The sequence below is a fragment of the Sphingomonas sp. PSPC2-2 genome, assembly GCF_049897725.1.
Classification (GTDB): Bacteria; Pseudomonadota; Alphaproteobacteria; order Sphingomonadales; family Sphingomonadaceae; genus Sphingomonas.
In genome coordinates this window covers 57,451-113,844 of sequence record NZ_JAFCWU010000011.1, presented here as the reverse complement: position 1 = coordinate 113,844, position 56,394 = coordinate 57,451, and the positions used below count along the sequence as shown (strand labels likewise).

The 56,394-nt window shown below is 64.2% G+C and carries 56 protein-coding genes and 1 tRNA gene (1 of these 57 only partly in view); 34 read left to right on the top strand and 23 right to left on the bottom strand.

The features are described from left to right. On the top strand, positions 1-35 hold the 3' end of the coding sequence (locus tag ACP7BY_RS18000) for an Lrp/AsnC family transcriptional regulator (RefSeq protein WP_033965099.1). The gene continues 433 nt to the left of window position 1, outside the view; the window shows 35 of its 468 coding nt (coding positions 434-468); its start codon lies beyond the left edge, outside the window; the stop codon is at positions 33-35. A 77-nt stretch (positions 36-112) separates the two neighbouring features. On the opposite strand, the gene ACP7BY_RS17995 is transcribed toward ACP7BY_RS18000, so the two are convergent. Both ACP7BY_RS17995 and ACP7BY_RS17990 read right to left on the bottom strand, forming a co-directional pair. Next, positions 113-613: a hypothetical protein gene (locus ACP7BY_RS17995; RefSeq protein ID WP_231565109.1), complete on the bottom strand. Its 501-nt coding sequence runs from the start codon at positions 611-613 to the stop codon at positions 113-115. A 199-nt stretch (positions 614-812) separates the two neighbouring features. Continuing rightward, the gene (locus ACP7BY_RS17990) at positions 813-2,096 is read right to left on the bottom strand and encodes a hypothetical protein (protein WP_033965095.1); all 1,284 of its coding nucleotides are present in this window, start codon (positions 2,094-2,096) and stop codon (positions 813-815) included. Between the two features lie 209 nt (positions 2,097-2,305). On the opposite strand from ACP7BY_RS17990, the gene yaaA reads away from it, so the two are divergent. From yaaA to ACP7BY_RS17965, 5 genes are all read left to right on the top strand, one after another. After that, positions 2,306-3,058: a peroxide stress protein YaaA gene (gene yaaA / locus ACP7BY_RS17985; protein WP_033965093.1), complete on the top strand. Its 753-nt coding sequence runs from the start codon at positions 2,306-2,308 to the stop codon at positions 3,056-3,058. Continuing rightward, a complete protein-coding gene (locus tag ACP7BY_RS17980) occupies positions 3,055-3,753 on the top strand; it encodes an SDR family NAD(P)-dependent oxidoreductase (protein ID WP_137903320.1) in 699 nt (232 codons plus the stop codon). Before yaaA ends, ACP7BY_RS17980 begins: the two co-directional genes overlap by 4 nt. A gap of 110 nt (positions 3,754-3,863) precedes the next feature. Beyond that, a complete protein-coding gene (locus tag ACP7BY_RS17975) occupies positions 3,864-4,217 on the top strand; it encodes a hypothetical protein (RefSeq protein ID WP_137903321.1) in 354 nt (117 codons plus the stop codon). Between the two features lie 110 nt (positions 4,218-4,327). Beyond that, complete coding sequence (gene gyrA / locus ACP7BY_RS17970; RefSeq protein ID WP_033966124.1) at positions 4,328-7,099, top strand: DNA gyrase subunit A; 2,772 nt, start codon at positions 4,328-4,330, stop codon at positions 7,097-7,099. Next, on the top strand, positions 7,096-7,452 hold the full coding sequence (locus ACP7BY_RS17965) for a DUF952 domain-containing protein (RefSeq protein ID WP_033966125.1): 357 nt from the start codon (positions 7,096-7,098) through the stop codon (positions 7,450-7,452). The genes gyrA and ACP7BY_RS17965 overlap by 4 nt, the downstream gene beginning before the upstream one ends. Positions 7,453-7,458: 6 nt before the next feature. On the opposite strand, the gene ACP7BY_RS17960 is transcribed toward ACP7BY_RS17965, so the two are convergent. Both ACP7BY_RS17960 and ACP7BY_RS17955 read right to left on the bottom strand, forming a co-directional pair. Next, positions 7,459-7,890, bottom strand: a complete 432-nt coding sequence (locus tag ACP7BY_RS17960) for a DUF488 family protein (protein WP_033966126.1) — start codon at positions 7,888-7,890, stop codon at positions 7,459-7,461. Further along, the gene (locus tag ACP7BY_RS17955; RefSeq protein ID WP_137903322.1) at positions 7,865-8,584 is read right to left on the bottom strand and encodes a lysoplasmalogenase family protein; all 720 of its coding nucleotides are present in this window, start codon (positions 8,582-8,584) and stop codon (positions 7,865-7,867) included. The genes ACP7BY_RS17960 and ACP7BY_RS17955 overlap by 26 nt, the downstream gene beginning before the upstream one ends. Before the next feature lie 33 nt (positions 8,585-8,617). Between ACP7BY_RS17955 and ACP7BY_RS17950 the strand changes: the two genes are divergently transcribed. From ACP7BY_RS17950 to trmFO, 5 genes are all read left to right on the top strand, one after another. Next, entirely contained in the window at positions 8,618-9,163 is a 546-nt protein-coding gene (locus tag ACP7BY_RS17950) for a GbsR/MarR family transcriptional regulator (protein ID WP_033966127.1), read from the top strand. A gap of 84 nt (positions 9,164-9,247) precedes the next feature. Further along, positions 9,248-9,652 carry a hypothetical protein gene (locus ACP7BY_RS17945; RefSeq protein ID WP_052192452.1) on the top strand — a complete coding sequence of 135 codons (405 nt, stop codon included), beginning with the start codon at positions 9,248-9,250 and terminating at the stop codon, positions 9,650-9,652. A gap of 35 nt (positions 9,653-9,687) precedes the next feature. Continuing rightward, complete coding sequence (locus ACP7BY_RS17940) at positions 9,688-10,506, top strand: fatty acid desaturase (protein ID WP_137903323.1); 819 nt, start codon at positions 9,688-9,690, stop codon at positions 10,504-10,506. 95 nt (positions 10,507-10,601) lie between these two features. Next, complete coding sequence (locus tag ACP7BY_RS17935) at positions 10,602-11,234, top strand: hypothetical protein (protein ID WP_137903324.1); 633 nt, start codon at positions 10,602-10,604, stop codon at positions 11,232-11,234. Between the two features lie 266 nt (positions 11,235-11,500). Continuing rightward, a complete protein-coding gene (gene trmFO, locus ACP7BY_RS17930; RefSeq protein ID WP_137903239.1) occupies positions 11,501-12,817 on the top strand; it encodes a methylenetetrahydrofolate--tRNA-(uracil(54)-C(5))-methyltransferase (FADH(2)-oxidizing) TrmFO in 1,317 nt (438 codons plus the stop codon). Between the two features lie 3 nt (positions 12,818-12,820). Here trmFO and ACP7BY_RS17925 read toward each other — a convergent pair whose 3' ends face one another. Next, positions 12,821-13,294: a histidine kinase gene (locus tag ACP7BY_RS17925; protein WP_033963327.1), complete on the bottom strand. Its 474-nt coding sequence runs from the start codon at positions 13,292-13,294 to the stop codon at positions 12,821-12,823. Positions 13,295-13,352: 58 nt separating this feature from the next. After that, entirely contained in the window at positions 13,353-14,042 is a 690-nt protein-coding gene (locus ACP7BY_RS17920) for a squalene/phytoene synthase family protein (protein WP_231564875.1), read from the bottom strand. Between the two features lie 78 nt (positions 14,043-14,120). Between ACP7BY_RS17920 and ACP7BY_RS17915 the strand changes: the two genes are divergently transcribed. The 3 genes from ACP7BY_RS17915 to ACP7BY_RS17905 are packed head-to-tail and all read left to right on the top strand — an operon-like array spanning position 14,121 to position 16,746. Beyond that, positions 14,121-14,678, top strand: a complete 558-nt coding sequence (locus ACP7BY_RS17915) for a TadE/TadG family type IV pilus assembly protein (protein ID WP_033963323.1) — start codon at positions 14,121-14,123, stop codon at positions 14,676-14,678. Continuing rightward, entirely contained in the window at positions 14,675-15,202 is a 528-nt protein-coding gene (locus tag ACP7BY_RS17910) for a TadE/TadG family type IV pilus assembly protein (protein ID WP_033963321.1), read from the top strand. Before ACP7BY_RS17915 ends, ACP7BY_RS17910 begins: the two co-directional genes overlap by 4 nt. Then, positions 15,202-16,746 carry a pilus assembly protein TadG-related protein gene (locus tag ACP7BY_RS17905; protein ID WP_052191994.1) on the top strand — a complete coding sequence of 515 codons (1,545 nt, stop codon included), beginning with the start codon at positions 15,202-15,204 and terminating at the stop codon, positions 16,744-16,746. Before ACP7BY_RS17910 ends, ACP7BY_RS17905 begins: the two co-directional genes overlap by 1 nt. Before the next feature lie 54 nt (positions 16,747-16,800). Here ACP7BY_RS17905 and ACP7BY_RS17900 read toward each other — a convergent pair whose 3' ends face one another. Further along, positions 16,801-18,198 (bottom strand): pyruvate dehydrogenase complex E1 component subunit beta, encoded by a 1,398-nt coding sequence (locus ACP7BY_RS17900; RefSeq protein WP_137903240.1) that lies wholly within the window; start codon positions 18,196-18,198, stop codon positions 16,801-16,803. Beyond that, a complete protein-coding gene (gene pdhA / locus ACP7BY_RS17895; protein ID WP_137903241.1) occupies positions 18,198-19,244 on the bottom strand; it encodes a pyruvate dehydrogenase (acetyl-transferring) E1 component subunit alpha in 1,047 nt (348 codons plus the stop codon). The genes ACP7BY_RS17900 and pdhA overlap by 1 nt, the downstream gene beginning before the upstream one ends. 165 nt (positions 19,245-19,409) lie before the next feature. Here pdhA and ACP7BY_RS17890 point away from each other — a divergent pair, with 165 nt between their 5' ends. The 4 genes from ACP7BY_RS17890 (at position 19,410) to ACP7BY_RS17875 (ending at position 23,536) form a co-directional block, all read left to right on the top strand. Further along, the gene (locus ACP7BY_RS17890) at positions 19,410-20,693 is read left to right on the top strand and encodes an MFS transporter (protein ID WP_033963317.1); all 1,284 of its coding nucleotides are present in this window, start codon (positions 19,410-19,412) and stop codon (positions 20,691-20,693) included. Beyond that, on the top strand, positions 20,690-21,610 hold the full coding sequence (cysK, locus tag ACP7BY_RS17885; protein ID WP_137903242.1) for a cysteine synthase A: 921 nt from the start codon (positions 20,690-20,692) through the stop codon (positions 21,608-21,610). The genes ACP7BY_RS17890 and cysK overlap by 4 nt, the downstream gene beginning before the upstream one ends. Before the next feature lie 67 nt (positions 21,611-21,677). Continuing rightward, complete coding sequence (locus ACP7BY_RS17880; protein ID WP_126849058.1) at positions 21,678-21,995, top strand: hypothetical protein; 318 nt, start codon at positions 21,678-21,680, stop codon at positions 21,993-21,995. Between the two features lie 185 nt (positions 21,996-22,180). Beyond that, entirely contained in the window at positions 22,181-23,536 is a 1,356-nt protein-coding gene (locus ACP7BY_RS17875) for a cell wall hydrolase (RefSeq protein WP_171010605.1), read from the top strand. Between the two features lie 74 nt (positions 23,537-23,610). On the opposite strand, the gene ACP7BY_RS17870 is transcribed toward ACP7BY_RS17875, so the two are convergent. The 5 genes from ACP7BY_RS17870 to ACP7BY_RS17850 are packed head-to-tail and all read right to left on the bottom strand — an operon-like array spanning position 23,611 to position 27,059. Beyond that, positions 23,611-25,413, bottom strand: a complete 1,803-nt coding sequence (locus ACP7BY_RS17870; protein WP_137903243.1) for an acyl-CoA dehydrogenase C-terminal domain-containing protein — start codon at positions 25,411-25,413, stop codon at positions 23,611-23,613. A 5-nt stretch (positions 25,414-25,418) separates the two neighbouring features. Beyond that, the gene (locus tag ACP7BY_RS17865; RefSeq protein ID WP_010408546.1) at positions 25,419-25,847 is read right to left on the bottom strand and encodes a MerR family transcriptional regulator; all 429 of its coding nucleotides are present in this window, start codon (positions 25,845-25,847) and stop codon (positions 25,419-25,421) included. A gap of 37 nt (positions 25,848-25,884) precedes the next feature. Beyond that, complete coding sequence (locus ACP7BY_RS17860; protein WP_126849060.1) at positions 25,885-26,406, bottom strand: hypothetical protein; 522 nt, start codon at positions 26,404-26,406, stop codon at positions 25,885-25,887. After that, on the bottom strand, positions 26,403-26,765 hold the full coding sequence (hisI, locus tag ACP7BY_RS17855; RefSeq protein ID WP_033963312.1) for a phosphoribosyl-AMP cyclohydrolase: 363 nt from the start codon (positions 26,763-26,765) through the stop codon (positions 26,403-26,405). The genes ACP7BY_RS17860 and hisI overlap by 4 nt, the downstream gene beginning before the upstream one ends. A 45-nt stretch (positions 26,766-26,810) precedes the next feature. Further along, on the bottom strand, positions 26,811-27,059 hold the full coding sequence (locus ACP7BY_RS17850; protein ID WP_033963310.1) for a Rho termination factor N-terminal domain-containing protein: 249 nt from the start codon (positions 27,057-27,059) through the stop codon (positions 26,811-26,813). A gap of 155 nt (positions 27,060-27,214) precedes the next feature. Here ACP7BY_RS17850 and purF point away from each other — a divergent pair, with 155 nt between their 5' ends. After that, positions 27,215-28,699, top strand: coding sequence for an amidophosphoribosyltransferase (purF, locus tag ACP7BY_RS17845; protein ID WP_137903244.1), 1,485 nt, complete (start codon positions 27,215-27,217; stop codon positions 28,697-28,699). 101 nt (positions 28,700-28,800) lie between these two features. Continuing rightward, entirely contained in the window at positions 28,801-29,511 is a 711-nt protein-coding gene (locus ACP7BY_RS17840) for an SDR family NAD(P)-dependent oxidoreductase (RefSeq protein ID WP_033963309.1), read from the top strand. Here the strand turns inward: ACP7BY_RS17840 and ACP7BY_RS17835 are convergent. The 5 genes from ACP7BY_RS17835 to ACP7BY_RS17815 form a co-directional block, all read right to left on the bottom strand. Next, positions 29,508-30,704 carry an SAM-dependent methyltransferase gene (locus ACP7BY_RS17835; RefSeq protein WP_033963308.1) on the bottom strand — a complete coding sequence of 399 codons (1,197 nt, stop codon included), beginning with the start codon at positions 30,702-30,704 and terminating at the stop codon, positions 29,508-29,510. The genes ACP7BY_RS17840 and ACP7BY_RS17835 overlap by 4 nt on opposite strands. A gap of 41 nt (positions 30,705-30,745) precedes the next feature. Then, a complete protein-coding gene (locus ACP7BY_RS17830; protein WP_033963306.1) occupies positions 30,746-32,122 on the bottom strand; it encodes a cryptochrome/photolyase family protein in 1,377 nt (458 codons plus the stop codon). Positions 32,123-32,255: 133 nt separating this feature from the next. After that, the gene (locus ACP7BY_RS17825) at positions 32,256-33,290 is read right to left on the bottom strand and encodes a 2-oxoacid:ferredoxin oxidoreductase subunit beta (RefSeq protein ID WP_126849066.1); all 1,035 of its coding nucleotides are present in this window, start codon (positions 33,288-33,290) and stop codon (positions 32,256-32,258) included. A gap of 28 nt (positions 33,291-33,318) precedes the next feature. Continuing rightward, positions 33,319-35,229 (bottom strand): 2-oxoacid:acceptor oxidoreductase subunit alpha, encoded by a 1,911-nt coding sequence (locus ACP7BY_RS17820; protein ID WP_033963304.1) that lies wholly within the window; start codon positions 35,227-35,229, stop codon positions 33,319-33,321. A gap of 95 nt (positions 35,230-35,324) precedes the next feature. After that, complete coding sequence (locus tag ACP7BY_RS17815) at positions 35,325-36,251, bottom strand: histone deacetylase family protein (RefSeq protein WP_033963302.1); 927 nt, start codon at positions 36,249-36,251, stop codon at positions 35,325-35,327. A 34-nt stretch (positions 36,252-36,285) separates the two neighbouring features. Here ACP7BY_RS17815 and ACP7BY_RS17810 point away from each other — a divergent pair, with 34 nt between their 5' ends. The 13 genes from ACP7BY_RS17810 (at position 36,286) to ACP7BY_RS17750 (ending at position 51,221) form a co-directional block, all read left to right on the top strand. Continuing rightward, positions 36,286-37,245, top strand: a complete 960-nt coding sequence (locus ACP7BY_RS17810) for an alpha/beta hydrolase (RefSeq protein ID WP_033963300.1) — start codon at positions 36,286-36,288, stop codon at positions 37,243-37,245. 17 nt (positions 37,246-37,262) lie between these two features. Then, the gene (locus tag ACP7BY_RS17805; RefSeq protein ID WP_033963298.1) at positions 37,263-37,742 is read left to right on the top strand and encodes an RNA pyrophosphohydrolase; all 480 of its coding nucleotides are present in this window, start codon (positions 37,263-37,265) and stop codon (positions 37,740-37,742) included. 62 nt (positions 37,743-37,804) lie between these two features. Then, on the top strand, positions 37,805-38,740 hold the full coding sequence (locus ACP7BY_RS17800; protein ID WP_126849070.1) for a DUF481 domain-containing protein: 936 nt from the start codon (positions 37,805-37,807) through the stop codon (positions 38,738-38,740). A gap of 46 nt (positions 38,741-38,786) precedes the next feature. Next, positions 38,787-39,995, top strand: a complete 1,209-nt coding sequence (locus ACP7BY_RS17795) for a hydrolase (RefSeq protein ID WP_171010604.1) — start codon at positions 38,787-38,789, stop codon at positions 39,993-39,995. Further along, positions 39,992-41,008: an arginine N-succinyltransferase gene (locus tag ACP7BY_RS17790; protein WP_033963296.1), complete on the top strand. Its 1,017-nt coding sequence runs from the start codon at positions 39,992-39,994 to the stop codon at positions 41,006-41,008. The genes ACP7BY_RS17795 and ACP7BY_RS17790 overlap by 4 nt, the downstream gene beginning before the upstream one ends. 6 nt (positions 41,009-41,014) lie before the next feature. Further along, a complete protein-coding gene (locus ACP7BY_RS17785) occupies positions 41,015-42,268 on the top strand; it encodes an N-succinylarginine dihydrolase (protein WP_137903245.1) in 1,254 nt (417 codons plus the stop codon). A gap of 65 nt (positions 42,269-42,333) precedes the next feature. Beyond that, positions 42,334-42,552, top strand: coding sequence for a hypothetical protein (locus ACP7BY_RS17780; protein WP_033963294.1), 219 nt, complete (start codon positions 42,334-42,336; stop codon positions 42,550-42,552). 68 nt (positions 42,553-42,620) lie between these two features. Then, complete coding sequence (gene cysD / locus ACP7BY_RS17775; RefSeq protein ID WP_033963292.1) at positions 42,621-43,523, top strand: sulfate adenylyltransferase subunit CysD; 903 nt, start codon at positions 42,621-42,623, stop codon at positions 43,521-43,523. 122 nt (positions 43,524-43,645) lie between these two features. After that, positions 43,646-45,544 (top strand): sulfate adenylyltransferase subunit CysN, encoded by a 1,899-nt coding sequence (cysN, locus tag ACP7BY_RS17770; RefSeq protein WP_126849073.1) that lies wholly within the window; start codon positions 43,646-43,648, stop codon positions 45,542-45,544. Next, positions 45,541-46,296 carry a 3'(2'),5'-bisphosphate nucleotidase CysQ gene (locus tag ACP7BY_RS17765; RefSeq protein WP_033966597.1) on the top strand — a complete coding sequence of 252 codons (756 nt, stop codon included), beginning with the start codon at positions 45,541-45,543 and terminating at the stop codon, positions 46,294-46,296. The genes cysN and ACP7BY_RS17765 overlap by 4 nt, the downstream gene beginning before the upstream one ends. Positions 46,297-46,384: 88 nt before the next feature. Further along, a complete protein-coding gene (locus tag ACP7BY_RS17760; protein WP_033966595.1) occupies positions 46,385-47,731 on the top strand; it encodes an ATP-binding protein in 1,347 nt (448 codons plus the stop codon). A 120-nt stretch (positions 47,732-47,851) separates the two neighbouring features. Then, positions 47,852-50,311: a TonB-dependent receptor gene (locus ACP7BY_RS17755; RefSeq protein ID WP_137903246.1), complete on the top strand. Its 2,460-nt coding sequence runs from the start codon at positions 47,852-47,854 to the stop codon at positions 50,309-50,311. A 25-nt stretch (positions 50,312-50,336) separates the two neighbouring features. Further along, positions 50,337-51,221 carry a tyrosine-protein phosphatase gene (locus ACP7BY_RS17750; RefSeq protein WP_137903247.1) on the top strand — a complete coding sequence of 295 codons (885 nt, stop codon included), beginning with the start codon at positions 50,337-50,339 and terminating at the stop codon, positions 51,219-51,221. 171 nt (positions 51,222-51,392) lie between these two features. Here ACP7BY_RS17750 and ACP7BY_RS17745 read toward each other — a convergent pair. Next, positions 51,393-51,469, bottom strand: a tRNA-Arg gene (locus tag ACP7BY_RS17745). A gap of 49 nt (positions 51,470-51,518) precedes the next feature. Between ACP7BY_RS17745 and ACP7BY_RS17740 the strand changes: the two genes are divergently transcribed. Further along, a complete protein-coding gene (locus ACP7BY_RS17740; RefSeq protein WP_197057876.1) occupies positions 51,519-52,085 on the top strand; it encodes a hypothetical protein in 567 nt (188 codons plus the stop codon). Here ACP7BY_RS17740 and ACP7BY_RS17735 read toward each other — a convergent pair. Genes ACP7BY_RS17735 through hemB form a run of 4 tightly spaced genes read right to left on the bottom strand, consistent with a single transcriptional unit; the run spans position 52,082 to position 56,347 of the window. After that, positions 52,082-54,289: a spermidine synthase gene (locus ACP7BY_RS17735; RefSeq protein WP_171010618.1), complete on the bottom strand. Its 2,208-nt coding sequence runs from the start codon at positions 54,287-54,289 to the stop codon at positions 52,082-52,084. The genes ACP7BY_RS17740 and ACP7BY_RS17735 overlap by 4 nt on opposite strands. Continuing rightward, positions 54,289-54,816 carry a GNAT family N-acetyltransferase gene (locus tag ACP7BY_RS17730; RefSeq protein WP_033966593.1) on the bottom strand — a complete coding sequence of 176 codons (528 nt, stop codon included), beginning with the start codon at positions 54,814-54,816 and terminating at the stop codon, positions 54,289-54,291. Before ACP7BY_RS17730 ends, ACP7BY_RS17735 begins: the two co-directional genes overlap by 1 nt. Then, positions 54,813-55,358, bottom strand: a complete 546-nt coding sequence (locus ACP7BY_RS17725; RefSeq protein ID WP_137903336.1) for a GNAT family N-acetyltransferase — start codon at positions 55,356-55,358, stop codon at positions 54,813-54,815. Before ACP7BY_RS17725 ends, ACP7BY_RS17730 begins: the two co-directional genes overlap by 4 nt. Beyond that, a complete protein-coding gene (gene hemB, locus ACP7BY_RS17720) occupies positions 55,355-56,347 on the bottom strand; it encodes a porphobilinogen synthase (RefSeq protein WP_033966591.1) in 993 nt (330 codons plus the stop codon). The genes ACP7BY_RS17725 and hemB overlap by 4 nt, the downstream gene beginning before the upstream one ends. Between the last annotated feature and the right edge of the window lie 47 nt (positions 56,348-56,394).

Below are 56,394 nucleotides of genomic sequence, written 5' to 3'. Positions count from 1 at the left end.
AGTCGCTCCCGGGTATTCCGATCCGCGCGGGGTGATGAAATCCCGAAGACCGCGCACGATAGCGGGGTCTGGCGCGGCAACTCGCAAAGCGACGGCGAAGCGCCGTCCCGGCCTACGCCGCAGCCATCACGGCCCGTTTTGCCGACCAGTCGCGGTGAACCGCAAGGCCCGATGCAAGCCATAGCGCGCCGGCGGCCATGAGCCCGGCAAACGCGCCGCCGCTTGGCCCGTTTACGACAAAGCCGACGATCGCGACGGCGATCAGCCCAAAGCCGAGGACATAGAACGGACGAAAGCCCGCAGCGAAAGCGATCGGCAGGAAATGCAGCCCGACCACAAGCGCCATTGAGGGCAAGAGAAGATCGGGCCGATGGAGATTGATGACGATATTCGCCGCGAGGAAAAGGCCCACTCCTTCTCCCATGCTGCTCCACATGATCGCATTTGCTTCTTTTGCCGACGGTTTGATGCCATCGGCGGGTATGCAGATTACATACAGCGCAGCCAGCCCGATCAACACGAAGGCCAGGAAGGGCAAGGCCAAGGCGGCTCCCGTCACACTCCACTGCCAATACAGCGTCAGCGAAGCGAACACCGCCCCGAAAAAGCTCATGATAAGCGCGCCCCAAGCCCCCATGCGAAGTCCCCCTAAGTCTGCACGGGCGCGATTGTATCTTTGACGATTGGGCTGGTCGAGATGCGGGGCAAACAAGGTCGCGAATAGGCCTCCCATCGCGCGACGGCCGCTTGTCCCAAACGAAAAAGGGCGACCCGCAGGCCGCCCTTTTCCGAATATCCGAAGGGATTCGCGATCACGCCGTCGGCGGCGTGTCCACGAACACCAGCCACAACCGGGCAATCGCCTTGCTCGGGTCGGCAGCCACCTTCGTGAGGACCGCCTTGGCCCCGGCGCGATCGCCCGACAGCGCCAGCGCCATGCCGAGATGCAGGTTGTTGCGGTCGGCGTCAGGTGCGCCCTTGGTTTCGGCCAGGCGGTACATCTCGATCGCCTTGGCGTAGTTGCGCGTGCCGAAATAGGCGTCGCCTGCCTGCTGCGCGAGATCGCCCTTGGGGGCTGCCTGCGCGTTCTTCTCCTTGATCGCGAGCGACGTCGCACCGGCGATGCCGGTTTTGGCGCGGGTCAGTTCCTCGGTCGCGGTGATGTTGCCCTTGGGGATCGATTCGTTGGCAAAGCCTTCGTCGAGCACCGTCTTGGCTTCGTTGGGCAAGCCGACGTTGATCGCGGCATCGGCATAATCGATATATTCGCGCTGGCCGGTCTGGCTCTTGGTCGCCCACAGCAGGCGATACAGATCGACGCGGTTCTTGCTGTACTTCGCCGCCGACGGCCCCTGGAAGCCGAAGGTGTAGATCGCGCCGCGCCAATTCTCCTTGGTGCCATATTCGGTCAGCCAGGCTGCGGTCCACTGATCGGCACCTTCCTGGTCCCCTGCCTTGCCGAGCCGGGTGAAGGCATATTTATACCAGGATTCGGGCGCTTTCTTACCCTTGGCCTTTTCCGCCTGCACGGCGGCACCCAGATCGGCGATACCACCCTTCACGTCACCCGCGTCGACCTTGGCGCGCGCGATGTTGAGCAGCAGATCGTCGTCGGTATAGCCAAGGTCCTTGGCCTTGGTGAAATAGTCGACCGCCTTGGCATAGTCCTTGTTCGAATAGGCGAAACCGGCCCGCGAATTGTAGCGGTTACCCAGCTCGGCCTTGGGCGTTGCCGGATTGGCGATCAGTGCATCAAGCGGCGGGGTCAGCGCGGCGATGCGGGCCGCTTCGGGCTGGCCTTGCGTCTGCGCGTTGATCAGCGACAGGCGCAGGCCCGAGGCGAGATACCGCTCATAATCGCTCTTCGCGACGCTATCGAGCGTGTTCAGCGCGGTCTCGGCCTTGGCGAGATCCTTGGGCGTCGCGGCCAGCGCGGTTTGCGCTTCGACGGCAGCAGCACGCGCCGGTGCAGAAATCGTCGGCGTCGCCGGGGCGGCATCTTCCTTCTTCTTGGCGATCGCGGGGGCGACCAGGGCGGCACCGTTCAACCCGATGACGAGCGTTGCCGTCAGGGCGATCTTCGAAACCATCTTCATTGCGGGACTCTCCTCAAACGTCGCTGGCGCAGCGGAATACTGGCTTTGCTCCTAGCGCCGCCGGTTAGACCGTCAAGCGACGCGAGATGCGCGGCGGCGACTGAACGCGCTTTGAACGCATTTGGCCGCATCGCGGTTCGCGATTCGCCGCGCTCCAATTTGCGTTCGGGCTTTGACGCGGGCGCGGTGCCCGCCTAATCGCCGGGGCGATGATCGCCCTTCTGTCCCCTGCCAAGACGCTCGACTATGAACGTCCCCTCCCCGCTTTGACCGCGACCGCGCCGCGCTTTCACGCAGAGGCCGCTTCGCTCGCCAAATCGGCCGCAAACCTGACCCAGGCGCGCCTCGCGGCCCTGATGCACATTTCGCCCAAGCTGGCGAAGTTGAACGCCGACCGCTTTGCGGGATTCGCCGATGCGCCCCAACGCCCCGCTCTCTTCGCCTTTGCCGGAGACGTTTATACCGGCCTCGAAGCGCGTACCCTCGACGAAGCCGCGATTGCCTTCGCGCAGGACCATGTGCGGATGCTGTCGGGTCTGTATGGCCTGCTGCGCCCGCTCGATGCGATGCGCCCCTATCGACTCGAAATGGGCACGCGCTGGGCACCGCGCCGCAAGAGCCTGTACGAATATTGGGGCGACCGCATCGCTGCCGCCGTGCGCGAGGACGTCGCCGAGGAAGGATCGGGCGTCGTGCTCAACCTTGCCAGCCAGGAATATTTCGCGGCGGTCGACGGCAAATTGGCGGGGTTGCGCGTGATCGACGTCGACTTCCGCGAAGCCGGGCCCGACGGCCCGCGCTTCGTCAGCTTCCACGCGAAGCGCGCACGCGGGATGATGGCGCGCTGGATGTGCGAACATCGCATCGGCGAGATTGACGCGATGCGCGGGTTCGACAGCGACGGCTATCGCTTCGACGCCGCCGAGAGCACACCCGACCGCTGGCGGTTTACCCGCGCATGACCGGCGCAGCGGTCATTATCGGTGCCTCGGGCGGCATTGGCGCGGCGCTGGAAGCGGCGCTGATCGACGAAGCGACCTTCGAAAAGGTCCACGGCTTCGCGCGGTCCCGCACCGGCGCGCAGCATCTTGATCTGCTCGACGAAGCAAGCATTGCGGCAGCCGCTGCGCATGTCGCCACAGGCCCCGCCCCGACGCTGGTGATCGTCGCCACGGGATTGCTGCACGCAGGCGAGCGCGGCCCGGAAAAGGCGATGCGCGAACTTGATCCGGCCTGGCTGGCCGAGACCTATGCGATCAACGCGATCGGCCCGGCCCTTGTCGCCAAGCACTTCCTGCCGATCATGCCCAGGACCGGGCGCGCGGTGTTCGCCGCGCTCTCCGCGCGAGTCGGCAGCATTTCGGACAATAAGCTGGGCGGCTGGCACGGCTATCGCGCCTCCAAGGCCGCGCTCAACATGCTGATGCGCGGCATCGCGATCGAGGAAAAGCGCCGCAACGACCGGACGATCGTGGTTACGCTGCATCCCGGCACTGTCGACACGGCGCTGTCGCGCCCGTTCCAGGGCAATGTCCAGGCCGGTCGCCTGTTCACGCCAGACCGCGCCGCGTTGCAACTGCTCGACACGATCGAGGAATTGAAGGCCCCGGATAGCGGCAAGCTGTTCGACTTTGAGGGCAAGGAAGTGCCGTTCTAAAGAACGAGCCGACATGACGGATTTGTCATGATCGCACCATTGCCGATCGCGCGATAGCGTTGCACCATCGCCGCAGGCGTGTTGCGCCTGACGGTTTTGAGAGGATGTCCATGACGAAGCTCCCGATGACGATCGCCGCCGCTGCGGCCCTGCTGTGCGGCACCGCCGCCCTCGCCCAGACCAAGCCTGCGCCCAAGCCGACGCCGACCAAGCCCGCCGCCAAGCCAGCCCCGGCGGTGAAAGCGACCCCCGCAGCTGCGGCAAAGCCCGCCCCCGTTGCGGCGAAACCCACCCCTGCAGCCGCAAAGCCCGCACCTGCCGCGCCAGCCGCCGTCAAGCCCGCAGCCCGCAAACCTGCCGCTGCGGCCACCGGGCGTATGGTCACCACCAAGACCAGCACCGGCAAGACGATCACCTACAATTGTTCGAAGGCCGGCAACGCCAACAAGGCCGCCTGCAAATAAGCGAACCAAACCCACCCCTGCGCCGCTGCGATGCGCGCGGGGGTGGCGTTTCGTTGCGCGCTCGGCTAGGGTTTGTCGCATTCCCGTAACACAGCCGAAGGCACCATAAATTGACCGACGAGACCGTCCTCGCCGACCCTTCCGACATTGCCCCGATCTCGATCGTCGACGAGATGAAGTCGAGCTATCTCGACTATGCGATGAGCGTGATCGTCGCGCGCGCACTTCCCGATGTTCGCGATGGCCTGAAGCCCGTTCATCGTCGCATTCTTTGGTCGGCGTCCGAAAGCGGCTTCGTCTACAACCGGCCCTATCGCAAATGCGCCCGCATCGTCGGTGACGCGATGGGTAAATATCACCCGCACGGTGACAGCTCGATCTACGAAGCCTTGGTCCGCATGAGCCAGGACTGGTCGATGCGCGTGCCGCTGATCGACGGCCAGGGCAATTTCGGCTCGATGGACCCCGATAAAGCCGCCGCGATGCGCTATACCGAGGCGCGTCTCGCCAAGGTCGCAGGGTCGCTGCTCGAGGACATCGACAAGGATACGGTCGACTTCGTCCCCAACTATGACGGCTCCGAGCGCGAACCCTCGGTGCTACCGGCGCGTTTCCCCAATCTGCTGGTCAATGGTGCAGGCGGCATCGCCGTCGGCATGGCAACCAACATCCCGCCGCACAATCTCGGCGAAGTGATCGACGCGACGCTCGCCATCATCGATTCGATGACCGGCGCGCGCGAGCCACTGACCACCGAGGAACTGATCGAGATCGTCCCCGGCCCCGATTTCCCGACCGGCGCGATCATCCTTGGCCGCGCAGGCGCGCGCTCGGCCTATGAAACCGGGCGCGGCTCGATCATCGTCCGCTCACGTTACGTCGTCGAGGAAGGGCGCGGCGATCGCCGCTCGATCGTGCTCACCGAAATCCCGTATCAGACCGGCAAGAACGGCCTGGTCGAAAAGATCGCCGAAGCCGCCAAGGACAAGCGCATCGAAGGCGTCAGCGACATTCGCGACGAATCGAGCCGCCTCGGCGTGCGCATCGTCATCGATTTGAAGCGCGATGCGACCCCGGAGGTCGTGCTCAACCAATTGTGGCGCCACACGCCCGCGCAATCGAGCTTCCCCGCCAACATGCTGGCGATCCGGGGCGGTCGCCCGGAATTGCTCAACCTGCGCGACATTATCACCGCGTTCGTGACCTTCCGCGAGGAAGTCATCACTCGCCGTTCCAAGTTCGAGCTGGCCAAGGCGCGCGACCGCGCGCATCTGTTGCTTGGTCTCGTCATCGCGGTGACCAACCTCGACGAGGTTGTCCGCATGATCCGCGGCTCGTCCAGCCCCGCCGCCGCGCGCGAAGCGTTGCTGGCGCGCGATTGGCCGGTCGCCGAGATCGCGCCGTTCATCAAACTGGTCGAGGCGGTCGAAGTCGAAGTCACCGGAGACAGCTATCGCCTGTCCGAACTTCAGGTCCGCGCGATCCTCGATCTGCGCCTGCACCGCCTCACCGCGCTCGGCCGCGACGAGATCGGCAACGAACTGCAGGGCCTCGCCGATTCGATCGCCGAACTGCTCGCCATCCTCGCCGATCGCGCCAAGCTGTTCGCGGTGATGCGCGAGGAACTGGTCGCGGTCCGCGCCGAATTCGCGACCCCGCGCAAGACCGACATCGCCGCTGCTGCTGACGGCATTGACGATGAAGACTTGATCGAGCGCGAGGACATGGTCGTCACCGTGACGATGCAGGGCTATATCAAGCGCACCACGCTCGACACCTTCCGCGCCCAGGCGCGCGGCGGCAAGGGCCGCGCGGGCATGGCCACCAAGGACGAAGACGCGATCACGAACCTGTTCGTGACCAGCACGCACACGCCGGTCTTGTTCTTCTCGACGCTCGGCAAGGTCTACCGCATGAAGGTGTGGAAGCTGCCCGAAGGCGGTGCCGCCACGCGCGGCCGCCCGATGATCAACCTGCTGCCGCTGGCAGAGGGCGAGACGATCTCGACCGTGCTCGCTTTGCCCGAAGACGAGGCGGAATGGGCCGCTCTGCACGTCATGTTCGCAACGGCGCGGGGCAGCGTGCGCCGCAACTCGATGGACGCCTTCACCAACATTCCGACCGCCGGCAAGATCGCGATGAAGTTCGAGGGCGTCGATGCCGATGACCGGCTGATCGGCGTCGCTTTGCTCAGCGAGAATGACGACGTGCTGCTCGCCACCCGCCAGGGCAAGGCGATCCGCTTCGCCGCCGACGAAGTGCGCGAATTCCAGAGCCGCAATTCGACCGGTGTGCGCGGCATGACGCTGAAGGGCGATGACGAGGTGATCTCGCTGTCGATCCTCCACCGCGTCGGCGCAACACCCGAGGAGCGTGAGGATTATCTCAAGTTCGCGCCGTGGAAGGGCGAGCGCGAAGGCCAGATGGCGATGACCCAGGCGCGCTATGAAGAGCTGATGATCCGCGAGCAGTTCATCCTCACCGTCTGCGCCAATGGCTACGGCAAATTGTCGTCGGCGTATGATTATCGCCGCACCGGGCGCGGTGGCCAGGGCATCACCAACATCGACAACATCCCGCGCAACGGCCCCGTCGTGGCGAGCTTCGCCGCGACCAAGGGCCATCAGTTGATGCTGGTGACCGACCAGGCCAAGGTGATCCGCACCACGCTCGGCTCGATGCGCGTGATCGGCCGCAACTCGGCTGGCGTGAAGCTGTTCGATGTCGGCAAGAACGAGCATGTCGTCTCCGCCGCGCGGATCGAGGAAGCCGAAGGCGATGCCGAGGCCGATGTGCGCGACCTGACCGCTGTCGAAGTTGCCCCCGACGATACCGGCGATACCGGTGAGGATCTGGCGGCTGGCCCGGACAATGGCGAATGAGCGAGCTGCCGCTCACTGCCTATAAGGTGCTGACCGCCGAGCAGATGGCGACGCTGGAGCGCGAGGAATCGTTCGCCGGCGCCCCCATCGACTTGGCTGATGGCTATATCCACCTCTCGACCGCCGAGCAGTTGACCGAGACGGTCGACAAGCATTTCGCGGGGCAAAGCGATTTGCATGTCGCGGCGGTCGATCTCGGATCGTTCGGCGCAGGGTTGAAGTGGGAGGAGTCGCGCGGCGGCCAGCTTTTCCCGCATCTCTATGGCGGCCCGCTGCTGCTCGAGACGGTGATCGCTTACGGCCCGCTCGAACGCGATGCCGACGGCCGCGTGAAACTGCCCGTCGCGGGCTAACGCCGCTCACGCATAGAGATCGACCACCTCTGCGCCTTCGGCCTCTGCCTCCAGCAACAAAGTGCGGTGGCAGTGGCGCGGGTCGCGTTCAAAACAGAGCAAGGCGCTTGGCTTTTCAGCCGCCAGCGCCAGCATCTGCGCCGCCTGTGCCTGCGCCTCGGGGAGTTCGAGCTGGTCGGCATAGACCGCCTCCAGCGTCGCCACATCGCCCTTCTTGGCGGCATCGCGCCCGCGTTTGGGGGTGCCGAGCGCCTTCAAATGCACATAGTCGATCCCCGCCTCGGCCAGCGACGCCGCCAGCGAGGTCTTCGAAAATCCCGGCCGCCGCGACAAGGGCAGCGCACGCACATCGATCACACGCTCCACCCCCGCGCCCGTCAGCGCCGCCAGAAAATCGGCCATCGTCGTGGCTTCATAGCCGATCGTGAACACCTTCATTTCCCGCGCGCTCCGTTCTCACCACGCCATAAGCGATCATCGCCTGTCCCGCGACGTAGAGCGGCCAGACCAACAACGTCGGAACGATCGAATCGACCAGCGGACCCAGTCGCGCGAAAATGAGCAGGTCCGACACCGCGAACAGCAGCGCTCCGGCCCCGACCCAACTGCGGGGAAAGCGGCTGATCCACGCCGTCGCCACCATGCCGCCAAGCGCGAGCCCATAGACCAGCACACCCGGTTGCCCCGACAGCGCATAGCCCGCGCACGGAATCCCCAGCAGCAGTGCGATCGCCACGCCCGTTCCCGACCGGTCGGCACGCAGGTTGGTCCAATACAGTCCGGTCGCCAGCAGATGCGAAGCGAGGAAGGCAGCGCCGCCAATCGTCATCCCCGACGTTTCCAGCAGCACATCGCCCAGCGCCGCAAACCCAAGCACCACCGCCAACCAACGTGCCGCCAGCGTCCGCGCGGCCAGCGCGACCCAGACGGCCAGCAGCGCAACCGCAGTCCCCTTCCACGCCACCAGCGCTGGTCCAGCCGGCAAGATATGGCTGGCCGCCCAGAAACTCACCCCCGCAACAAGGGCCGTTACGAACAAGGCTGGGATCGGCACACGCTGAGACATTGTGGGAGGATGCGCCACCGACTCCGCTTCGGCAAGCACACCGGGCTTGACCTGCACAAAATTCATCTATTTCTGTATTTACAGAAATTGGAGTTACTGGTGACCCTGCTCGACCATCCCGACGCCAAGGCCTTCATTCTCCATTGGGGCGAAATGGGCACGCATTGGGGCGTCAACCGCTCGGTCGCGCAAGTCCATGCGCTGCTCTATCTCTCCGAAAAGCCCGTCGATGCCGAGGCGATCGTCGAGGCGCTGGGGCTCGCCCGCTCCAACGTGTCGACCGCGCTCAAGGAATTGCAGGCCTATGCCATCGTCCGCCGCGTCCATGTCGAGGGCGACCGGCGCGACCATTTCGTGGCCGAAGGCGACCTGTGGGAAATGCTGATGCGCATCGTCGCCGAGCGCAAGCGCCGCGAGATCGACCCGACCATCGCTTTGCTCGCCGAACTGGCCGAGCGCCTCCGCCAGGACGACACCGCCCCCGCCCATTTGCGCGACCGCGTGCTGCGCATGCACGAATTCCTGTCGACGCTGAGCGGCTGGTACGAACAAGTCCGCACCCTGCCCAAGACCACCCTCGTCACGCTGATGAAGCTCGGCAGCAAGGTCGCCCGCTTCATTCCCGGCGGCAAGACCAAGGATTAAGGCGATGCGCACCCACCCAATCCCACCATAACTTTGCCCGTTTATTTCGGTCCTTACAGAAACGACAGGTATAAGGAACCGGTCATGGTCGAAATTTCATATCTTCTCTATCTCGCGATCACGCTCGCGATCACCATCTGGGTCGCGCGCACGCTGTCGAAGAATGGCGAGGTCTTCCTCATCCAATGCTTTGGCCAGAACGAGACGCTGGCGCGCTCGACCAATCATCTGCTCGTGGTCGGCTTCTACCTCGTCAACATCGGCTTCATCACGCTGACGCTCAGCCTCGGCAACGAACCGACGACGCTGACCGGCGCGATGCGCTTCCTCAGCAGCAAGGTCGGGCTCGCGGTGCTCGTGCTCGGCGCGATGCACTTCTTCAACATGGGCGCGATTGCCCGCTTCGGCCGCAAGGTCAGCGGCTGGATCGAAGCACGCCCACTGGCCGCCGCCCACAGCACCCGCACCGACGAGCGGATCACGCGGTGACGTAACCACCCAACCATCAACGGGGAGTGCAGATCATGGGCATGCAAACCGTCGCAACCTACCGCCACCGCATCGGCACAGTGGAATGGCGCGATCTTGTCGGGATGCGCCCGCGCGACGGGCTGGTCGAATGCCTGCACCCGCTGCCGTGGCTGGCTGCGAGCTGGGGGCTGGCGGCGATGGGGCTGTGGCCGCTCGCCGCGGCGGCGTCCTTCATGTTTTTCCTGACCGCGCTGCGGCTTAATCACGAAGCGATCCACGGCAATCTCGGCTTCGCCAGGCGCACGCACCGCATCGTGATGCACGCACTCAGCGCGGTGATGCTCGGCTCGAACAACGCCGTCGCGTTCAATCATTTGCGCCACCACCGCCACCTCGGCACGGCGGAGGACACCGAAGGCGCGTGCGGCCGCATGACCTTCTGGCAAGTCCTGTGCGAAGGACCCCGTTTCCCCTTGCGCAATCATGCCGATGCGTGGCGGCACGGCACGCCCGCCTTGCGCCGCCGGATGCGGATCGATTTCGCGCTCAACCTCACCGTCATCACCGCCGCGCTCGGCACACTGCACCCGGTACTGCTCTATCACGTCGCCGCGATGCTGGTCGCGCAGTGCCTCACCGCCCTGTTCGCGGTGTGGATCACCCACCACGATTGCGCCGAGGACGACATCGCCCGCACGCAGCGCTCACCCCTGGTCAATTTCGCGACCTACAACATGTTCCTCCACCTCGAACACCACCTCTACCCGGCGGTGCCGGTGCGGCGGCTCGGCATCCTCGCCCACCGCATCTCCGACGCCGCGCCCGAGGTGGCGGCGCGGGAACGGCTGGTGTTTCCGGAGGTGTGGCGGTGAGGAGGGGGCGGGCCGAAAATGATAGACCGCCGGCTTCGTCCAATTGCGGACATCCGACAAGCTGGTACGCTGGTTTCTGGAATGGGGATTCAGACGTGATCAGAACAGCGACCGCTTTCGCCGTCATTGCCTTTGTGGGATTTGGCTTCCCCGAGATGGCTCATGGCCAAGTGTTTTTCCCTCCATCTTTATCGAAACGAACAGTCTCGTGCGCGTGGTATCGCAGGGGCCATATGCCCATCATAAGCGACTTCGAGACTAAGTGGTTCTCCTCCCAGCTTGCTGCCGCGAAGGAACCATCGCTATTCAATCTGACGCGGCAGGGTCGTCCTTTCAACGACGTCGTACGATTTACTTGGTTGCCGACTTTTCATCATCCTGTGATCGTACGAATAGAAGGATTGAATTCAAACACGGCTCGCTTAGTAGCAAAGCAGCTTACGGGTGCCGGTGGCTATGATCCGGGGAAAATTGACAAAGAAATTGAGAGACAACTGACGCGCCAAGAGGTTAGCAATTTACGCAGCTTGATAGCGCGCACTCGTATTGCGAGCTTGCCAGCACGTATTTGCGACGGTGGAACCGATGGATCGCAATGGCTGATCGAGGTTACAGATCGTGATGGCTATCATTTTTTGAATCGATGGACGCCGGAGCAAGGCGAAGTGCATGAGTTCGGCCTTGCCGCTATCAAGCTGACCGGTTGGCAATTCAAAACAATCTACTGAACGACCGATTTCCACCAACCCCAGAAATCCGCTCTGTCCTACACACCGTCAATCTGTCAGCCTCGGCAAACCCGCTCTTTCAAACCGTCGACACCCCCAGACCAAGCGCCCAAAAAACGGCGCCGATGGTGCGACTCGTGTGACTTTAAGGCATCCCCAACCGCCCGCTTCCGCCGTCGTTGGTGTGACTCTCCTGTGACTTTAAGCCCCTCCCCGCGCCCGATCGACCTTTGCCACCCCGCCCCACCCCCGCTACAGCCCAGGCCATGACACACCAGATCCACATCATCGGCGGCGGCCTCGCCGGGTCGGAAGCCGCCTGGCAGCTCGCCGAGTCAGGCTTCCGCGTAAAGCTCTCCGAAATGCGCGGTTCCGGCGAGATGACCCCGGCGCATCAGACCGACGGCCTCGCCGAACTGGTCTGCTCCAACAGCTTCCGCTCGGACGATGCCGACAGCAATGCCGTCGGGTTGATCCATCAGGAAATGCGCACGCTGAACTCGCTGATCCTGCGCGAGGCCGACATCCACAAGGTCCCCGCCGGCTCGGCGCTCGCGGTCGATCGCGATCGCTTTTCGGACGGCGTCACCGCAGCGCTCGCCGCGCATCCCAACATCGAAATCGTGCGCGAACGCGTCGATGTGTTGCCCGATACCGGCCTGACGATCGTCGCCACCGGCCCACTCACCGCGCCCGCGCTCGCCGATACGATCGGCGAGGCGACCGGCAAGGACGCGCTCGCTTTCTTCGATGCGATCGCGCCGATCGTCCATTTCGACAGCATCGACATGGACGTGGCCTGGATGGCCTCGCGCTGGGACAAGGGCGATTCCAAGGATTACATCAACTGCCCGATGACGCGGGACGAATATCTCGCCTTCCACACCGGCCTGATGGAAGGCGAAAAGACCGAATTCAAGGAGTGGGAGGACGTCCCCTATTTCGAAGGCTGCATGCCGATCGAGGTCGCCGCGGCGCGCGGGGTGGATACGCTGCGCTATGGGCCGATGAAGCCGGTCGGGCTCGATGATCCGCGCACCGGCCGCTGGCCCTATGCGGTGGTGCAATTGCGGCAGGACAATGCCAGCGGCACGCTGTGGAACATCGTCGGTTTCCAGACCAAGCTGAAGCATAGCGAGCAAGTGCGCCTGTTCCGCACCATCCCCGGCCTGCAAAACGCCGAATTCGCGCGCCTGGGCGGTTTGCACCGCAACACCTTCATCCGCTCGCCCGAGCTGCTCGACCCGACGCTACGGCTCAAGGCACGCCCCAATATCCGCTTCGCCGGGCAAATCACCGGCTGCGAAGGCTATGTCGAAAGCGCCGCGGTCGGGCTGATGGCCGGGCGCTTCGCTGCGGCCGAGCTGGGCGGAAAGCCGATGACGCCGCCCCCGGTCACCACCGCGCTCGGTGCCTTGCTGCATCACATTACCGGCGCGGCGGTGGCCGAGACCTATCAGCCGATGAACGTCAATTTCGGCCTGTTCCCGCCGATCGAAGGCCGCACCAAAAAGGCCGATCGCAAGAAGATGTACACCGATCGCGCCCGCGAAGCGCTCGGGGAATGGCTGGCGGCGGGGTAACGCTCAGCTTTCCTCCGCGCTCGCCGGTGGCGGGGCAGGCGGGCAATCGCGCCGAACGCGCGGAGCTTTGCGCTTGGGCGCGGTGCTGACAAACTCCGCCGGCGTCATCGCGCCCGATTTGTCCTTGTCGGCCTCGGCGAATTTGGTTTCGGTCTTCACCGCCCATTCGTCGAACGACAGCACGCCATCATGGTTGGCGTCGAGCTTGGCATAGGCCTTGCGGCGCGGCGCAAGATACTCCTCACGCGTCACCTTGCCGTCGCGATCCTTGTCATAGCGGTCGAAGCGCTTCTGCTCGCGAGTCTTGTCGCTCGCCTCGGGCACCGTCGCCGGCAGCGCGCCCCCTTCCGTGGTTTGCGCCAGGGCCAGCGGGACGGAAGGCAAGGCCGCCACCGATCGCGCGCTGCGGTTGAACAGCAGCATTCCGGCCGCAACCAACGCCAGTGTCGCCAGCCCGCCCACCAGATATCGCCACATAGCGCCCTCCCCCGAGTCCCCTTGGGCAGGGTATCGCGTCCAAGCGCGTGGCGGAAGCCTAGCGCCCGGTAAAACGGTGCCAAGCGAGCCGGGCAACCCGTTGCGGCGCGCCGACCGGAGGCGACATGCCCTGCGGCAGCGCGAGGTCCATCCGCGCGATGTGTGCCAGCGCGCCGAGCGCACGCGCCGCGCGGCTCCAGCGCTGTCGAGTGGCGTCGGCGAGCGCGGTCGCTGCCATCTCAGTTGGAAGCACCGCCGCCGCATCGCGTGAGTGGCGGGCCAGGTCGGCAAGCGCCCATCCCTGCCCCGCCACCAGCAGCGGATCACGCTCCGCCGCACCCAGCATCCGACCGGCCGCCGCAAACACGGTGCCGCCGCGCACCGTAGCATAGGCTTCCAGCATCGGCGCGGTCAGCGGGTCGGGGTCGAGCAGCATTTCCCAGCCATCGATCATCCCGGCCAGCCTTGTGCCCGATAGCCCCTGTGGTAGCACCTTCGCCGCCAGCGCTTGCAACACCGGCTGCGCTGGCGGCGGGGCGTTGTCGAGCGCGACCAACGCCTCATGCCACCAGGTCAACCGCATCTGCCCGACCAGCGGCTCGCGCGTCGTGCGCAGAATCTGGCCCAGAGTATCATCCAACGCGAATACCGCCGCGAGCCCGGCGCGGACGTCACGCGGCGCGTAGGACAAAGCGAGCGCGCGCTCCGGGTTGGTGGGCTCGATCATCTGGAAAGGGTCGCCGACCATGGGTTGAACGCGCTTGATTTCACTATTCCTTTACCCGTTGCGTGGCAGGAAATGGCATAGCTTTGGGGCAATTTCATCGTGAAGATCACGCTTCCTCCCAGATTTGTCGCAGGCCCGAGCCGCGCGCGCGCGCTTGCAAGGGACGACCGCGGCAGTGCGGCGGTGGAATTCGCGCTCGTCGTAACCCCGTTGATCGCCTTGATGATCGCGATTGTGCAGACGAGCCTTACCTTCTTTGCCCAGCAGAATTTGGAAACAACCGCCGAAAAATCGGTCCGCGCCTTGTTGACCGGCACCGCCCAGACAAGCGGAATGACCCAGGCGCAATTCAAGACGCTCGCCTGCTCGAAACTGCCGGCCTTCATGAAGTGCGCGAATTTGCTGATCGACGTGCAAGCAGCCACTGCCTTTTCAGCCGTAGCGACCGCGCCGCCGACGATCACCTATGACAGCAACGGCAACGTCAACAACGCCTTTCAATATGCACCGGGGGGGACCGGGTCGATCAACGTCGTCAAGATGATGTATCTCTGGGATACCCAAAAGGGTCCGCTCGGCTTCGATTTGTCGACCCTTTCCGGCGGCAAGCGTTTGCTGATCGCAACATCGGTCTTCAAGACGGAGCCGTACAAGTGACCCGCCGTTTATGGGCCGATCAAGGCGGCGTATCGGCGGTGGAGTTTGCGATCTGCCTGCCGTTCATCGTGCTGTTGTACCTCGGCGGATATCAATTGAGCGACAGCATCTCGGCGTATCGCAAAGTCACCGCCGCCACGCGGACCGTTGCCGATCTGACGTCACAATCGACCAGCGTTACCGCCTCGGATCTGGATACGATCCTGAACGCCAGCACGCAGATCTTGAGCCCGTACAAGATATCGGCGGCGAAATTGACGGTATCGCAAATATACACCGACCCCAACGGTGTATCGACAGTCGATTGGAGCCGTGGGTTAAACATCAACGCGTTGACGAAAGGCACTTCGTTCACCTTGCCCGGAACGATCAAGCAAAACGGAACCTATGTCATCGTTGCATCCATCAATTATACGTACACGCCGGTCGCTGGACTTGCTTTGCTCGGTAGCATTCCCATGCGCGACCAGATCATCATGAGTCCGCGCGCGTCAAATTCGGTAACTGGGGTCAATGTGTCCTAATGGTCCAGCCGTTTCTTACCTTCCTTCGCGCCACGCATCGGTTCGCCACGCGCCTGCGCCACGATCGCCGCGGCAATGTCCTGCTGTTGATGGGCTTCGCCGCGATTCCGCTGACGCTCGCAACCGGCGTCTCGATCGATTACGCACGCGCCGGACGTTTGCAGACCAAATTGAACTCGGCAGCCGACGCTGCGGCCTTGGCTGCGGTCACGCAGCCGATGATGAAGCTCGATAACACCGCAGCCCAGAATGCGGCCAACGCGATGTTCAAATCGCAAATTACCGGCCAGCCGGGGTTGATCTGGAACGACAGCAACCTGACCGTTTCGATCGTCGGCAACAACGCAGCTGCATCAACGCGCACCGCAACCGTCACCTACACGGCCTCATCGGTGAATGCCTTTGCAAACGTCATCGGAATGCCGACGATTACCATCGGCGGAACATCGACGGCGACCGCCACGGCTGCACCAAATATCGACTTTTACCTGGCGCTCGACACCTCGTCTTCGATGGCGTTGCCGACCACGTCGGCCGGATTTACGACGATGGACAATGCCGTAAAATGCGCGTTTGCCTGTCATTCCAACAAGATCGAAACCTACGTTGGCTCGTCCATCCCAAGTCTGATCCTCGACAATGCCAAGTTTTCCATCGTCAAAGGCTCTTACGGAACCGGTACGGTTGGTGGCAACCAGATCACGAAAATTGATGCCAATGGTGCCTATGTTTACGTCAGCAAAAAATCGACCAACAGCTATTGCGGCGCAAGCAATGCGAAGGATATCTGCGTCTACAATGCCGATGGTTCTTTCGTAGACTCCTATTGGTATGCGCTCAATCAGGGCGTACACTTGCGAGTTAATGACGAACAGACCGCTGCCAGCAATTTGATGACTTTGGCGCAGAGTTACGCGCTGGAGAACAGCCGCACCTATCGCGCCGCGCTTTACACCTTCGATCACATCACCAATTTCAAGACGATCGCGACGCTGACGCCTGACCTGGCATCGGTCGGCACCGCCGCCAGCAATGTCAGTCTGGTCACGGTCAACGACAAGGCCGGCAACGGACGTCCGCCCAACGGCTCGTCGGGCACGGAATATCTGTTCACGAGCTTCCAGAGCTTGATGAACAATATGGGAACCCAATTGCCCGCAAAATCAGGCAATGGGTCGAACGACCCGGGCGATACGCCGCAAGCGTTCTTGTTCTTGGTAACCGACGGGATGAGCGACGAGAATATCGGGTCAGGCCGCACCCGCGCACCGATGCAGCAAGCGCAAATTGATCAATGCACCGCGATCAAGAAGCGCGGCGTGAAGATCGCCATTCTCTATACCGAATATACCTCAGCATCGATCCAGGACGACGAAGCGACCCAGCGCGACATCGCCAATGCCGCGATCCCAAAGATCCCGACGGCGTTGACGGCCTGCGCGTCGCCCGATTTGATGTATACGGTGAAGACCGACCAGAGCATCTCCGACGCCCTTCAGTCGTTGTTCCGCAAGGCCGTTGCCAGCGCGCGTCTCACGCAATAAGCGACCGGGGTCGTCTGCGGCGGCAACCGACGCAGACGACCCCGTCCTGATGGATTAGCGGTACAGAACCGACTTCACCGCCGCGACGATCTTGTCGGCGCTGACCAGCATCAGCTTTTCGAGGTTCGCCGCATAAGGCATCGGCACGTCCTCGTTGGTCACGCGCAACACCGGGGCATCGAGGTCGTCGAAACCCTGTTCCATGCACACCGCCGAGATTTCCGACGCGATCGAGCAGGTCGGCCAGCCTTCTTCGACCACCACGACGCGGTTGGTCTTCTTCAGGCTCTTGAGCACGGTCGCGGTGTCGAGCGGGCGCAGCGTGCGCAGGTCGATCACCTCGGCGTCGATCCCCTCGCCCGCCAGCGTCTCGGCGGCTTCGAGCGCGAGCCCGACGCCGATCGAGTAGCTGACGATCGTCACGTCCTTGCCCTCGCGCATGATCCGCGCCTTGCCGATCGGCAGCACATAATCGTCGAGCTTGGGCACTTCGAAGGTGCGGCCGTAGAGCAGCTCATTCTCGAGGAACACGACCGGGTCTTCGGTGCGGATCGCCGCCTTCAGCAGCCCTTTGGCATCGGCCGCGTCATAAGGCGCAATCACGATCAGGCCAGGCACGCTCGCATACCAGGGCCCGTAATTCTGGCTGTGCTGCGCGCCGACGCGGCTCGCCGCGCCGTTGGGACCACGGAACACCACCGGGCAGCGCATCTGGCCGCCCGACATATAGTTGGTCTTGGCGGCGGAATTGATGATGTGGTCGATCGCCTGCATAGCGAAGTTGAAGGTCATGAACTCGACGATCGGGCGCAGACCGCCCATCGCCGCGCCCGTGCCGATGCCGGCAAAGCCATATTCGGTGATCGGCGTATCGATCACGCGCTTGTCGCCAAACTCGTCGAGCAGGCCCTGCGTAACCTTATACGCGCCCTGATATTGCGCGACTTCCTCGCCCATCACGAACACGCGCGGATCGGCGCGCATTTCCTCGGCCATCGCATCGCGCAGCGCCTCGCGCAGCGTCATCTTGACCAGCTCGGTCCCTTCCGGGATCTCGGCCGGCACGGGCGTGTCGGCATTGGTCTTCAGTGGGTCGGGCGTCGTGGTCTTGCCCTCGCCCGTACCGGTTTCCTCGGCCTCAGTGACTTGGGCTGGAGTGGGGGCTGCGGCAGGAGCGGTCGGCGCGGCGACCGGAGTCGAAGCATCCTCTCCTTCGGCGAACAACGTGGCAATGACGGTCCCGACCTTCACATTGTCGGTGCCTTCGGCGACGAGGATCTTGCCGATCGTGCCTTCGTCGACAGCTTCGAATTCCATCGTCGCCTTGTCGGTCTCGATCTCGGCCATGATGTCGCCCGATTTGACGACATCGCCTTCCTTGACCAGCCATTTGGCGAGGGTGCCTTCCTCCATCGTGGGGGAAAGCGCGGGCATCTTGATTTCTACGGCCATTAGTAGGTTTCCACCAGCACGTCGGTATACAGTTCAGAGGCCTCAGGCTCGGGCGTCTGTTCGGCGAAGTCGGCCGCTTCGTTGACGATCTTGCGGATTTCCTGCTCGATCGCCTTCAGTGCGTCTTCCTTGATGCCCTGCGCATCGAGCAGCTTCTTGACGTGATCGATCGGGTCGGACTTGTCGCGCACCGCCTGCACTTCGTCGCGCGAGCGGTATTTGGCGGGGTCGGACATCGAGTGGCCGCGATAGCGATAGGTCTTCATCTCCAGGATGATCGGCCCCTTGCCCGCGCGCACCCACGCCAGCGCTTCCTCGGCGGCACCGCGGCACGCCAGCACGTCCATGCCGTCCACCTGGATACCAGGAATGCGGAAGCTCTCGCCGCGCTTGTACAGCTGGTCTTCGGCCGAGGAGCGGTTGACGCTGGTGCCCATGGCGTACTGGTTGTTCTCGATCACATAGATGATCGGGAGCTTCCACAGCTCGGCCATGTTGAACGATTCGTAGACCTGGCCCTGGTTCGCAGCGCCGTCGCCGAAATAGGCGACCGCGACGCCGCCATCCTCGTTATACTTGTGCGCAAAGGCGAGGCCGGTGCCGAGCGAGACCTGCGCGCCGACGATGCCGTGGCCACCGTAAAACTTCTTCTCGGTCGAGAACATGTGCATCGAGCCGCCCTTGCCCCGGCTGATTCCCGCGCCACGCCCGGTCAATTCGGCCATGATGATCTTGGGGTCGATGCCGTAGGCGAGCATGTGGCCATGGTCGCGATAGCCGGTGATGACCGAGTCCTTCTCGCCATCGAGCGCGGACTGCAGCCCGACCGCAACGGCTTCCTGGCCGATATACAGATGGCAAAAGCCGCCGATGAAACCGAGGCCATAAAGCTGGCCCGCTTTCTCTTCGAAGCGGCGGATCATCAGCATCTGCTTGTAGAATTCGAGCAGCTCCTCGGTCGAGGCCTCGTACAATTTGGGCTCGTCAGGGCGCTCGCGGTTCGGCACCGGGGGTTGTGCCTTTACGGCGGCGGGAGCTTTTGCCACGTCTGGAAGACCTCATGACCTGGGGAGAGGAGACGCGAGCCTATAGGCGCGATCCGGCGGGTTTATCAATCGCCTCCGTAAAACCTTCGGGTGAGCAGAAGTTTCCTCGCCCCAAGCAACTCCACGATTGCCCCGCGCGCGCTGCAGCGCTTAAGGCCAAATACGATGGACGCAGCACCCCACCCCCTCCGAATCCCACAGTTCCGCGCTTATTGGGCGGCGCGCTTTTCGATGACGATCGCGCAGAACGCGATGATCATCGTCATCGGCTGGCAAACCTATACCATCGCCCGCACGACGATGTCCCCCGCCGGTGCCGCCGCACAGCTCGGGCTGATCGGGCTGCTGCAGTTCATTCCCCTGTTCGTGACAACACCGATCACCGGCTGGGTCGCCGACCGATTCGACCGGCGCTGGATCACACGCTGCACGGTGACGCTGCAGGCACTGTGCGCGCTGACGCTGGCGCTCGTTACGTATACCGAGGGTATGACGCTGCCGGTGCTGTTCTCGATTGCGGTGTTGCTCGGCGTCGGGCGAGCTTTTGCCGGACCGGCGTTCGGAGCACTGGCTCCCAACCTGGTGCCGCGCGCAGTGCTGCCGACGGCGATCGCGCTGAGCTCGATCTCGTGGCAGATCGGCACGATCATCGGACCGGCGATCGGCGGCTTCGCGTATGCTGCCGCCCCCTGGGGGGCGTATGCGGTGGCGACCGCGCTGTTCCTGACCGCGCTGCTCGCGCTGTTCACGATCGGCCCCGTGCCGCGCTCGATCACGCCAAGCAAGGCGCACCCGATTCGCCAGATCATCGATGGCCTGGCCTATGTCGGCCAGAACAAGCTCGTGCTGGGGGCGATCACGCTCGATCTGTTCGCCGTGTTTCTGGCCGGGACCAGCGCCTTGCTGCCCATCTACGCGCACGACATCCTGAAGGTCGGGCCGCAAGGGCTGAGCCTGCTCGCCTCCGCCCCCGCCGCCGGCGCGTCGGTGGTCGCCTTGTTCTTCTCGTTCCGCCCGATCAAGACCAATGTCGGCCCCAAAATGCTGGGCGCGGTGCTGGTTTACGGCACGGCAACCGTGGTGTTCGGCCTGTCGCAGATCATGGCGCTGAGCCTTATCGCGCTGGCGGTCGCGGGGGCAGCCGACATGTTCTCGGTCTATATCCGCCAGTCGCTGATCACGCTGCACACCCCCGACGACAAGCGCGGTCGCGTGGGCGCGGTGTCGCAGCTCACCATTTCGGCGTCGAACGAGCTGGGCGAAGCCGAATCGGGCTTCCTCGCCTCCGCGCTCGGGCCGGTCGGCGCGGTGCTGGTCGGCGGCGGTGGTGCGATTGTAGTCACGATCCTGTGGACCTATCTTTTCCCCAGCATCCGTAACGCCAAGACTTTCGACCCGCCCAAAAGCCCGCAAGATTCCCGCGATCTCGAACTGGAGGCCACGCCATGAAAGCCAACACCATCCTGGACACGATCGGCAACACGCCGCACATCCGCGTCCAGAAGCTGTTCCCGGGCACCGAAGTGTGGATCAAGTCCGAACGCTCCAATCCGGGCGGGTCGATCAAGGACCGCATCGCGCTCGCCATGATCGAGGCAGCGGAAAAGGACGGCCATCTGAAGCCCGGCGGCACGATCATCGAGCCGACTTCGGGCAATACCGGCGTCGGCCTGGCGATGGTCGCGGCGGTCAAGGGCTATAAGCTCGTGCTGGTCATGCCCGAGAGCATGAGCCTCGAACGCCGCCGCCTGATGCTGGCTTACGGCGCGACCTTTGATCTGACCCCGCGCGAAAAGGGCATGAAGGGCGCGATCGAGCGTGCCCTCGAACTCGTCGACCAGACGCCGGGTGCCTGGATGCCGCAGCAATTCGAAAACCCTGCCAATATCGACATCCACACCCGCACCACCGCGATCGAAATCCTCAACGACTTCCGCGATACCCCGATCGACGTCATCATCACCGGCGTCGGCACTGGCGGCCACATCACCGGCGTGGCCGAGCGGTTGAAGCAGGAATGGCCGAATCTGAAGGTCTATGCGGTCGAGCCCGCAGCCTCGCCCGTCATCTCGGGCGGTACGCCCGGGCCGCATCCGATTCAGGGCATCGGCGCGGGCTTCGTCCCCGCCAACCTCCACACACAATCGATCGACGGTGCGATCAAGGTCGAGGCCGCCGACGCCAAGGCGATGGCGCGTCGCTCCGCCGCCGAGGAAGGAATCCTGGTCGGGATCAGCTCGGGTGCAACGCTCGCCGCGATCGCGCAGAAACTGCCCGAGCTTCCCGCAGGCTCACGCGTGCTCGGCTTCAACTACGACACGGGCGAACGCTATCTGTCGGTTCCCGACTTCCTGCCCGAAGGTTGATGTCGCAGTAACCCTTTTTCTGCGGTATAAGGCGTTCCGACGGGCGGGGGTCCGTCGGGGGCCAGTCATGCGTAAAATAATGATTTTCGTCAGCGTGCTGCTGGCGTTGTTCCAGATGTATTCGATGGTGGCTACGGGCGGCAGGGACAAAGCACCAACGGCAGCGAGCGTTGTCGCCGTAGCCCCGCGGGCGGTATTGGCCGCTGCCAGCGCCCCCAATGCCCCACAAATGGCACCAATCGTAGCCTCCGCATCCCCTCCCCAAAGCTGTTACCGCCAATATCAGACGAAGTTCCAGCAATGCCGCGCAGCCGACGAAGCCTGCCACCTCAATGCCGCGGACCAATGGGATCTGTGCGAGGCAACGGGCCTTTGGCCCAAATAACAGCTAAACCGAGCTGTATGGGATCGAATCCGGGCGCGCGCGGTGGCGTCCGGAATCGGGACATAGTGCGCCGTCGCGCGACGGCGTTTCAGTTTCCCTGCAGACTAGGCTAAAGCCGCCCGCAATCGTCGGAAAGGAGCTGGTCCTGTCCGACGTCCTCCGTAACAAAGCTGCTTTTGACCTCCATGCTCCCTCCCTTGCGCCCTGGCCATATGCTGCGCGCGATCGTGCTGCTGATCGCCGCAATGGCGATCCTGATACCCGCACTGATCGTGCATTTTGCCCCGCCGGTCGTCCGGCACCTCGTTGCACACCCCCTGCCGACGCGCGTGGTGCCGCAAGCCGAGGTGCCGCCCGTCGAGCCCGTCGCCTTCGAGGATCTCGATCCCGACGAAGCGCGCGCGTTCAACGCCAGCGTCCCGTTCGTCGAAGGCCCCAACCCGGCGGCCCGCCCCTTCCGTTTGCCCGGCGACGCCCCCCAGCAAGCCCGTGCGATCGACTGTATGGCTGCGGCAGTCCTGTATGAGGCCGGGGACGATCCGGTCGGGCAGCGTGCGGTGGCACAGGTCGTCATCAACCGCGTTCGCCACCCCGCCTTTCCCAAGACGATCTGCGGCGTGGTGTTCCAGGGGTCAGAACGACCGACCGGTTGCCAATTCACCTTCACCTGCGACGGAGCGTTGGTGCGACACCATTGGGCAGATGCCCAATGGGCACGTGCGCGATCGGTCGCAATGGCGGCGCTGAACGGTGCCGTGTTCAGGCCGGTCGGCCATGCCACGCATTACCACACGAACTGGGTCGTGCCGTATTGGCAGTCGAGCCTGGACAAGATTGCTGCGGTCAACACGCACCTGTTTTTCCGCTGGACCGGCTGGTGGGGCACGCCACCTGCGTTCAATCGCCATGTTTCGGCCGACGAGCCCATCATCGCCGCGCTCGCCGCCTATTCCGAAGCGCATCGCGGCATCGACACCGTCGTCGCGCCGGAGGGGGGCGTGGCGGTTGACGCAGCCGCAGCCGCCGCCCCACTCCCCCGCTCTTTGCCGGGGGATGCAAACAGCTTCCTGCTGACGCTAGACCCCGCCACGCTGTCGCCCGATGGCTTTGCACAGCTTGCGGCGCGCGCATGCGCAGATCGCCCTTATTGCAAGGTGATGGGCTGGACCGACCCGACCAAGACTCCAACGGCGCTGCCGCTGCAACCCGCGCAAATTGCCGCAATGTCGTTCAGCTACCTGCGCGATCAAGCCCATGGCTATGACAAGGCGTTGTGGAATTGCCGGGAGTTTCGGCGGTCTTTGCCCGCGCAGTGCATGAAGGCGCAAACCTTCCTGACCGCCGTCGCTGTCGTCCCGGAAAATGAGGCCCCGGCGGCCGTCGCCGCGGGCGCGCAAACGGCAGCCGCGCGCAGCTCGGTTCCGGCACTCCCCGATGGCCTTGCAGGCGTGCGCCGCAAGGTGGAAACGCCTGCGGCAAAATCATCGCCGCCAACCAAAACGCCGCCGCCAGTTGCGACGGGAGGTAGCGAAGCGCGCTAACGCGTCGCCGGGCCGATGACATTCACCGGTGCCCCCCGGCACGGTGGAGGGGCGCGCGATGCGCCCCCCTTCCTTTACGCGGCCTCGAACATCTCCGGCGGCAGCGCCATCAATGCTTCCGCGCCCGCCTCGATCTTGCGGCGCAGCGCACCCGCCTCGGGCATGATCCGCTCGGCGAAGTAGCGCGCGGTCACCAGCTTGGCATCGAGGAAGGCTGCATCGCCCTCGCCCGCGGCCTTCAGCTTGGTCGCCGCCGTCACCATCCGCAGCCACATCAGGCCAAGCGCGACGATGCCCATCAGGTGCATGTAGCTGTGCGCCCCGGCTCCGACATTGTCGGGGTTCTTCATGCCGTTCTGGAGGAACCACAGCGTTGCCTGCTGCAACTCGCCATTGGCCTTTTCCAGACGCGCCGCAAAATCGGCGGTTGCTGGATCTGCCTTGCCCGCCGCTACTTCATCCGTGACGACCTTGAACAACGCCTGCACCGCACGGCCGCCATTCTGGGCGAGCTTGCGGCCGACCAGGTCCATCGCCTGCACGCCGTTGGTGCCTTCATAGATCATCGCGATGCGCGCATCGCGGACATATTGCTCCATGCCCCATTCGGCGATGTAGCCATGGCCGCCATAAACTTGCTGCGCATTGGTCGCGATGTCATAGCCCTTGTCGGTGCCATAGCCCTTGATCACCGGGGTCAGCAGCCCGACCAGATCGGCGGCGAGTTGCTTTTCCTCGTCCGTAGCGGCGGCATGTTCCAGATCGACTTGCAGCGCCGCCCACAGGCACAAAGCGCGCAAGCCCTCGGTCAGCGCCTTGGCTTCCATCAGCATCCGGCGGATGTCGGGATGGACGAACAGCGGATCGGCTTTCTCGCTGGGTTCCTTCGGGCCGGTCAGCGCGCGACCCTGACGACGATCCTGGGCATATTGCACCGCGTTCTGATACGCGACTTCGGCCACGGCCAGGCCCTGCAGACCGACGCCGAGGCGTGCCGCGTTCATCATGATGAACATCGCGGCCAGGCCCTTCATCTCCTCGCCGACCAGCCAGCCGATCGCGCCGTCATAGTTCATCACGCACGTCGAATTGGCGTGGATGCCCATCTTGTGCTCGATCGAGCCGCAGGTGACGGCGTTGCGCGCGCCGAGGCTGCCATCGTCCTCGACCATGAACTTGGGCACCACGAACAGCGAAATGCCCTTCGAGCTTTCCGGCGCGCCCGGCGTCTTGGCCAGCACGAGATGGATGATGTTCTCGGTCAGGTCATGCTCGCCCGACGAGATGAAGATCTTGGTGCCAGTAATGGCGTAGGAACCATCGCCCTGCGGCTCGGCGCGGGTGCGGATCAGGCCGAGGTCAGTGCCGCACTGCGGCTCGGTCAGGTTCATCGTGCCGCCCCATTTGCCGCTGACCATGTTGGGGACGTACTTAGCCTTCTGCTCGTCCGAGCCCTTGACCAGCAACGCCGCGATCGCACCGTGCGTCAGCCCGGGATACATGGCGAATGCCATGTTGGAGGAGATCATGAATTCCTGAAACGCGGTCGAAACGACGTGCGGCATCGCCTGCCCGCCAAACTCCTCCGGCGCGCTGAGCGTGCCCCAGCCCGATTCGACGAACGCGTCATAGGCTTCCTTGAAACCCTTGGGCGTGGTGACCGATCCGTCGTCATGGCGGGTGCAGCCTTCCTGATCGCCCGAATGATTGAGCGGGAACAGCACCTCCGCGACGAACTTGCCGCCCTCGTCCAGCACGGCATCGACCACATCGGGCGTTGCATTCTGGAAGCCGGGCAGATCGGCATAAGCCGGAAGGCCGACCACATGATCGAGCACGAAGCGAACATCGCGAGCGGGGGGCGTATATTTCGGCATGGGGTTCAGTCCTTCAGGCGGCCTTGTGCGCCATTGGTTTCAAGCAAGGTGACGAAGTCGGCAAGTTCGGTAATCGCCGCATCGATATCGTGTTTTTGCGACTGGAGCAGCGCCATGCGCTCCCGACACCGCGCGATGGTGGTTGCCTTCTGCACCTGGCGACCATCGCCAATGTCGTACAGGTCGATCATTTCGCGAATCTCGCCGAGACTGAAGCCAACGCGCTTGCCCCGCAAAATCCAGGCAAGCCGCGCGCGATCGCGCTGCGAGTAGATGCGCGAGGTGCCGCGCCGCTCGGGCGCGATCAGCCCCTCGTCCTCGTAAAAGCGCAACGCCCGTGCGGTTACGCCGAATTCGGCCGACAAATCGGAAATGGAAAAGTGATCGCGCGTCGGGTGGCGATCGATCACGGCATAGGCTGGACCGCTAGGCATGAGCGACAAATAGTTTACCCTTACGTGAACGTCAAGCTCAACCGCCGCCAGCGCAAAGCAACCGGCCCCGGCTATCGCGCAAGGTCGATGCCTCCGAGATCGACTCGCTGAGCCGTGCCACATCCAGTGCGGCGATCGACGCGCGATGGATGCAGACCTTTTGGCATCCATCGGGCACGCGCGGCGGAAAGACGATCCGGTCCCCCTCGAAACGGGCATCGAAGCTGCAGGCCGAATCGCCGCCTTCCCCGCCGCGATCCAAGGTGATGTGCAGCGTTTCCCCGACTCGAGTCACGGTGCCAGACCCGCCGCAATTCTGCTGTTCGTCATAATCGACAAACACGCCGATGCGGTACGCCGTTGCGCTCGGCACGATGCAAACGCGGTCGCTTTCGCGCGCATACAGACCCGTAATGTCGGTGCTGGCGGGGTCGGGGATGACGCCCGCCTGGATGGCAGCGGCCTCCAGCCCGACCGGGGTCGGCGTGGCCGCAGGCTTGGGCTCAGCGCGGTGACACCCGGCCAGAACGAGGACCAGCAGCAGCGCGGCCCGCTTCACGCGGCCGACACCAACCGATCGCCGTCGATTCGACGATAGAAGCAGCTCCGCTCGCCCGTGTGGCAAGCCGGGCCCGCGGGGTCGACGATCAGCCACACGGCATCCTGATCGCAATCGATGCGAATGTCGGCCACGCGCAATACATGGCCCGACGTCTCGCCCTTCTTCCACAGCGCGGAGCGGCTGCGCGACCAGAAATGCGCCTCGCCGCTTTCGACCGTCAACCGCAGCGCCTCGGCATTCATATGGGCGAGCATCAGCACATCGCCCGACACGCGGTCGGTCGCGACCGCCGTGATCAAGCCAGCGGAATCATATTTGGGGTCCAGCACCAGGCCGGTTTCGCGAAGGTCTGCCATGCCGCAGGTCTAGCGCCCGCAGCCGCCCCCGTCATCCTTCCGCTGTCATTCGGCGCGAATCGCCTTGATCAGTTCGGCTTTGGTCATGCGCGAGCGCCCGACAACGCCGATCTCCCGCGCCTCCTCCAGCAGGTCGCTCTTGGTGCGCTGGTCCAGCGTCCCGCCGCGATGGCGGAGTGTGCCCGCCGCTTTGGCGTTGGCGATTCGCGCCGCCTTCTGCTCAGAGGCCCCCTGTTTGCGCAGCGCTTCGTAGAGTTCGTCGTCCTTCACGCTGGGTCCGTGATCCTTCGCCATGCTCAATCTCCCGCGACCGATAACAAACTTTCCCGCAAAGCCGCCGAAACGAACAATGCGACCAATCGCTCCCCATCATGTGACAAAAGCGCGACAAACCGAATGGCGCTCCCTATATGCCGCCTCGAAGCTCTACCCTCCCCCAAAGGGCCCCCATGCTGACAACCAATCCGTTCGACGTCTCCCAAGATGGAGACACGCTGCATGAAGAGTGCGGCATTTTCGGTATCTCTGGCGCAGCCGATGCGGCGCGCCTGGTCGCACTGGGGCTGCACGCGCTCCAGCATCGCGGCCAGGAAGCGGCCGGCATCACCAGCTTTGACGGCACCGAATTCCACACCCACCGCGCGATGGGCCATGTCGCGGGCAATTTCGACCGCGAAGAGGTGATGGTCCCGCTGCGCGGCAGCGTCGCCTGCGGGCATGTGCGCTATTCGACCACTGGCGAAACCGCGCTGCGCAACGTCCAGCCGCTCTATGCCGATCTCGCCTCGGGCGGCTTCGCGATCGCGCATAACGGCAATATTTCCAACGCGATGCGGCTGCGGCGCGATCTCGTGCGGCGCGGTTCGATCTTCCAGTCGACCAGCGACACCGAGACGATCATTCACCTCGTCGCCACTTCCAATTACCGTACGGTCGTCGACAAGTTCATCGACGCGCTGAAGCGCGTCGAGGGGGCCTATTCGCTGATCGTGATGACGCCCGAGGGCATGATCGCCTGCCGCGATCCGCTCGGCATCCGCCCGCTGGTGATGGGCAAGATCGAACAATCGGACGGCAGCGAGGCGGTAATCTTCGCTTCCGAAACGGTTGCGCTCGACGTGGTCGGTGCGACCTTCGTCCGCTCGATCGAGCCAGGCGAGCTGGTGATGGTGAAAGGCAGCGAGATCACCTCGCACAGCCCGTTCGCACCTGTAGCCCCGCGCCCATGCATCTTCGAATTCGTCTATTTTTCGCGCCCCGATTCGATCTCGGAGGACCGCAGCGTCTACACCGTGCGCAAGGCGATCGGCGCGCAGCTCGCGATCGAAAGCCCGGTCGAGGCGGATTTGGTGATCCCGGTTCCCGATTCGGGGACCCCGGCGGCGCTGGGTTATGCGCAGGAATCGGGCATTCCGTTCGAGCTTGGCATCATCCGCTCGCATTATGTCGGCCGCACCTTCATCCAGCCGGGCGACAAGGTCCGCCACTTGGGCGTGAAGCTGAAGCACAACGCCAATCGCGCGCTGATCAAGGGCAAGCGGGTCGTGCTGATCGACGATTCGATCGTGCGCGGCACCACCAGCCTCAAGATCGTCGAGATGATGCGGGAAGCCGGTGCCGCCGAAGTGCATATGCGCATCGCCAGCCCGCCGACGCGGCATTCGTGCTTCTACGGCGTCGACACGCCCGAGCGTGCCAAGCTGCTCGCCGCGACCAAGAATCTCGAAGAGATGGCGACCTATATCAAGGCCGACAGTCTTGCCTTCATCTCGATTGACGGGCTCTACAAGGCGCTCGGCGAACCCCAGCGCAACGCGATCCGCCCGAGCCATTGCGATGCCTGCTTCACCGGCGATTATCCGACCACGCTGACCGACCAGGACGATGTTTCCTCGGTCGACCAGTTCGCGTTGCTGGCGGAACGGATGATCTGATCTTTACCGTTCGGACTGAGCTTGTCGAAGCACCGCCCTTTCTTCTAACGATTCAGAAAGTGCCGCCCTTAGACAAGCTCAGGGCGAACGGGAGTTAGTACATGACCGACAAGCCCCTCGCCAACCAGATCGCGCTCGTTACCGGTGCCAGTCGCGGTATCGGGGCGGCGACCGCCCAGGCTTTGGCGGCGGCGGGTGCGCATGTCGTGCTGACCGCACGCACCGCTGCGGGGCTGGAAGCGGTCGAAAGCGCGATCTTCGATGCCGGCGGGTCCGCGACAATCGCACCGCTCAACTTGACCGAGACCGACAGCATTGCCCGCCTGGGCGCGGCGATCGGAGAGCGCTGGCCTGCGCTCGACATCATGGTGCTTAACGCCGCGATGCTGGGGCAATTGTCTGCCGTGCCCGCGATCGACGTGAAGGAAATGGCGCAAGTCCTGACGCTCAACATCAGCGCACAGGCAGCGTTGATCGCGGCGTTCGACCCGATGCTGCGCAAGTCCAAACGCGCGCGGGTGATTGGCCTCACCTCCAGCGTGGCGCGCAAGCCGCGCGCCTATTGGGGGCTGTACGGGGCATCCAAGGCGGCGTTCGAAACGCTGCTCGCTTCCTATGGCGACGAAATGGAGCGGATCAGCAATGTCCGCACCGCAATCCTCGATCCCGGCGCGACGCGGACGGCGATGCGGCACAAGGCCTATCCCGGCGAAGACCCGAAATCGGTCAAGGAGCCAGCGGTGGTGGCCGACCGCATCGTCGCGCTGTTGACCGAGGATTTCGCGACCGGGCATTTCGAGCGGATCGGCTAAGCGCCCTTGACCAGCGTCACCTGTGCGACATCAATCCCGCCGCCGCGAAAGCCACCTTCGCAGTACATCAGATAATAGCGCCATAAGTCGATGAATTTTTGATCGAATTTCTTCGGCAAGCGACCGGAAGCGACCGCCGCGTCAAAACGATCGCGCCAGCGGCGCAGCGTCTCGGCATAATGTAGCCCGAAGCCGTGCCGGTCGCGCCACTCGAGCCCGTTCTGCTCCGCGAGCGCGCGAAACCGGCTTTCCGACAACAGCATTCCGCCCGGAAAGACGAAGCGCTGTATAAAATCGACGTTCGCCGCATAGGCCTCGAAGATCGCGTCATCGATCGCGATATATTGAATCGCCGCGCGCGCGCCGGGCTTCAGCGCCCGTGAGATCGCCGCGAGATAGGTGCCCCAATATTCCTGCCCGACCGCCTCGACCATTTCGATGCTGGCGACGCCATCGTACTGCCCTGTCACGTCGCGATAATCGGTAAGCGACACGGTGACGCCCGTCAGCCCGGCGGTTGCGATCCGCGCGTTGACCGCACGCTCCTGCTCCGCCGACAGCGTGATCGCGTCCACCGCCAGCCCGCGTCGCGCAGCAGCCTCGGCAAAGCCGCCCCAGCCGCAGCCGATCTCCAGCACGCGCGCGCCCGGTGGCAGCGCCAAGCGATCGAGGACCGCCTCGTTCTTGCGCGCCTGCGCCGCTTCCAGCGACTCCTCGGTCATGACCGGTTCGGCAAACAGCGCCGACGAGTAAGTCAGGCTGGGGTCGAGCCACAGCCGGTAGAAACCGTTGCCCAAATCATAGTGAAACTCGATATTTCGCTTAGAACCGGAGCGAGAATTACGTCGCAAGCCATTACGCCAATGACGTAAAAGCCGCATCGCGCCCTGCGCGCGCCCGGCCCCGCCAAGGGTGCGTCGGTTGCGCATGAACAGTTCGAACAACACCGTCGGGTCTGGACTGCGCCATTCGCCCTTCGACCAGGCGACGTACCAGCCTGCCGAGCCGCCGGTCACCAAGCGGCCCAGCGCGCGCCAGCGCACCAGATCAACCACGGCGTCAGGCCCCGGCGCTCGCCCGCCAAGCCTGCGCGTGCGCGTGCCGGGAAGGGTTGCCGTCAACGATCCTTCCGCCAAGCCGGCATCAATCCGGTCGAGCAAGCGGTCGAACAGAGTCGCGAGAAGGCTGGTCATCGCGGCTTCCCTCGCACCCTCAGGGCGCGCTCGCAAGCGGTTCAATGCGCCTGTTTTACTGCTGCCAGCGCCCGTTCGCGCGCCGCGCGGTGGCCGATGATCTTGGGCGGATAGGCAGCGGGCCGACATCCGGCTTCTTCGGGGTCGTGGATCGCGTCGCCGCGCACCTGCGCCAGTTCTGGCACCCACTGGCGAATATAGTCCCCGGCCTCGAATTTGGGCGATTGCACGAGGGGTGCCATGATGCGGACGAACATGTTCGCGTCGATCCCCGTCCCGGCGGTCCACTGCCAGTTGACCGCGTTGGACCCGTAATCGGCATCGACCAAGCAATCCCAGAACCAGCGCTCGCCCTCGCGCCAGTCGATCAGCAGATGCTTGATCAGAAAGCTGGCGGTAATCATGCGCACGCGATTGTGCATCCAGCCCGTAGCCCAGAGCTGTCGCATACCGGCGTCGACGATCGGATAGCCGGTGCGCCCCTGCTGCCATGCCTTCAGATCGGCGGCAGCGGCGGCTCCCGTGCGCCATGGCAACGTGTCGAGTGTCGGACGCCCGTTCCGGCTGCCATAGTCCGGGAATTGCAGGATCACATTTTGCGCATAATCGCGCCAGCCAAGCTCGCTGAAGAAGGTATCGACCGATCCGCCAGCTGCGGCCACCGCGTGCCACACTTGGGCTGCCGAGAGTTCGCCGAAATGCAGATGCGGCGACAGGCGCGAGCTGCCTTCGATCGACGGCAGATTGCGGGTTTCGTCATAAGTGGCGGCATGGCGTTTGAAGGCGTTCAGTTTGTGCCACGCCCCCGCTTCGCCCGGGGTCCAATCCGCTGCGAAGCCGGTCGCCCAATCCGGTTTGATCGGCAGCAAGCCCCACTCGTCGAGCCGCTCGCTGCGCGGCCAGTGCGCGGGCGCGGGAATCCTCGACGGTTTGGGCAGCGGCGCGGGCGGCGGCATCTGCTGCTGCAGCGCGCGCCAGAACGGGGTGTAGATCTTATACTGCCCGCCGCTGCCGGTGGCGATCGATCCCGGCGGCGCGAGATAGTTGCCGTCATGGCAGACGAGGTCGAGCCGCTTCGCCACCGCGCGTTCGGCATTGCGCCACCACGGCTCGAAGTGGCGGATGCAATGCACGCGGCTTGCCCCGGTTTCGGCGGCGAGTTCGGCCAGCGCGGTCTCGCATTTCCCGCGCCTCAGGATCAGCCGTGACCCCGCCGCACGCAGATCGGTATCGAGGCAGGCAAGGCTGTGGTGCAGCCACCAGCGCGATGCACCGCCCATGGCATAGTGTTTGGGAGTCTCTTCATCGAGGACGTACACTGGGATGACCGCCCCCTCCCCGATCGCAGCGGCAAGCGCGGGCTGGTCGGCAAGGCGCAAGTCACGGCGCAGCCAGAGGAGGGTTGGAACGCTGGTCAAGGCTTGGGCAACGTGCGGTGGAAATTACGCGCACAAAGCCACAAAGACACAAAGGATTCCCTCACTGGAACGGGCTTGCGAGATTGGTGATCGCTCAACCCACGTCCTTCTTTGCGCCTTTATGCGAGTTTCCTTACTCCGCCCGCGGCTCTTTCTCCACCTGCCAGGTCTGGCCCTGGCTCAGCAGATGCTGGAGGTTGGGCGTCTTGCCCTTGGCGGCTTCGATATTCTGCGTGACGACCGCGCTTTCGAAGGTCGGGGCGGGATCGTCGAACAGCACGCCCAAAGCCATCGGGAAAGTGCCGAACGGCATTTCCACCAGCATGTGCGCCAACCCGCGATTGGTCTGGTCATGGACAATCACGCCCGCCGCCTGCCAATCGCCATCGACCACGTCGACGACCTTGAGCACCAGCCGTTCGCGATCCATCGTCAGGCCCTTGGTGCCGCCGTCGAACAGCAACGGCTTGCCGTGCTCGACCCACATCTGGCTGCCCGCCGCATTCTTCTTCTCGGTGAAGGGCGCGAACACGTCGTCATTGTAGACGATGCAGTTCTGGAAGATTTCGACGAACCCCGTGCCCTTATGAGCGTAGGCCGCCTTGAGCACGCCAACGAGATTCTTGTGAACGTCGATCGCGCGCGCGATGAAGCGCCCGCCCGCGCCCAGCGCAAAGGCACACGGGTTGGCCGGGCGGTCGACCGAGCCGAACGGCGTCGATGGCGTGCGCGTGCCGACGCGCGACGTCGGCGAATATTGCCCCTTGGTCAGACCGTAAATCTCGTTGTTGAACAGCAGCACCTGGCAATCGAGATTGCGGCGAATGAGGTGCATCGTGTGGTTGCCGCCGATCGACAGCGCATCGCCGTCGCCGGTGATGATCCACACGTCGAGATCGGGATTGGCGAGCTTCACGCCCGTCGCCACCGCCGGCGCACGGCCGTGGATGGTGTGGAAGCCGTAGGTTTCCATATAATAAGGGAAGCGCGACGAGCAGCCGATGCCGCTGACGAACACGGTGTTTTCGGGCCGTGCGCCAATCTCGGGCATGGTGCGTTGCACCGCCTTCAGAATCGCATAGTCACCGCAACCGGGGCACCAACGCACCTCCTGGTCGGTTTCCCAATCCTTGGGGGTGGACTTGGCGATGGGGGTCATGTCGTTCATCGGAGAAGACCTGAATGTTGGAAGCGGATTATGACAGGGCGGCCAAGGCGGCGTCGATCGCTGCCTCGATTTCGGAGATCAGGAAGGGCTGACCGGACACTTTGTTGAGCGGCTTGGCGTCGACCAGGAACTGGTCGCGCAGCACCGTCTTGAGCTGGCCGGTGTTCATTTCCGGAACCACGATCCGCTCATAACCCTTTAGCAAAGCACCCAGATTGGCAGGCATCGGCCAGATGTGGCGGATATGGATGTGGGCGACATCCAAACCCCTGGCGCGGGCGCGGCGCACCGCCTGGTGGATCGGTCCGAAGGTCGAGCCCCAGCCGACGATCGCCAGCTTGCCCGAGGTTTCGCCCAGTTCCACGATCTGGTCCGGCACCGCGATATTGGCAACCTTGTCGCGGCGGATTTCGGTCATCTTCTGGTGGTTTTCGGCACCATAATCGAGGTTGCCGGTGCCGACCGCTTTCTCGATCCCGCCGATGCGGTGGAGCAAGCCGGGCGTGCCGGGCTTCACCCACGGACGCTTCAATTTCTCATCGCGGCCATAGGGCAGGAATTTCCACTCGTCCGGATTTTCCGACGCGAGCTTGTCCTGCATTTCCTGCTTGCCGGCAAACTCGACCGGGAACGGGGCATAGCTGCTCATGTCCGGCACCAGCCACGGCTCCGCAGCATTGGCGATATAGCCGTCGGTCAACAGCATCACCGGCGTCATATACTGCACCGCGATGCGCACCGCCTCGATCGCGCAATCGAAGCAATCGGCGGCGGACCGCGCGGCGATCACCGGCATCGGCGCATCACCGTTGCGGCCATAGACCGCCTGATAAAGATCGGATTGTTCGGTCTTGGTCGGCAGCCCGGTCGAAGGCCCGCCGCGCTGCGAATTGACGATGACGAGGGGCAGCTCGGTCATGATCGCCAGCCCCATCGCCTCGCCCTTCAGCGCAATGCCCGGGCCCGACGACGAGGTGACGCCAAGCTGCCCGGCATAGGATGCACCGATCGCCGAGGCGATTGCGGCGATCTCATCCTCGGCCTGGAAGGTGGTGACGCCATATTCCTTCAGGCGCGACAGGAAGTGCAGGATCGCCGAGGCGGGCGTGATCGGATAGCCGCCGAAGAACATCGGCACGCCAGCCAATTGCACGCCAGCGACCAGCCCCATCGAAATCGACTCGGCACCGGTCACAGTGCGGTAGAGACCGGGCTCGGCTGGGGCGACACCGATATGCTGCTGCTTCATCGGCCCGGAAAGCTCGGCAGTTTCGCCATAAGCATGGCCAGCGTTCAGCGCGGCGATATTGGCCTCGGCCAACACCGGGGCTTTGGCGAATTTCGACTTGAGCCAGTCGATGATCGGCTGCCGGTCGCGATCGAACATCCAGAGCGCCAGACCCAGCGTCCACATGTTCTTGCAGCGCAGCGCTTCCTTATTGCCGAGGCCGAAGGGCTTCACCGCATCGAGCGTCAATTGCGAAATGTTGAAGCTCAGCAACTGCCACTTGGCGAGGCTGCCATCGGTCAGCGGGTTGGCGGCATATTTCGCCTTGGCAAGGTTGCGTTCGCCGAATTCGCCTTCATCGGCGATGATCAGGCCGCCCGCCTTCAACTGGCCGACATTCACCTTCAGCGCCGCCGGGTTCATCGCGACGAGTACGTCGGGGGCGTCGCCTGCGGTCTCGATCGCGGTCGAGCCGAAATTGATCTGGAAGGCGGAAACGCCGAACAACGTGCCCTGCGGCGCGCGGATTTCGGCGGGAAAATCGGGAAAGGTCGCCAGATCGTTGCCGGACAGCGCGGTGGACAGCGTGAACTGCCCGCCCGTCAACTGCATCCCATCGCCCGAATCGCCCGCGAAGCGGACGACAACCGACTCGGCGGCGGGGTGGGCGGAGGCTTCTTGGGGGGTTACTTCATGCGCGGCGGTCGCCATTACGTCTGTCCTGCGGGATATCGTTGTCATGCCCCTTATGCCTCGGAAGGCGGCGGGCCAAGGTAGTTTGAGCGTAGCGGAAGGCAACCGTTGCTTTAGGGCAACGCCACAGCGCCGGTAAAGCGCGCTTCCTGATAGGCTTGCCCCAGCGTCAAAATCGCGCGCACATGCGCCTCGGCGAGCACCGCGACGTCGCGCCCATATCCCCCGCCAACGGTGCTCGCGAGCGCAATGCCGCGTGCGGCTGCGGCACGGCCGACAAAGGTGTCGCGCGCCACCAGCCCCTGCGGCGTCAGCGACAGGCGACCGAGCCGATCCTCCGCCAACGGATCGACCCCCGCCTGATACAGAATCAGATCTGGGCGATACGCATCGAGCATTGGCAGCAAGGTTTCCGCCAGCGCCGCAAGATAGGCGGCGTCCCCGGTTCCGTCCGGCAACGCGACATCGCAGGTCGAGCGTGCCTTGCGCGCCGGAAAATTCTTCTCGGCATGAATCGAATAGGTGGCGATTCCCGGATGCCCGGCGGTGAGCGCCGCCGTGCCGTCCCCCTGATGCACGTCGCAATCGACCACCAGCACGCGCCGCGCGTCCTCTTCGGCAAGGCGAACGGCAGCGATGGCGAGATCGTTGAGCACGCAATAGCCAGCGCCCGTCGCCGCCAGCGCATGATGGCTGCCGCCCGCACTGTTCGCCGCAAACCCGCGTTCGAGGGCAAGCTTGCCCGCCAGCCACGTGCCGCCCGGCACCACCGCAGCACGCGTGGCAACCGACGGCGTGACGGCAAAGCCGATCCGCCGTTCCTTTTCGCGCGGAACTCGGGCGGCCAGCACCTCGGCGACATAGTCCGGATCGTGCACGGCCTCGAGCCAACGCAAGGGCATCGACACGGGTTCGCGCCATTCGATCGCGGCACCGTGTGCGCGCAACAGATCGCGGATTGCGGCATTCTTGCTGAGCTGGCTCGGATTGGCGGATTGGCCGGAAGCGACATAGGCTGGGTGATGGACGACCGCGATCATCCCGCTTAGGTAGGCATGCAGCTGGCACAGACCAATGGAGAGATGCGTGACCCAACCCTATGTCCGCCCCGATGTCGCGGGTTTCCTCGGATTTCTCAACAATCTGCCCGGCCCCAAGATGCACCAGCTCGAACCCCCTGCGGCGCGCGCAACCTATGCCGCGATGAAGGGCATTGCCGATCCCCCGGTTGGCGAGCTCGCCACCATCGCCGACCTCACCATTCCCGGTCCGGCTGGCGATATTCCCGCGCGGCTGTTCGACGTGGCGGAAAGCCGTGCGCCGGGGCCGCTCATTGTCTTTTTCCATGGCGGCGGCTTTGTGATCGGCGATCTCGACACGCATGCCAGCTTTTGCGCCGAGGTTTCGCGCACACTCGATCTGCCGGTGCTGGCGGTCGATTATCGGCTCGCTCCCGAATCGCCCTGGCCCGCCGCGCCGGACGATTGCGAAGCGGCAGCGCGCTGGGCGGCCGACAGCCCCGTCGCATTGAGTCGCAAGGTCACCGGTCTGGTGACTTGCGGTGACAGCGCCGGAGGCAACCTCGCGATCGTCGTCGCGATGGCGCTGCGCGATACGCCCGCCGCTGTTCCGGTGATCGCGCAATTGCCCTTCTATCCGGCGACCGACACGACGCAGGACTATCCTTCCTACAGCCAGTTCGCCGAAGGGTATCTGCTGACCCGTGACAGCATGGACTGGTTCAACGCTGCCTATCAGGCCGAGGCGGAACACATCCGCGCTTCGCCCCTGAAAGGCGATCTCACCGGAATGCCACCGGCGGTGGTGGTGACCGCCAGCCTCGACCCCATTCGCGACCAGGGCCGCGCTTATGCTGCAGCGCTGGCGCGCGCGGGCGTTGCCGTCGTGTACCGCGAAGCGGTAGGGAACATCCACGGCTTCATCACGCTGCGCAAGGCGATCCCCTCCTCGGTCGGCGATGTGGCGGGCGCATTGGCAGCGGCCAAGACGCTGATCGCCGAGGCCGGCGCGTAACCCCATAAGGACCGTTCATGACCGATATCGCCACCCTGCCCTACCGCCCCTGTGCCGGGCTGATGATCCTGAACGCCGACGGAAAGGTCTTCGTCGGCCAGCGCATCGATGCCGAGGTCGAGGCATGGCAAATGCCGCAGGGTGGCATCGACGATGGCGAGGATGCGCAAACTGCGGCGATCCGCGAACTGGGGGAAGAAACCGGCATCGCCCCCGACAAGGTCGAACTGATCGCGATCGCGCCCGATGAGCTGTTCTACGATTTGCCGGAGGAACTGGTCGGCAAGGTGTGGAAGGGCAAATGGCGCGGCCAGCGGCAGCGCTGGTTCCTGTACCGCTTTCTCGGCAGCGATGCGGACATCGACATCGCCACCGCGCATCAGGAGTTCAAGGACTGGACTTGGGTTGAGCCGCATACCCTCCCCGAAGTGATCGTCGCGTTCAAAAAGCCGTTGTACGAACAGGTGCTTGCCGCTTTTGCGCCGCATCTGCGCTGAACCGAAACGCGCTGGCGACGAACGCTATTCCGTTACGGCAATTGCCGCTCTATCAGGTTCGCATGCTTGCCATGCTGATCTTCGCTGCGCCCGTCCTTCTGGGCAACGCCGATCCGGCACCGCCCGTTCAAACCGTACCGGCCGCAACACCGCCTGCGCCCGCGCCAATTCCGCCAGCAGTCAAGGCGATGCTCGACGCCGCGATCGCGTCGAACAACGATGGCGAGATCGTCACCGTCGCCAAATATGCCCGCGCGGCCGCCCCCGAGGCGGCCAAGGCGATCGATGCGCAGGTGGCAGCCTGGAAAGCCGCGCAGGAAGCGAGCAAACGCGAGCGGATCGAGGATGCCGGGATTTTCGATCTGTGGCATGGCAAAGCCGAGCTGGGCGGCTATCTCACCACCGGCAACACCCGCGACGTTGGCGTCAGCGGCGCGATCGCGCTGACGCGCGAGAGCGTGCGGTGGCGGCACAAGGTCAATTTCGCCGCCGATTACAAGGAAAGCGGTGGGCTCATCAGTCGCGAGCATTTTCTTGCCGCGTATGAACCGAACTTCAAATTTTCGACGCGCGCCTATGTCTATGGCGCGACGCAGTTTGAGAGCGACCGTTTTCTTGGATATTACGACCGATATTCGGCATCGCTCGGTGCGGGATATAGCGCGCTGCGCGGCGGCGGGTTCAAGCTCGATCTCGAACTCGGGCCAGCCTATCGCAAGACCGATTTTACCGACTCCACCAAGGAGAATAGCGTCGCCGCGCGCGGCTCGGTCGATTTCGGGTGGAAATTGTCGAAAGCGATCAACCTGACCCAGGTCGCTTCGGCCTATGTTCAGAAGGTCAACTCGACCGTCAGCAGCACGACGGCGCTCAACGCGAAACTGATTGGCCCGCTCGCGGCGCAGCTGTCTTATGCGGTGCAATATGAAAGCACACCGCCAGTTGGCCGGGTCGGCACCGACACCACCAGTCGCGCGGCATTGGTCTATAGTTTCTGACATGCATGGGGTGGAGCGTGCGCGCGTGACCCGCTAGACCATCGTCATGGTGGGGATGACAGACGAGGAACGCGCAGCAATCGACCATGTCGCGACAGCGCCAATGCTGGCGCAGGTTGAAGCGTGGTCGGCGATCAATTCGGGCACACGCAATCTCGCAGGCCTGGCGCAAATGGCCGAATTGCTTGTGGCGGCTTTCGGCACGCTTCCGGGGGAGCCGGCGCTGGTTGTCGGCAACGCCGCACAGAACGTCGCCCCCGACGGCACGGTGACGGTGGTCGAGCACGGCAAGCATCTGCACCTGGTGGTACGGCCGGATGCGCCGGTGCAGATTCTGCTGACCGGCCATATGGACACGGTCTATCCGGTCGACCACCCCTTCCAGACGCTCACCACGCTGCCCGACGGCACGCTGAACGGGCCCGGTGTTGCCGACATGAAGAGCGGGCTGGCGGTGATGCTGGCCGCCCTGTCCGCAGTCGAGGCGAGCCCGCTTGCCCCGCGCATCGGCTATGAAGTCGTGATCAATTCCGACGAGGAAACGGGCTCTTTCTCCTCATCTGCGCTGATTGCCGCAGCCGCGCGCGGCAAGATCGCGGCGCTGACCTATGAGCCCGCGCTCCCCGATGGCACGCTGGCGGGCGCACGCGGCGGCACCGGCAATTTCTCGATCGTGGTCACGGGCAAAAGCGCCCATGCCGGGCGCAACCCCGACGAAGGCCGCAATGCCATCGTCGCCGCTTCCGATCTGGCGCTGCGGCTGTTCGCACTGCGTAGCCCGACGCTCGCGGTCAATCCGGCACGGATCGAGGGCGGCGGCCCGAATAACGTGGTGCCCGACCATGCCGTGCTGCGCATCAACTTCCGCCCCGCCGACCACGCCGAGATCGCCCGCGCCCAGGCCGCGCTCGACCGCGTGACCGCGGACGTCGCAACCGCGCACGACGTCTCCATCGCCGTCCATGGCAGCTTCAACCGACCGCCCAAGCCGATCGACCCCGGTGCCGCAAAATTGTTCGCTCTGGTCAAGGAATGCGGCGCAGACCTCGGCCTCGACATTGCATGGCGCGCCACGGGAGGAGTGTGCGACGGCAACACCATCGCGGCATGCGGCGTGCCGGTGGTCGATACGATGGGAGCGCGCGGCGGCGCGATCCATTCGCCCGATGAATTCCTGATCGTCGAATCGCTGCCCGAGCGCGCCGCGCTTTCCGCACTCACGATCCTCCGTATCGCCCAAAGGGGGGCCTTGTGACTCACGTAATCCGCGCCGCGCGCGACAGCGACCTGCAACCGCTTTACGAAATGGCGAAATTGACGGGCGGCGGCTTCACCAATTTGCCGCCTGACCGCGCTGCCCTGCGCGCCAAGCTGGAACGTAGCGCCGCCGCCTTCGCCCGGATCGAGGACAGCAAGGCCGACGATCTGTTCGTGCTGGTGCTGGAAGACCTCGCGACCGGCGAAGTGCGCGGCACCTGCCAGATCTTCACCCATGTCGGGCAGAGCTATCCATTTTACAGCTATCGGCTCGGCACGCTGACGCAGCATAGCAAGGAACTCGGCCGCACCTTCCGCGCCGACATGCTAGGCCTGACGACCGACTTGGAAGGGTGCAGCGAAGTCGGCGGCCTGTTCCTGCATCCGGGCGAACGTGCGGGAGGCCTGGGCATGTTGCTGGCGCGCAGCCGCTATTTGTTCATTGCCCAGCACCGCATGCGCTTTGCCGATCGCGTGCTCGCCGAATTGCGCGGGATCATCGATGAAGCGGGGGGATCGCCCTTTTGGGATGGCCTTGCCGGGCGCTTCTTCGGGATGAATTTCCAGGACGCCGACCAGTTCAACGCGGTGCGCGGGCATCAGTTCATCGCCGACCTGTTCCCCAAGCACCCGATCTACATCGCCATGCTGCCCGAAAGCGCGCGCGCGGTGATCGGCCTGCCCCACCCTTCCGGCCGCGCCGCAATGCGGATGCTGGAGAATGAGGGGTTCGCTTACGAAAACTATGTCGACATTTTTGACGGCGGCCCGACCATGCTGGCCAAGACCGACCAGGTCCGCACCATCCGTGACGCTCGAACCGAGCGTGTGGCGGCGATTGACGGCGATGGCGGTGAACCCGCGCTGATTTCGCGCGGGCGATTGTCGGATTTTCGCTGTACCTATGGAGCCCTGCAAGCGCGCGAGGACGGCGTCGTGCTGGCGCAGGAAACCGCCGCTGCGCTGGGCGTCGCCGAAGGCGATACGATCAGCCATGTCGCGCGGAACTGAACGGGCATGATCCGCGAGATCAATTTCGATGGCATCATTGGTCCGAGCCACAATTATGCCGGGCTCAGCCACGGCAATCTTGCCGCGACGCGCAACGCCGGGGCGACCGCCTATCCGCGCCGCGCCGCGCTGGAGGGCGTCGCCAAGATGCGCGCGAATCTGGCGCTGGGGCTGACGCAGGGTATCCTCCTCCCGCATGACCGGCCTAACCGCCGCTGGCTGGCCGCCCTTTCGACCCGCTATGACGCGGCCGATCCTGTCCTGCAGGCGCAGGCGATGTCGGCCTCGGCGATGTGGGCGGCCAACGCCGCCACGGTGTCGCCCGCCCCCGACACAGGGGATGGACGCTGCCACCTGACCGTCGCCAACCTCGTCACCATGCCGCATCGCAGCCATGAGGCGGTGGAGACGTTGCGCCAACTCCGCCTCGCCTTTGCCGACCCGGCCTTTACGGTCCACGAGCCCATTCCCGCGCCCTTTGGCGATGAAGGTGCCGCAAACCATATGCGGCTGTGCGAACACCATGATGCAGCCGGAATCGAGCTGTTCGTTTATGGCGTATCGGGCGGCGGCTTCCCGGCACGCCAACGGCTTGAGGCGAGCGCTGCAGTGGTGCGCGCACACGCGCTGGACCCGGCCCGCACGCTGTTCATCGAACAGGCCCCCGAAGCGATCGCGGCAGGTGCCTTCCACAACGATGTGGTCGCAGTGTCCAACGAGCGCGTGCTCTTCACGCACGAACGCGCCTTTGCCGATCGCGAAGGCACCTATGCCGCAATTCGCGAACGCGCGCCCTGGGCCGAGATCGTGGAGGTTCCCGCCGATGCCGTCAGCCTGGCCGATGCGATCGCTTCCTATCTGTTCAATGCCCAGCTCGTGACGCTGCCCGATGCGACGATGGCGCTGATCGTGCCGCAGGAGGCGCGGGAGAACGCGGCCGTGTGGCGATGGCTGCAAACGATGCTTGCAGGCAACGGCCCGATTCGCAGGGTCGAGGTGGTCGACGTACGCCAATCCATGGCCAATGGCGGCGGCCCCGCTTGCCTGCGGTTGCGGGTCGTGGCGGATCCGGCGCGGGTCGACACCCGTTTTCTGGTGGACGATGCGCGGCTGAATCTCATCGCGCAGGTGATCGAACAGCATTGGCCCGAGGCGATTGCGCCAGCCGATATTGGCGATCCCTCGCTTGTCGACCGCGTCGGCGCAGCGCGCATCGCGCTGCTGGAGACGCTCGGAATCGTCGAGTTAATTTACAAGTAACCATTCAGAACAATCACAAAGCACGCAAATCCGCCATTGGCCCGACGCTTGCTTAACCCTTTTGCATGTGGACAAAATTCTGCAGCCTGTTCGTTATCAAGAACAAATTCGAAGCGTTCGCGGTGATCTATGCGCTGGCGCTCGGCGCGGTCGAGCGCGGGGTGCATTACCTCCAGCAATATCCGGGTATTGGCGGCTGGCTGCTGTTCGCGGTGTGCCCGATCGCCGTGTTCATGGCGGGCGCGCGTATCCTCGACTCAGTCGAGCACAACAGCGCCCCTTGAGGCCACTTTACGGGACAACAGGATAAGTTGATCGCACATCGGTCTTTCTGCTCTATCTGGAGCAGATCATGTCCGTCGCCCTGACCCATCTCCAGCGGCTCGAAGCCGAAAGCATCCACATCCTGCGCGAAGTCGCCGCCGAGGCCGAGCGCCCGGTGATGCTCTATTCTGTGGGCAAGGATTCGGCGGTTATGCTGCACCTGGCGAAGAAAGCGTTCTTTCCCGGCGTCCCGCCTTTCCCCTTGCTGCATGTCGACACGACGTGGAAATTCCGCGCGATGTACGACCTGCGCGACCGCGCGGCGCAAGCGGCGGGGATGGAGCTGATCGTCCACAAGAACCCCGAGGCCCAAGCGCAGGGCATCAACCCGTTCGACCATGGCAGCCTGCACACCGATCTGTGGAAGACCGAGGGACTGAAACAGGCGCTGGCCGCAGGCGGCTATGACGTCGCCTTTGGCGGTGCGCGGCGCGACGAGGAGAAGAGCCGCGCCAAGGAACGCATCTTCAGCTTCCGCTCGGCCAGCCAGCGCTGGGACCCCAAGGCACAGCGGCCCGAACTGTGGCACCTCTACAATGCGCGCAAGGCGAAGGGCGAGAGCATCCGCGTCTTCCCGCTGTCCAACTGGACCGAGCTCGACATCTGGCAATATATCCTCGCCGAAGACATCGAGATCGTCCCGCTCTATCTCGCGGCACCGCGTCCGACGGTGGAGCGCGATGGGGTGCTGCTGATGGTGGATGACGAGCGCTTTCGGCTCGCTCCCGGTGAAGTGCCGGTCGAGCGGTCGATCCGTTTCCGCACGCTCGGCTGTTATCCGCTGACTGGCGCAGTGGAGAGTACGGCATCGACCTTGCCCGAGGTGATCCAGGAAATGCTGCTGACGACCACATCGGAACGCCAGGGCCGCGCGATCGACCATGATCAGGCGGCGAGTATGGAAAAGAAAAAAGCGGAGGGATATTTCTGATGGCGACCAGCACTTCTCCCTCTCCCCTCCGGGGAGAGGGTCGGGGAGAGGGGCAATTACACGCGCCATTCCTCGACACAGCCCCTCTCCCCAACCCTCTCCCCGGAGGGGAGAGGGAGTATTTGCCAGACGCCCTCATCGCCTCGGACATCACCGCCTATCTCCTCCAGCATCAGCGCAAGTCGCTACTGCGCTTCATCACCTGCGGGTCGGTCGATGACGGCAAGTCGACCCTGATCGGCCGCTTGCTCTACGATTCGCGCGCAATTTTCGCAGACCAGCTTTCCGCGCTGGAGGCCGACAGCAAGCGTGTCGGCACGCAGGGTCAGAATATCGACTTCGCCTTGCTGGTCGACGGGCTCGCCGCCGAGCGCGAACAGGGCATCACGATCGACGTCGCCTACCGCTTTTTCGCCACCGAAAAACGCAAATTCATCGTCGCCGATACGCCGGGCCACGAACAATATACCCGCAACATGGTCACGGGTGCCTCGACCGCCGATGCCGCAGTGATCCTGATCGATGCGCGCAAGGGCGTGCTCACCCAGACGCGCCGCCACAGCTTCCTCGTGCACCTGCTGCGCCTGCGCCACGTGGTGCTGGCGGTGAACAAAATGGATCTGGTCGGCTATGATCAAAGGGTGTTCGACACGATCGTCGCCGATTACCGCGCCTTTGCCACCGCGATCGGTATCACCGATTTTACTGCGATCCCGATTTCGGGCTTTGTCGGCGACAATATCGCCAGCCGATCGGACGCGATGCCCTGGTATGCCGGCCCGTCGTTGATCGAGCATCTCGAGAGGATCGATGTCGAAACCGATGTCGCACAGGCGCGACCGTTCCGCATGCCGGTACAATGGGTCAACCGGCCCGACCTCGATTTTCGTGGTTTTTCGGGTCTGATCGCGAGCGGTCGCGTAAAGCCTGGGGATGCCGTGCGCATCCTGCCCTCGGGCCGCATCAGCCATATCGCGCGCATCGTGACGATGGACGGCGATTTGCCCGAAGCGGTGGCGGGGCAATCGGTCACGCTGACACTGGCCGACGAAGTCGATTGTTCGCGCGGCGATGTCATCGCCACTGCCGACAATCCGCCCCAGGTCGCTGACCAATTCCAGGCGACGATCGTATGGATGGCGGAGACGCCGTTATTGCCCGGGCGCAGCTATTGGCTGAAGCTCGGCACCCAGACGGTCAGCGCGACGGTGCAGGAGCCGCGCCACGCGATCGACGTCAACACGCTGGCCGAATTGTCGGTCAGGACGCTCGCCCTCAACGATATCGGCGTGGCCGAAGTCTATACCGATCGCGATCTGGTGTTCGAACCGTTCACCGAAGGTGCCGATCTTGGCGGCTTCATCCTGATCGACCGCGCGACAAACGCCACCGTAGCTGCGGGAATGCTCCACTTCGCGCTGCGCCGCGCGCAAAACGTGCACTGGCAAGCGGTCGACATCACCCGCGCCGCGCACGCCGCGCAAAAAGGCCAGACGCCGCGCCTGCTGTGGTTCACCGGCCTGTCGGGATCGGGCAAGTCGACGATCGCCAATCTGGTGGAAAAGAAACTGTACGCGCTCGGCCGCCACAGCTTCCTGCTCGATGGCGACAATGTGCGCCACGGTCTCAACAAGGATCTGGGCTTCACCGACGCCGACCGGATCGAGAATATCCGGCGCGTCGGGGAAGTCGCCAAGCTGATGACCGATGCGGGGCTGATCGTACTGACCGCCTTCATCTCGCCCTTCCGCGCCGAACGCGAGATGGTACGGGCGATGCTGCCCGAGGAATTCGTCGAGATCTTCGTCGATACGCCGCTGGCCGAGGCGGAGGCACGCGACGTGAAAGGCCTCTATGCCAAGGCCCGCGCGGGCAAAATCGCCAACTTCACCGGGATTTCGAGCGCCTATGAAGCGCCCGAACGCCCCGACATCCGCATCGACACGTTGCGCGAGAGCCCCGAAGCCGCCGCCGAGCGGATCGTCGGACATATTATGGGCGTGTGGAGTCCCGACCTTTGAGTGCGCAAACCGACGCCCAACTCGCCCGCTCGGTCGCGCTTGCCGCTGGCGAACTGCTGCTTGGCCTCTGCAAAGCAGGGGCGTGCGCCGATACCGAGCTTGGCGATCGCGGGGATGCCGAGGCCAATGCGCTGATCCTGCGGCTGCTCCACGCCGCACGACCCGATGACTTTATCCTGTCGGAAGAGGCACGCGATGATGGCGCGCGCTGCGCCGCGCAGCGCGTATGGATCGTCGATCCGCTGGACGGCACGCGCGAATTTCGGGAACGGCGCGCGGATTGGGCGGTGCATATCGGGCTTGCCATCGACGGTGCTCCGGTGACGGGGGCCGTGGCCCTGCCCGCCGTACAGCGCGTCTTTGCCACCGACGATGCCTTCGCCTCTCCCCAGCCCGCTCCGGCGCGCCCGCGCATGGTGGTCAGCCGCACGCGCGCGCATCCGCTGGTGCTGCGTGTCGCCGCGGCGATCGGCGCGGATCTGGTGCCGATGGGGTCGGCAGGAGCAAAAGCGATGGCGGTGGTGCAAGGCGATGCCGAAATCTACCTGCACACCGGCGGGCAATATGAATGGGACAATTGCGCGCCCGTCGCGGTGGCCCAGGCGGCGGGCTTGCATGCCTCGCGCATCGACGGATCGCCGCTACGCTACAATTGCCAAAATCCGTTGCTGCCCGATTTGCTGATCTGTCGCCCGGAATATGCGAGGCCGGTGTTGGCGGCGGTCGCGGCGGAGAATCCCGCGTCGGGATGAACCCCCTCGAAACGGCCAATTGTTTCGATGGTGAATCGGCATTAAACCTCGCCTGACCGGACGCCCGTCCGCTCGGGGAGATACATCGGTGCGGCTGTTTTCGGGACTGTTCCTGCTGCTGGCAGGTCAGGCGTTGCTGGTTGCCGTGCTGCCGGGCAGCGCGCTGATCGTCAATCTGCAGCGCGGACAACATGCTTATCTTGAAGCGCAGGACCGCCAGTCGCTCGTCGCGTTGAGCGCCCTGATCGCGTCACAGATTCGCGCGGGCACGCCTCTGGCGGGTGCCTTGTCGGCCGCGCAGGAGTTGGAAGATCACAACACCGGGGTCGGCGACGCGCTCCCTCCGCTAAAGAACCGCGTCGCGCTCTATACCGTGACGGGTCAGCGCCTGGCAGGGGCAGCACCGGATGCAGACGGTGTCCGCGCCACCCATCCGGTGACGCTGGCCGGGCAAACGCTCGGCGTCCTCAAGATTGTCTCGGGAAGCGCGGAGACCCAGGCAAGCTACGCCTTCGTCCGCGATCAACTGCTGGGGATCGCGGTGGCCGCGTTCGCAACGCTGCTGATCCTGCTTGGCTGCGGCCAGGGTATCGCTGCGCGCTGGACGCGCCCGCAACGCGCGCTATTTCGCGCCAGTCGCGCGATTGCGCATGGCGATTTCGAAACCGATTTCTCCGAAACCGGCCCGGTCGAAACGCGCGCGACCATGCGCAACCTCAGCCACATCGCCCGGCGGTTCGACCGGCTCGAATCCGCACGACGGACATGGTTGGTGGCGGTGTCCGAAGAATTACGGGTTCCCGTTCTTCGGCTCGGTGAAAACGTTGCCGCGTTATACCACAAGATGCCGGACAATCAGCGGGATTTCGCCGAGGTGGCGGAAGGCGTGCAACGCTTGCAGGAAATGGCGGAGGATCTGCACGCCGTCGCGTTGGCCGATCTCGGTCGCCTGCCCGTTACCTTCGCGACGGTCGATCCGGTCGCGCTGATCCACAATGCGGTGTGGGCCAATAGCCGCCGCGCCAAGGCGCAATCGGTGTCGGTAGAACCCGGGCAATTGCCGTCCACGACGGTACTGGTGAAATGGGACGGTGCCCGGATCGAGCAATTGTTCACCGCGCTGATCGAAAGCAGCCTGCGCTACACGCCAGCGGGAGGACGCATCGCTCTGGGGCTTGAGGGGCATCGCAATGCCTGGCGGCTGATCATCGACGACAGTGCGCCGGGCGTCGACGTCGGGCTGGCGCAGCAATTGTTCGAGCCCTTCTATCGAACCACCAAATTGCCGGGAGAGTCCGTCACCACCTCGGGTCTTGGCCTTGCCACGGCCCAAGCCATCGTCGAGGCCCATCACGGGCGGATCGAGGCCGGGCACTCTCCGCTGGGCGGCTTGCGCGTCACGGTCATTTTACCGACGACACCGCCAAGCGCCTGACGGCCAAGGGCGAATTTTTCCATAATTGTGCATCGCAACATTTTTGAACGATATTCGTAACGCACACGACACGAAACACGCACACGGGAGCCCCGACAGTTCTTAAGAACGGGGGATCCAATGAACATCAAGCACCACACTGTAACGGCTCGGCTGCTCGCGGCGACCGCATTTTGCTCGATCATCGCCGTGTCGCCAGCCTATGCGGCCACTGCACCCGAGACCGCGCCGACCGTGCCCGCCGCCGCCAGCGAAGGGGACCAGCTTGGCGACATCGTGGTCACGGCTGAGAAGCGGCCGCAAACCGCGCAAAGGACTCCGATCTCGATTTCGGTGCTGAGCGGAGCCGATCTTGCAAACCGGCATGTCGTTTCGCTCGCCGATCTCACGGACGGTTCGATCCCGTCGTTGAAGGTTGCGCCTTTCTATTCGCGCAACTCCGCGCTGATCGTGAATATTCGCGGTGTCGGTGTGCTGTCGGACGGCAACCAGCCCGCACGCGACCAGGGTGTCGGTGTGTACGTCAACGGCGTCTATCTCGGCCGTGCGCAGGGCCTCGGCACCGCGCTGTTCGACATTGACAGCCTGGAAGTGCTGAAAGGCCCGCAAGGCACGCTGTTCGGTCGCAATACCGAAGGCGGCGCGATCAACATCACCACCAAAAAGCCGACCGGGGAGTTTCACGCAAACCTGATCGCCGGGGCCGGCAATTTCGGCAGCTACAAAGCCGAGGGACATATCGACTTGCCGTCGGTCGCTGGGATTGCGCTCAAGATCGATGGAGTCGTCAGCCACCGCGATCCGCTGGTGAAAAACACGTTGACGGGTGCATCGGGCTTCAATGCTTACGACAAGCGCGGCGTTCGCGTGGAAGCGCTGTGGAATCCGACATCGGATTTCAGCGCCGATTACGCGTTCGACACCTCTTATGATGCCTCGACGTCGCTGTATCTGCAGTTGCTTGCTCCCGGTAGCAACAAGCAGGCACCGCTCGGCACCGTTCAGGCGACACGCGCCGACGTCGCCAATGTCGGCGTGCCGGAACAACCGAGCGTCGGCAAGGTTCACGGCCATGAGCTGACGCTGGAGTATAAGCCCTCAAATACCCTGACGTTGAAGTCGATCACCTCCTATCGCTCGCTGACGCAGAGCCAATATGACAATGGATCGGCCGCAACGACCTTGTCGAACGGCACGGGCGTGTTCACGTCCAAGGACGCAAGCGGAGCGACCGTGCCACTGCTATTCGCCCGCTACAGCCTCGCCCAGTTCCGCCAAAATCAGATCAGCCAGGAATTTCAGGCCATCGGCGAGCTGCCGCGCCTTAAATATGTCTTTGGCGCGCTTTATTATCAGGAGCGGGTTCAGGATAACGCGCAGGCCTTCTTCACCAATCAGTGCACCGACACGACCTGCACCAATTACATCATCTTACCGCAAAACTTCCGCACCGACGTCGTCAATTGGGCAAGCCTGCCGCAGTCCTATGATTCGCAGCGCATCGACCGCGCCAGCCATGTCACCACCACCAGCGTCGGTGCTTTCGGTCAGGCGACCTACACCCCCGCGCTCTTGGACGACGCGATCCACGTTACCGGCGGCCTGCGCTGGACGCGCGATGCCAAGCATGGGCAACTCTTTACAGTGAACGGGGCGACCCCGGTGGTCTTCGGCGTCAGCGGCACCCGCTATCTCGATGCGCATTGGTCGCGCGTCGATCCGATGGTCAACGTCCTCGTCGACGTGTCGCGCGACATCCATGTGTATGGCAAATGGAGCACGGGTTATAAATCGGGCGGTGCAAATTCGCGCTCGCTGCAATATCTCGCCTTCAATCCCGAAACGGTGTCGGTGTTCGAAGCCGGCCTGAAGACCGAGTTCTTCAACCGCCACGCGCGCTTCAACGTTTCGGCCTATGCCGGGACGTATAAGAACGTGCAGGTCGATTTCTCGGGTCTGTATGAGACGATCGTCGGCGGTGTGCTGACGCGCAGCAACCGCACGACCACCGAAACGCTCAACGCACCGGGCACCGGTGGCATCCACGGCGTCGAGGCGGATTTCAAGCTCACCCCAGTCCCGCATCTGACGCTGGGCGCATCCTACGCTTATACCTATGTCCGCATCCCCTCGACCGCCAATCCCTTCCCGGCAACCGCAGGCGGCACGGTCAACAACACCCCGGTCCCGATTTACCAGACCTACACGCCGAAACATGGGGCAAGCGGCACAATCGACTATGAGGTGCCGCTCCAGGGTGCCACGGTCCGAGCGCATCTCGACGGCAATTATGACAGCGGCTTCTATGCCAACGGAAACGACGTCCTCTATCTGGGCGCGGGCAACCCCGGCAATGTGTATCAGCCCAAGGGCGACAGCGCGTTCATCGTCAACGGCACGCTCGCGCTCGCCGATATCGACATGGGCCGGGGCGACGCGCGCGTGACGGTCTCGGTCTGGGCGCGCAATTTGTTCAACGAACAGCATGTGTTCTACCGGGCGCTCAGCCTCACCAGCGGTTACAACGGCTTCTTTAACGAAGCGCGGACCTTCGGCGGGCAGGTGCAGGTCAAGTTCTAAGACGATCCGATCCCGGAGACAGACCATGAAGATCGCCCCGTTTCGACTGAGACTTACCTTTGCCGCAATGGCTGCGGTAATGTTGGCGAGCGGGGCGGCAGGTCTGCCCGCCCGGGCCGATACCCCGATCGCAACGGCGGCACCGCATGAGCGGTTGCTGCCGTTGCAGGGCGGACGCAACTTTCGCGATCTAGGCGGCTATCGCACCGCCGATGGTCGCCACGTCAAATGGGGCCTGCTGTTCCGCTCCGGCTCGATGCACGGACTGACCGACAGCGATTATGCCTATCTCGAACGGCGCGGCATTCGTGTCGTGTGCGACTTCCGCGACACGCGCGAGCGCGCTTCCGAGCCGGTCAACTGGCCCGCAGCGGGCGCACCGCACGTGCTGAGCGCCGATTACAGACTCGACATGGCGGGCTTCATGCCGGCCGGACCAATGAAAGACTGGACCGCCGAATCCGCCCGCGCGGCCATGGCGGCGAGCTATCCGCATATGCTGGTGCAGTTTCACGACCAATATCGCCGGATGTTCGATGAATTGCTGGCGGGCCATGCCCCGCTCGCTTTCAACTGTTCGGCTGGCAAGGACCGCACCGGCGTCGCCGCCGCGCTGTTGCTGACTGCGCTTGGCGTGCCCCGCGCGACCGTGGTCGAGGACTATCTGCTTACCAACCGCTATCTCAACGCCAGAACGCTGCTGGCGAAGGACAGCAAGGCGACCGCCGGTTCGATCGGCCAAATGCCGTCACCGGTGATGCAGGCGCTGCTCAACGCCGATCGCAGCTATATCGAGGCCGCCCTGAAGGTGCTCGATTCGCATCGCGGCGGCGCGCGCGGCTGGCTCCGCGACGAAATGGGATTGTCGGACGCAGACCTCGCCCGCTTGCGCCGCGCCTATCTCGAATGACGCCTATCCTTCCCCGACATCGGGGAAAGGGCAAAACCTAGCAGGATCTTTTGAAAAGCGAACGCGCACACGGCGTAGCGGCGGCGTCCGTCGCTGCGGCCCGCCGCCGTGCCTGTCGCGGCGTTGCCGGAAACCCCGGTAACGTCCTGCGATCAGACACTTTTGAAAGAATGGTGCACCCAGAGCGATTCGAACGCCCGACCCTCAGATTCGTAGTCTGATGCTCTATCCAGCTGAGCTATGGGTGCGTGGAGACGCGCTGTTAGCGGCGTCTTTTGAGAGATGCAAGTGCGTTGCGTGACCTTTCTCATCGGCATAGAGCAATTCGTGATGATGCTCCGCCCCCTGCCCGCCCGCCCCACCCGCCTCGCGCTGGGGTTTATCCTGACAATCGCCCCGGCATTGGCGGGGTGTGCCGCGCAAACCTCGACCCGCTACCCGTCGCTGCTGCCCCGCGCGATCGAATCGCGCAGCGATGCGGAACCGGATGTCGTCATTCCCGTCGTAGCGGCGGACCCGGCGACCGACCTGGCGTTGGCGGACCTGCGCAAGACGCTCGACAAAACCACGGCGGCCTTTGCGCCGGCCGCCGAAACCGCGGAGCGGCTCGCGAGTGCGGCGCAGGGCGACCGAGTCGGGGGAGAACGCTGGATTGCCGCGCAGACCGCCTTGGCCGGGCTGGACGACTATCGTGCGACCACCTCGTCGATGCTGACCGATATCGATTCGCTGGCGATCGCGCGCGCCGCCGACGGCAAACCCGACTATCCCGCCATCGCCAGCCTGCACAATGCCGCGCAAGCCGCGTTCGAAGCGCAGAGCGCGCGAATCGCGGCGATCGCCGCGCGCCTGCCGGACGCCTAACGCCCCGCCTTCAACAGCGGTAAAATGGTCGAATAGTCATCCGTCCAGGGCGCAAAGCCCGCACGCGGCTTGACCAGTCCCCAGGCCGAATCGCGCGCCTTCAAAGATTGGATCACCGCCGGGTCTCGCGACAGCGCAATCCATTGCGACATCGTCGCAGCATCGCGATTGATCGCGCGCGGATGATAGAAAAGCTGCGCGCTATACCACCCACCGCCCTGCGCCGCCGCCGCGACAACGGGTTCAAGATCGAGGAAGCGATTCGAAATGTGGACGAGCAACAATCCGCGTGGAGCGAGGACGCGCGCATAACTGGCGAATGCTTCCCGCGTCATCAGGTGCATCGGCACCGCATCTGACGAAAACGCGTCGAGCGCCAACAGGTCAAGCGACGCCGCGGGCGCAACCGCAAGGTTCAGCCGTGCATCCCCCAACACGATACCAGGGTGCGGAAGACACCGCGAAAGAAAGGTGAACTGGCCGGTATCGCGCGCGATCCGCACCACCGCCGGGTCGATCTCGTAAAAGCGCCAATCCTGCCCCGCCACGGCATAGCAAGCGAGCGTTCCCGACCCCAAACCGACAATCCCGACTCGCGCATGCGCGCCATACAGTATTGGCAGCACCTGCATTGCGCGGCCAACCCCCGACGCTGCGACATAATAGGCAGTCGGGGTCCGCTCGCGAGCGGGCGAACCCAGCAACTGGACACCGTGGACCGTAGTGCCGTGTGCCAATTGCCGCTGGGTCGCCGCGTTATGAACGGTATAAACGCCGAAATAGCTCCGCGTGCGCGCGTGCGGTTCCAATGAGATCATCACCGCCCGGTATCCGCCGAACGCGACCAACACGCCAAGCAGTACAGACACAAACGCCCACCGCGCGCCCATGGATAACAGCCCGATCACGACGATCACCAACAAAGCGGCCTGCGGCAGCGCGCCAAGCCCCGGCCCCGCATCCGCCAGAATCAAACCCACCAGCCCCAGCACGACCAGCGCCACCACGCCGGTGAGAATATGGCGGCGGTGCGCGCTCCCCTCCCACAATCTTCTGATCGGACGCAGCAAGGCATGCTGGGGCACCAATAGCCCGGCCGCGAGCACCAGGATCGGATATTCATAGGTCCAGTCGAACACGAGCGGGGCGATCAAGGCGGCGAACACCCCACCGAGCGCCCCGCCCACCGCCATCGCCAAATAGAATCCGGTCAGCCGGTCCGGCTCGGGTCGAATGCGGTACAAGGCGGTGTTGAGCGCCACCGACACCAGAAACAACAGCGCCAGCGCCATGATCGCGCCGAGATAGGGCATGCCCCCCATACCGGCCACCAAAATGCCGCCAAACAGCAGGATCGCGACCGGTGCGACCCGCGTCTGCATATCCGCCATCGTGCGATCGGTGGCGAACGCGACGGTGAAGCTCAGCAGATAGAGGCCGAGCGGCACCACCCACAGCAGCGGCATCGCGACGATATCAGTGGAGATGTAGGTAGACGTGGCCAGCATCAGCCCTGACGGCACGAATGCCAGCGCGATCCAGTGTGCGACGCGACGGCCGGTGGGTGGCGCAGATTGCGGGGCAGGACTGGCCAGCGCTGCCGCACCCGGTGCGGTTTTCGGCAAAATGGCCGCGCATAAAGCGACCAGCAGGCCGACCAGGATATACCCGCTGCTCCACAGGATGCGCTGGCCGAGAAGCGCCATGCCGGGCTCCACCACCAATGGATAGGCGATCAGCCCGGCAAAACTGCCGAAATTGGAGGCGGCATACAGCGCATACGGATCCTCCCCCTCGCGCGACAGGCTGAACCAACGCTGCAGCAGCGGTGCCTGCGCCGACACTGCGAAAAACAGCGGCCCGATCGAAAGACACAGCAACCATGGCACCCATAGTGCCGGTTGCGCGGTCGGTCCCGGCTGCAGCGCGTTGAGGCCGATCGGCAACCACAGCCCGGCAACCAGCAGCACGGCGAGATGCATCATGCCTTGCGCGCGGGGCCCAAGCCGCCCCAGCCAATGCGCATAGGCATACCCGCCGAGCAGCAACGCCTGATAGACCAGCATCGCCGAGTTCCACACCGCAGGCGCGCCGCCGAGGCGCGGCAGCGCCATGCGCGCGACCATCGGCTGCACGAGAAACAGCAGGAACGAACTGGCCAGGATCGTGACGACGAAAAGCGGGCGAACCAGGCGTATGGACATCAGGCAGGCCGATCGATGCGATAGAGAATGTGGCGCTTGAGCGGGCTGCCCTCCGGGACAGCGGGATGATCGAAATCGCCGCCTTCGACGCGGGAGAGGCCGAGCCGCTCCATCAGGCCCCAACTGCGCGTGTTGGCGGCGACGGTGATCGCGGTGATGCGCGGTGCATCCAGATGGCCCCAGCCCCAGGCCAGGCTCGCCTCGGCCGCCTCGCGCGCATAGCCCTGCCCCCACGTATCGCGGCGCAAGCGCCAGCCTATCTCGATCTCGCCTTCGAGAAAGTCATATCCCTGCTGCAGGCCGCAAAACCCGAGAAAGGCGGCGTCGCTCTTGCGTTCGATCGCCCAGAAGCAGCAGCCCGCTTCGGCCTGCCGCGCGACGCAGCGTTTATAGGCGGCGCGCGCTTGGTCGAGCGTCGTGAGGGGGCCGAGATAGCGCATGACCTCTTCGTCCTGCCCCATCGCATGGAACGGGGCGACATCCGCTTCGCGCCAGCCGCGCAGGATCAGGCGCGGCGTCTCGATCATGCGGTGGGGCGGTCGATCACATAGACGACGCTGTCGCGCAGCCGGTCGCCCTCGGGATAGCTTGGATGCTCATAATCGAGCTCTGGCGCGGCGCGCATGCCGATGCGCTCCATTACCCGCTGGCTCTTGACGTTGACGCGCGCGGTGACGGCGACGATGCGCGGGTCGGTGCGGTTGGCCCAGGCCCAGTCGATCACGGCGCGGGCCGCTTCCCCGGCATAGCCCTGCCCCCAATGCGCCGGGCCGAACATCCAGCCGATTTCGAGCTCGCCGGCCAGCGGGCGGCCGGGATCGCTGGGCTTGAGACCGCAAAAGCCGACCGGCACGCCATCGGCGCGGCGCTCGACCATCCAGAAGCCGAGGCGATCGGCACGATAGGCTTCATGCCGCGCGATCACCGCATCGGATGCGGCGGCGTCGCGCACCGGACCGAGATCGGCCATCACTTGGCGGTCGCCGAACCAGCCGTGCAGCGTCGCGCGGTCGGCGGCACCGGGCACGCGCAGCCGCAGCCGCTCGCTCTCGACGATCGTCTCTATCACGCGCCGAGCAACCGCGCCGCCAGCGCCGCATGATAGGTGAGCACGCCCGAACAGCCCGCGCGCTTGAACGCCATCAACGTTTCCAGCACCATCGGATCGCGTTCGGCGGCACCCGCTGCAACCGCCGCCTCGATCATCGCATATTCGCCACTGACCTGGTACGCGAACACCGGCACTTCGAACGCCGATTTCACCCGTGCGACGATGTCGAGATAGGGCAAGCCGGGCTTGACCATGACGCTGTCGGCACCCTCGGCGAGATCGAGCGCGACTTCGCGCAGCGCTTCCTCGGCATTGGCCGAATCCATCTGATAGGTCTTCTTGTCGCCCTTCAGCAGCCCGCGACTGCCAACCGCATCGCGGAACGGGCCGTAGAACGCGCTGGCGTATTTCGCGGCATAGGACATGATCTGGACATTGTGGTGCCCGCCTTGCTCCAGCGCGTCGCGGATCGCGCCGATGCGACCGTCCATCATGTCGGAAGGCGCGATGATGTCCGATCCGGCTTCGGCCTGGTTGAGCGCTTGGGCGACCAACGCCTCCGAGGTGATGTCGTTGACGACATAGCCGGCTTCATCGACCAAACCGTCATGGCCGTGGGTGGTATAGGGATCGAGCGCGACGTCGGTCAGCACCCCGATTTCGGGCACGGCATCCTTCAGCGCACGGATCGCGCGGCACATGAGGTTGTCGGGGTTGAGCGCCTCGCGCCCGTCATCGGTGCGCAAATGCCCTGGCGTATTGGGGAACAGCGCGAGACACGGAATACCGAGATTGCGCGCCTCACGACCGCGCGCGACGATGCCATCGACCGACCAGCGCGACACGCCGGGCAGCGAGGCGATCGGCTCTTCCACGCCCTGCCCTTCGGCAATGAACAGCGGCCAGATCAGATCGGCCGGGGTGAGCACGGTTTCGGCATAGAGCCGACGGCTCCACGCGCTGGCGCGGGTACGGCGAAGGCGGAGGGCGGGATAGTGTGCGGTCATGCCCTGCTTTCTGGAACCGCCCGCACGCATGCGCAAGCGAGTCGGTG

What these genes read in the sequence shown, in the direction of transcription:
- ACP7BY_RS17995 (WP_231565109.1), bottom strand. Translation starts at nt 613, where the DNA reads ATGAGCTTTTTCGGGGCGGTGTTCGCTTCGCTGACGCTGTATTGGCAG.
- ACP7BY_RS17990 (WP_033965095.1), bottom strand. Translation starts at nt 2,096, where the DNA reads ATGAAGATGGTTTCGAAGATCGCCCTGACGGCAACGCTCGTCATCGGG.
- yaaA (WP_033965093.1), top strand. Translation starts at nt 2,306, where the DNA reads ATGATCGCCCTTCTGTCCCCTGCCAAGACGCTCGACTATGAACGTCCC.
- ACP7BY_RS17980 (WP_137903320.1), top strand. Translation starts at nt 3,055, where the DNA reads ATGACCGGCGCAGCGGTCATTATCGGTGCCTCGGGCGGCATTGGCGCG.
- ACP7BY_RS17975 (WP_137903321.1), top strand. Translation starts at nt 3,864, where the DNA reads ATGACGAAGCTCCCGATGACGATCGCCGCCGCTGCGGCCCTGCTGTGC.
- ACP7BY_RS17965 (WP_033966125.1), top strand. Translation starts at nt 7,096, where the DNA reads ATGAGCGAGCTGCCGCTCACTGCCTATAAGGTGCTGACCGCCGAGCAG.
- ACP7BY_RS17960 (WP_033966126.1), bottom strand. Translation starts at nt 7,890, where the DNA reads ATGAAGGTGTTCACGATCGGCTATGAAGCCACGACGATGGCCGATTTT.
- ACP7BY_RS17955 (WP_137903322.1), bottom strand. Translation starts at nt 8,584, where the DNA reads ATGAATTTTGTGCAGGTCAAGCCCGGTGTGCTTGCCGAAGCGGAGTCG.
- ACP7BY_RS17945 (WP_052192452.1), top strand. Translation starts at nt 9,248, where the DNA reads ATGGTCGAAATTTCATATCTTCTCTATCTCGCGATCACGCTCGCGATC.
- ACP7BY_RS17940 (WP_137903323.1), top strand. Translation starts at nt 9,688, where the DNA reads ATGGGCATGCAAACCGTCGCAACCTACCGCCACCGCATCGGCACAGTG.
- trmFO (WP_137903239.1), top strand. Translation starts at nt 11,501, where the DNA reads ATGACACACCAGATCCACATCATCGGCGGCGGCCTCGCCGGGTCGGAA.
- ACP7BY_RS17925 (WP_033963327.1), bottom strand. Translation starts at nt 13,294, where the DNA reads ATGTGGCGATATCTGGTGGGCGGGCTGGCGACACTGGCGTTGGTTGCG.
- ACP7BY_RS17920 (WP_231564875.1), bottom strand. Translation starts at nt 14,042, where the DNA reads ATGGTCGGCGACCCTTTCCAGATGATCGAGCCCACCAACCCGGAGCGC.
- ACP7BY_RS17905 (WP_052191994.1), top strand. Translation starts at nt 15,202, where the DNA reads ATGGTCCAGCCGTTTCTTACCTTCCTTCGCGCCACGCATCGGTTCGCC.
- ACP7BY_RS17900 (WP_137903240.1), bottom strand. Translation starts at nt 18,198, where the DNA reads ATGGCCGTAGAAATCAAGATGCCCGCGCTTTCCCCCACGATGGAGGAA.
- ACP7BY_RS17890 (WP_033963317.1), top strand. Translation starts at nt 19,410, where the DNA reads ATGGACGCAGCACCCCACCCCCTCCGAATCCCACAGTTCCGCGCTTAT.
- cysK (WP_137903242.1), top strand. Translation starts at nt 20,690, where the DNA reads ATGAAAGCCAACACCATCCTGGACACGATCGGCAACACGCCGCACATC.
- ACP7BY_RS17880 (WP_126849058.1), top strand. Translation starts at nt 21,678, where the DNA reads ATGCGTAAAATAATGATTTTCGTCAGCGTGCTGCTGGCGTTGTTCCAG.
- ACP7BY_RS17875 (WP_171010605.1), top strand. Translation starts at nt 22,181, where the DNA reads ATGCTCCCTCCCTTGCGCCCTGGCCATATGCTGCGCGCGATCGTGCTG.
- ACP7BY_RS17870 (WP_137903243.1), bottom strand. Translation starts at nt 25,413, where the DNA reads ATGCCGAAATATACGCCCCCCGCTCGCGATGTTCGCTTCGTGCTCGAT.
- ACP7BY_RS17865 (WP_010408546.1), bottom strand. Translation starts at nt 25,847, where the DNA reads ATGCCTAGCGGTCCAGCCTATGCCGTGATCGATCGCCACCCGACGCGC.
- hisI (WP_033963312.1), bottom strand. Translation starts at nt 26,765, where the DNA reads ATGGCAGACCTTCGCGAAACCGGCCTGGTGCTGGACCCCAAATATGAT.
- ACP7BY_RS17850 (WP_033963310.1), bottom strand. Translation starts at nt 27,059, where the DNA reads ATGGCGAAGGATCACGGACCCAGCGTGAAGGACGACGAACTCTACGAA.
- purF (WP_137903244.1), top strand. Translation starts at nt 27,215, where the DNA reads ATGCTGACAACCAATCCGTTCGACGTCTCCCAAGATGGAGACACGCTG.
- ACP7BY_RS17840 (WP_033963309.1), top strand. Translation starts at nt 28,801, where the DNA reads ATGACCGACAAGCCCCTCGCCAACCAGATCGCGCTCGTTACCGGTGCC.
- ACP7BY_RS17835 (WP_033963308.1), bottom strand. Translation starts at nt 30,704, where the DNA reads ATGACCAGCCTTCTCGCGACTCTGTTCGACCGCTTGCTCGACCGGATT.
- ACP7BY_RS17825 (WP_126849066.1), bottom strand. Translation starts at nt 33,290, where the DNA reads ATGAACGACATGACCCCCATCGCCAAGTCCACCCCCAAGGATTGGGAA.
- ACP7BY_RS17820 (WP_033963304.1), bottom strand. Translation starts at nt 35,229, where the DNA reads ATGGCGACCGCCGCGCATGAAGTAACCCCCCAAGAAGCCTCCGCCCAC.
- ACP7BY_RS17815 (WP_033963302.1), bottom strand. Translation starts at nt 36,251, where the DNA reads ATGATCGCGGTCGTCCATCACCCAGCCTATGTCGCTTCCGGCCAATCC.
- ACP7BY_RS17810 (WP_033963300.1), top strand. Translation starts at nt 36,286, where the DNA reads ATGGAGAGATGCGTGACCCAACCCTATGTCCGCCCCGATGTCGCGGGT.
- ACP7BY_RS17805 (WP_033963298.1), top strand. Translation starts at nt 37,263, where the DNA reads ATGACCGATATCGCCACCCTGCCCTACCGCCCCTGTGCCGGGCTGATG.
- ACP7BY_RS17800 (WP_126849070.1), top strand. Translation starts at nt 37,805, where the DNA reads ATGCTTGCCATGCTGATCTTCGCTGCGCCCGTCCTTCTGGGCAACGCC.
- ACP7BY_RS17795 (WP_171010604.1), top strand. Translation starts at nt 38,787, where the DNA reads ATGGTGGGGATGACAGACGAGGAACGCGCAGCAATCGACCATGTCGCG.
- ACP7BY_RS17785 (WP_137903245.1), top strand. Translation starts at nt 41,015, where the DNA reads ATGATCCGCGAGATCAATTTCGATGGCATCATTGGTCCGAGCCACAAT.
- ACP7BY_RS17780 (WP_033963294.1), top strand. Translation starts at nt 42,334, where the DNA reads ATGTGGACAAAATTCTGCAGCCTGTTCGTTATCAAGAACAAATTCGAA.
- cysD (WP_033963292.1), top strand. Translation starts at nt 42,621, where the DNA reads ATGTCCGTCGCCCTGACCCATCTCCAGCGGCTCGAAGCCGAAAGCATC.
- ACP7BY_RS17755 (WP_137903246.1), top strand. Translation starts at nt 47,852, where the DNA reads ATGAACATCAAGCACCACACTGTAACGGCTCGGCTGCTCGCGGCGACC.
- ACP7BY_RS17750 (WP_137903247.1), top strand. Translation starts at nt 50,337, where the DNA reads ATGAAGATCGCCCCGTTTCGACTGAGACTTACCTTTGCCGCAATGGCT.
- ACP7BY_RS17735 (WP_171010618.1), bottom strand. Translation starts at nt 54,289, where the DNA reads ATGTCCATACGCCTGGTTCGCCCGCTTTTCGTCGTCACGATCCTGGCC.
- ACP7BY_RS17730 (WP_033966593.1), bottom strand. Translation starts at nt 54,816, where the DNA reads ATGATCGAGACGCCGCGCCTGATCCTGCGCGGCTGGCGCGAAGCGGAT.
- hemB (WP_033966591.1), bottom strand. Translation starts at nt 56,347, where the DNA reads ATGACCGCACACTATCCCGCCCTCCGCCTTCGCCGTACCCGCGCCAGC.